Origin of the sequence: Marivita sp. S6314 (assembly GCF_023015985.1) — a bacterium.
Taxonomy (GTDB): domain Bacteria; phylum Pseudomonadota; class Alphaproteobacteria; order Rhodobacterales; family Rhodobacteraceae; genus Marivita.
In genome coordinates this window covers 339,458-393,741 of sequence record NZ_JALKAO010000002.1, presented here as the reverse complement: position 1 = coordinate 393,741, position 54,284 = coordinate 339,458, and the positions used below count along the sequence as shown (strand labels likewise).

65 protein-coding genes (1 of these 65 cut by a window edge) are annotated in these 54,284 nt (G+C 60.3%); 35 read left to right on the top strand and 30 right to left on the bottom strand.

Translation table 11 applies throughout. The annotated features are described in order from the left end of the window. Positions 1–94 precede the first annotated feature (94 nt). Positions 95–841: a DUF1013 domain-containing protein gene (locus tag MWU54_RS06415; protein WP_247081566.1), complete on the top strand. Its 747-nt coding sequence runs from the start codon at positions 95–97 to the stop codon at positions 839–841. Positions 842–883: 42 nt separating this feature from the next. On the opposite strand, the gene MWU54_RS06410 is transcribed toward MWU54_RS06415, so the two are convergent. The 11 genes from MWU54_RS06410 to MWU54_RS06360 form a co-directional block, all read right to left on the bottom strand. Further along, positions 884–1,267: a rhodanese-like domain-containing protein gene (locus tag MWU54_RS06410; RefSeq protein ID WP_247081565.1), complete on the bottom strand. Its 384-nt coding sequence runs from the start codon at positions 1,265–1,267 to the stop codon at positions 884–886. A gap of 11 nt (positions 1,268–1,278) precedes the next feature. After that, positions 1,279–2,178: an MBL fold metallo-hydrolase gene (locus MWU54_RS06405; protein WP_247081564.1), complete on the bottom strand. Its 900-nt coding sequence runs from the start codon at positions 2,176–2,178 to the stop codon at positions 1,279–1,281. Between the two features lie 73 nt (positions 2,179–2,251). Further along, positions 2,252–2,845, bottom strand: a complete 594-nt coding sequence (recR, locus tag MWU54_RS06400; RefSeq protein ID WP_247081563.1) for a recombination mediator RecR — start codon at positions 2,843–2,845, stop codon at positions 2,252–2,254. A 31-nt stretch (positions 2,846–2,876) separates the two neighbouring features. After that, positions 2,877–3,221, bottom strand: a complete 345-nt coding sequence (locus tag MWU54_RS06395) for a YbaB/EbfC family nucleoid-associated protein (RefSeq protein WP_247081562.1) — start codon at positions 3,219–3,221, stop codon at positions 2,877–2,879. Positions 3,222–3,237: 16 nt separating this feature from the next. Continuing rightward, positions 3,238–3,600, bottom strand: coding sequence for a hypothetical protein (locus MWU54_RS06390; RefSeq protein WP_247081561.1), 363 nt, complete (start codon positions 3,598–3,600; stop codon positions 3,238–3,240). Then, a complete protein-coding gene (locus MWU54_RS06385; RefSeq protein ID WP_247081560.1) occupies positions 3,597–5,345 on the bottom strand; it encodes a DNA polymerase III subunit gamma/tau in 1,749 nt (582 codons plus the stop codon). Before MWU54_RS06385 ends, MWU54_RS06390 begins: the two co-directional genes overlap by 4 nt. Positions 5,346–5,441: 96 nt before the next feature. Further along, entirely contained in the window at positions 5,442–5,804 is a 363-nt protein-coding gene (locus tag MWU54_RS06380) for a DUF202 domain-containing protein (protein WP_247081559.1), read from the bottom strand. Positions 5,805–5,840: 36 nt separating this feature from the next. Then, positions 5,841–6,734, bottom strand: coding sequence for a helix-turn-helix transcriptional regulator (locus MWU54_RS06375; RefSeq protein ID WP_247081558.1), 894 nt, complete (start codon positions 6,732–6,734; stop codon positions 5,841–5,843). Between the two features lie 68 nt (positions 6,735–6,802). Further along, positions 6,803–7,615, bottom strand: a complete 813-nt coding sequence (locus MWU54_RS06370; protein ID WP_247081557.1) for a substrate-binding domain-containing protein — start codon at positions 7,613–7,615, stop codon at positions 6,803–6,805. Positions 7,616–7,632: 17 nt separating this feature from the next. Then, positions 7,633–8,382 (bottom strand): ATP-binding cassette domain-containing protein, encoded by a 750-nt coding sequence (locus MWU54_RS06365; RefSeq protein WP_247081556.1) that lies wholly within the window; start codon positions 8,380–8,382, stop codon positions 7,633–7,635. After that, a complete protein-coding gene (locus MWU54_RS06360) occupies positions 8,375–9,082 on the bottom strand; it encodes an ABC transporter permease (protein ID WP_247081555.1) in 708 nt (235 codons plus the stop codon). The genes MWU54_RS06365 and MWU54_RS06360 overlap by 8 nt, the downstream gene beginning before the upstream one ends. A gap of 179 nt (positions 9,083–9,261) precedes the next feature. On the opposite strand from MWU54_RS06360, the gene tsaA reads away from it, so the two are divergent. After that, complete coding sequence (gene tsaA, locus MWU54_RS06355) at positions 9,262–9,762, top strand: tRNA (N6-threonylcarbamoyladenosine(37)-N6)-methyltransferase TrmO (RefSeq protein ID WP_247081554.1); 501 nt, start codon at positions 9,262–9,264, stop codon at positions 9,760–9,762. A gap of 72 nt (positions 9,763–9,834) precedes the next feature. Here the strand turns inward: tsaA and rpsI are convergent, their stop codons facing one another. The 4 genes from rpsI to MWU54_RS06335 all read right to left on the bottom strand — a co-directional run bounded on the left by rpsI (position 9,835) and on the right by MWU54_RS06335 (position 12,970). Next, complete coding sequence (rpsI, locus tag MWU54_RS06350; RefSeq protein WP_247081553.1) at positions 9,835–10,323, bottom strand: 30S ribosomal protein S9; 489 nt, start codon at positions 10,321–10,323, stop codon at positions 9,835–9,837. Beyond that, positions 10,323–10,787, bottom strand: coding sequence for a 50S ribosomal protein L13 (gene rplM, locus MWU54_RS06345; RefSeq protein WP_247081552.1), 465 nt, complete (start codon positions 10,785–10,787; stop codon positions 10,323–10,325). The genes rpsI and rplM overlap by 1 nt, the downstream gene beginning before the upstream one ends. Positions 10,788–10,962: 175 nt before the next feature. Next, positions 10,963–11,487, bottom strand: coding sequence for a GNAT family N-acetyltransferase (locus MWU54_RS06340; RefSeq protein WP_247081551.1), 525 nt, complete (start codon positions 11,485–11,487; stop codon positions 10,963–10,965). Between the two features lie 85 nt (positions 11,488–11,572). After that, positions 11,573–12,970 carry a PLP-dependent aminotransferase family protein gene (locus MWU54_RS06335; RefSeq protein WP_247082194.1) on the bottom strand — a complete coding sequence of 466 codons (1,398 nt, stop codon included), beginning with the start codon at positions 12,968–12,970 and terminating at the stop codon, positions 11,573–11,575. Between the two features lie 135 nt (positions 12,971–13,105). Between MWU54_RS06335 and MWU54_RS06330 the strand changes: the two genes are divergently transcribed. Beyond that, positions 13,106–13,333, top strand: coding sequence for a DUF1127 domain-containing protein (locus tag MWU54_RS06330; RefSeq protein ID WP_247081550.1), 228 nt, complete (start codon positions 13,106–13,108; stop codon positions 13,331–13,333). 83 nt (positions 13,334–13,416) lie between these two features. Here the strand turns inward: MWU54_RS06330 and MWU54_RS06325 are convergent, their stop codons facing one another. After that, entirely contained in the window at positions 13,417–13,839 is a 423-nt protein-coding gene (locus MWU54_RS06325) for a PaaI family thioesterase (protein WP_247081549.1), read from the bottom strand. Between the two features lie 56 nt (positions 13,840–13,895). Here MWU54_RS06325 and MWU54_RS06320 point away from each other — a divergent pair, with 56 nt between their 5' ends. The 3 genes from MWU54_RS06320 to dacB all read left to right on the top strand — a co-directional run bounded on the left by MWU54_RS06320 (position 13,896) and on the right by dacB (position 16,890). Further along, positions 13,896–14,681, top strand: a complete 786-nt coding sequence (locus MWU54_RS06320; protein WP_247081548.1) for an enoyl-CoA hydratase — start codon at positions 13,896–13,898, stop codon at positions 14,679–14,681. A 3-nt stretch (positions 14,682–14,684) separates the two neighbouring features. Then, positions 14,685–15,308 carry a nicotinate-nucleotide adenylyltransferase gene (locus MWU54_RS06315; protein ID WP_281495992.1) on the top strand — a complete coding sequence of 208 codons (624 nt, stop codon included), beginning with the start codon at positions 14,685–14,687 and terminating at the stop codon, positions 15,306–15,308. A gap of 73 nt (positions 15,309–15,381) precedes the next feature. Then, entirely contained in the window at positions 15,382–16,890 is a 1,509-nt protein-coding gene (gene dacB / locus MWU54_RS06310; protein WP_247081546.1) for a D-alanyl-D-alanine carboxypeptidase/D-alanyl-D-alanine-endopeptidase, read from the top strand. Positions 16,891–16,910: 20 nt separating this feature from the next. On the opposite strand, the gene MWU54_RS06305 is transcribed toward dacB, so the two are convergent. Continuing rightward, positions 16,911–17,336 (bottom strand): tellurite resistance TerB family protein, encoded by a 426-nt coding sequence (locus MWU54_RS06305; RefSeq protein WP_247081545.1) that lies wholly within the window; start codon positions 17,334–17,336, stop codon positions 16,911–16,913. Positions 17,337–17,463: 127 nt separating this feature from the next. On the opposite strand from MWU54_RS06305, the gene MWU54_RS06300 reads away from it, so the two are divergent. Beyond that, entirely contained in the window at positions 17,464–19,041 is a 1,578-nt protein-coding gene (locus MWU54_RS06300; protein WP_247081544.1) for a lysine--tRNA ligase, read from the top strand. Between the two features lie 79 nt (positions 19,042–19,120). After that, positions 19,121–19,537: a DUF4864 domain-containing protein gene (locus tag MWU54_RS06295; RefSeq protein WP_247081543.1), complete on the top strand. Its 417-nt coding sequence runs from the start codon at positions 19,121–19,123 to the stop codon at positions 19,535–19,537. 11 nt (positions 19,538–19,548) lie between these two features. Here the strand turns inward: MWU54_RS06295 and MWU54_RS06290 are convergent, their stop codons facing one another. Further along, positions 19,549–20,037: a pyridoxamine 5'-phosphate oxidase family protein gene (locus MWU54_RS06290; protein WP_247081542.1), complete on the bottom strand. Its 489-nt coding sequence runs from the start codon at positions 20,035–20,037 to the stop codon at positions 19,549–19,551. 96 nt (positions 20,038–20,133) lie between these two features. Here MWU54_RS06290 and parA point away from each other — a divergent pair, with 96 nt between their 5' ends. The 9 genes from parA (at position 20,134) to MWU54_RS06245 (ending at position 26,287) form a co-directional block, all read left to right on the top strand. Continuing rightward, positions 20,134–20,775 carry a ParA family partition ATPase gene (gene parA, locus MWU54_RS06285; protein WP_247081541.1) on the top strand — a complete coding sequence of 214 codons (642 nt, stop codon included), beginning with the start codon at positions 20,134–20,136 and terminating at the stop codon, positions 20,773–20,775. Positions 20,776–20,805: 30 nt separating this feature from the next. Further along, positions 20,806–21,651, top strand: coding sequence for a DUF6206 family protein (locus MWU54_RS06280; protein WP_247081540.1), 846 nt, complete (start codon positions 20,806–20,808; stop codon positions 21,649–21,651). An 85-nt stretch (positions 21,652–21,736) separates the two neighbouring features. Further along, positions 21,737–22,144: a universal stress protein gene (locus MWU54_RS06275; protein WP_247081539.1), complete on the top strand. Its 408-nt coding sequence runs from the start codon at positions 21,737–21,739 to the stop codon at positions 22,142–22,144. 47 nt (positions 22,145–22,191) lie between these two features. Beyond that, entirely contained in the window at positions 22,192–22,743 is a 552-nt protein-coding gene (locus MWU54_RS06270; protein ID WP_247081538.1) for a hemerythrin domain-containing protein, read from the top strand. 63 nt (positions 22,744–22,806) lie between these two features. After that, positions 22,807–23,796, top strand: a complete 990-nt coding sequence (meaB, locus tag MWU54_RS06265; protein WP_247081537.1) for a methylmalonyl Co-A mutase-associated GTPase MeaB — start codon at positions 22,807–22,809, stop codon at positions 23,794–23,796. Beyond that, positions 23,793–24,602 carry an alpha/beta hydrolase gene (locus tag MWU54_RS06260; RefSeq protein WP_247081536.1) on the top strand — a complete coding sequence of 270 codons (810 nt, stop codon included), beginning with the start codon at positions 23,793–23,795 and terminating at the stop codon, positions 24,600–24,602. The genes meaB and MWU54_RS06260 overlap by 4 nt, the downstream gene beginning before the upstream one ends. A gap of 432 nt (positions 24,603–25,034) precedes the next feature. Further along, on the top strand, positions 25,035–25,325 hold the full coding sequence (rpmB, locus tag MWU54_RS06255; RefSeq protein WP_247081535.1) for a 50S ribosomal protein L28: 291 nt from the start codon (positions 25,035–25,037) through the stop codon (positions 25,323–25,325). Positions 25,326–25,413: 88 nt separating this feature from the next. After that, positions 25,414–25,779 (top strand): hypothetical protein, encoded by a 366-nt coding sequence (locus MWU54_RS06250; protein WP_247081534.1) that lies wholly within the window; start codon positions 25,414–25,416, stop codon positions 25,777–25,779. A 40-nt stretch (positions 25,780–25,819) separates the two neighbouring features. After that, on the top strand, positions 25,820–26,287 hold the full coding sequence (locus MWU54_RS06245) for a copper chaperone PCu(A)C (protein WP_247081533.1): 468 nt from the start codon (positions 25,820–25,822) through the stop codon (positions 26,285–26,287). 26 nt (positions 26,288–26,313) lie between these two features. On the opposite strand, the gene MWU54_RS06240 is transcribed toward MWU54_RS06245, so the two are convergent. Continuing rightward, positions 26,314–27,006 carry an NAD-dependent deacylase gene (locus tag MWU54_RS06240; protein ID WP_247082192.1) on the bottom strand — a complete coding sequence of 231 codons (693 nt, stop codon included), beginning with the start codon at positions 27,004–27,006 and terminating at the stop codon, positions 26,314–26,316. A gap of 50 nt (positions 27,007–27,056) precedes the next feature. Here MWU54_RS06240 and MWU54_RS06235 point away from each other — a divergent pair, with 50 nt between their 5' ends. After that, positions 27,057–27,512: a low molecular weight protein-tyrosine-phosphatase gene (locus tag MWU54_RS06235; protein ID WP_247081532.1), complete on the top strand. Its 456-nt coding sequence runs from the start codon at positions 27,057–27,059 to the stop codon at positions 27,510–27,512. Here the strand turns inward: MWU54_RS06235 and MWU54_RS06230 are convergent. After that, positions 27,503–27,685 carry a CTP synthetase gene (locus MWU54_RS06230; protein ID WP_247081531.1) on the bottom strand — a complete coding sequence of 61 codons (183 nt, stop codon included), beginning with the start codon at positions 27,683–27,685 and terminating at the stop codon, positions 27,503–27,505. The two genes, MWU54_RS06235 and MWU54_RS06230, sit on opposite strands and share 10 nt — an antisense overlap. 231 nt (positions 27,686–27,916) lie before the next feature. Continuing rightward, entirely contained in the window at positions 27,917–28,234 is a 318-nt protein-coding gene (locus MWU54_RS06225) for a TraR/DksA family transcriptional regulator (protein ID WP_247081530.1), read from the bottom strand. Between the two features lie 132 nt (positions 28,235–28,366). Here MWU54_RS06225 and MWU54_RS06220 point away from each other — a divergent pair, with 132 nt between their 5' ends. From MWU54_RS06220 to MWU54_RS06210, 3 genes are all read left to right on the top strand, one after another. After that, on the top strand, positions 28,367–29,515 hold the full coding sequence (locus MWU54_RS06220) for a hypothetical protein (RefSeq protein WP_247081529.1): 1,149 nt from the start codon (positions 28,367–28,369) through the stop codon (positions 29,513–29,515). 108 nt (positions 29,516–29,623) lie between these two features. Further along, complete coding sequence (locus MWU54_RS06215; RefSeq protein ID WP_247081528.1) at positions 29,624–30,082, top strand: hypothetical protein; 459 nt, start codon at positions 29,624–29,626, stop codon at positions 30,080–30,082. A 47-nt stretch (positions 30,083–30,129) separates the two neighbouring features. Then, on the top strand, positions 30,130–30,627 hold the full coding sequence (locus tag MWU54_RS06210; RefSeq protein WP_247081527.1) for a hypothetical protein: 498 nt from the start codon (positions 30,130–30,132) through the stop codon (positions 30,625–30,627). Between the two features lie 55 nt (positions 30,628–30,682). Here the strand turns inward: MWU54_RS06210 and lepA are convergent, their stop codons facing one another. Next, the gene (lepA, locus tag MWU54_RS06205) at positions 30,683–32,482 is read right to left on the bottom strand and encodes a translation elongation factor 4 (RefSeq protein WP_247081526.1); all 1,800 of its coding nucleotides are present in this window, start codon (positions 32,480–32,482) and stop codon (positions 30,683–30,685) included. Between the two features lie 177 nt (positions 32,483–32,659). Here lepA and MWU54_RS06200 point away from each other — a divergent pair, with 177 nt between their 5' ends. Then, the gene (locus tag MWU54_RS06200; RefSeq protein ID WP_247081525.1) at positions 32,660–33,007 is read left to right on the top strand and encodes a hypothetical protein; all 348 of its coding nucleotides are present in this window, start codon (positions 32,660–32,662) and stop codon (positions 33,005–33,007) included. Here MWU54_RS06200 and MWU54_RS06195 read toward each other — a convergent pair. Further along, positions 33,001–33,765: an alpha/beta fold hydrolase gene (locus MWU54_RS06195; RefSeq protein ID WP_247081524.1), complete on the bottom strand. Its 765-nt coding sequence runs from the start codon at positions 33,763–33,765 to the stop codon at positions 33,001–33,003. The two genes, MWU54_RS06200 and MWU54_RS06195, sit on opposite strands and share 7 nt — an antisense overlap. Positions 33,766–33,828: 63 nt before the next feature. Here MWU54_RS06195 and MWU54_RS06190 point away from each other — a divergent pair, with 63 nt between their 5' ends. From MWU54_RS06190 to MWU54_RS06180, 3 genes are all read left to right on the top strand, one after another. Next, positions 33,829–34,203, top strand: coding sequence for a hypothetical protein (locus MWU54_RS06190; RefSeq protein ID WP_247081523.1), 375 nt, complete (start codon positions 33,829–33,831; stop codon positions 34,201–34,203). Between the two features lie 114 nt (positions 34,204–34,317). Then, positions 34,318–34,983 (top strand): SDR family NAD(P)-dependent oxidoreductase, encoded by a 666-nt coding sequence (locus tag MWU54_RS06185; protein WP_247081522.1) that lies wholly within the window; start codon positions 34,318–34,320, stop codon positions 34,981–34,983. Next, on the top strand, positions 34,977–36,488 hold the full coding sequence (locus MWU54_RS06180; RefSeq protein ID WP_348647613.1) for a cryptochrome/photolyase family protein: 1,512 nt from the start codon (positions 34,977–34,979) through the stop codon (positions 36,486–36,488). The genes MWU54_RS06185 and MWU54_RS06180 overlap by 7 nt, the downstream gene beginning before the upstream one ends. Before the next feature lie 45 nt (positions 36,489–36,533). Here MWU54_RS06180 and MWU54_RS06175 read toward each other — a convergent pair whose 3' ends face one another. Beyond that, the gene (locus MWU54_RS06175) at positions 36,534–38,813 is read right to left on the bottom strand and encodes an NADP-dependent malic enzyme (RefSeq protein WP_247081520.1); all 2,280 of its coding nucleotides are present in this window, start codon (positions 38,811–38,813) and stop codon (positions 36,534–36,536) included. A 185-nt stretch (positions 38,814–38,998) separates the two neighbouring features. Between MWU54_RS06175 and MWU54_RS06170 the strand changes: the two genes are divergently transcribed. The 6 genes from MWU54_RS06170 (at position 38,999) to MWU54_RS06145 (ending at position 44,238) form a co-directional block, all read left to right on the top strand. Beyond that, a complete protein-coding gene (locus MWU54_RS06170) occupies positions 38,999–39,391 on the top strand; it encodes a cytidine deaminase (protein ID WP_247081519.1) in 393 nt (130 codons plus the stop codon). Beyond that, the gene (locus MWU54_RS06165) at positions 39,391–40,680 is read left to right on the top strand and encodes a thymidine phosphorylase (RefSeq protein WP_247081518.1); all 1,290 of its coding nucleotides are present in this window, start codon (positions 39,391–39,393) and stop codon (positions 40,678–40,680) included. Before MWU54_RS06170 ends, MWU54_RS06165 begins: the two co-directional genes overlap by 1 nt. After that, complete coding sequence (locus MWU54_RS06160) at positions 40,677–41,885, top strand: phosphopentomutase (protein WP_247081517.1); 1,209 nt, start codon at positions 40,677–40,679, stop codon at positions 41,883–41,885. The genes MWU54_RS06165 and MWU54_RS06160 overlap by 4 nt, the downstream gene beginning before the upstream one ends. Continuing rightward, positions 41,885–42,889: an adenosine deaminase gene (locus MWU54_RS06155; RefSeq protein ID WP_247082190.1), complete on the top strand. Its 1,005-nt coding sequence runs from the start codon at positions 41,885–41,887 to the stop codon at positions 42,887–42,889. The genes MWU54_RS06160 and MWU54_RS06155 overlap by 1 nt, the downstream gene beginning before the upstream one ends. Then, the gene (gene upp / locus MWU54_RS06150) at positions 42,886–43,518 is read left to right on the top strand and encodes a uracil phosphoribosyltransferase (RefSeq protein ID WP_247081516.1); all 633 of its coding nucleotides are present in this window, start codon (positions 42,886–42,888) and stop codon (positions 43,516–43,518) included. The genes MWU54_RS06155 and upp overlap by 4 nt, the downstream gene beginning before the upstream one ends. Before the next feature lie 90 nt (positions 43,519–43,608). Further along, a complete protein-coding gene (locus MWU54_RS06145) occupies positions 43,609–44,238 on the top strand; it encodes a hypothetical protein (RefSeq protein ID WP_247081515.1) in 630 nt (209 codons plus the stop codon). Here the strand turns inward: MWU54_RS06145 and MWU54_RS06140 are convergent. Next, positions 44,219–44,431: a DUF6471 domain-containing protein gene (locus MWU54_RS06140; RefSeq protein WP_247081514.1), complete on the bottom strand. Its 213-nt coding sequence runs from the start codon at positions 44,429–44,431 to the stop codon at positions 44,219–44,221. The genes MWU54_RS06145 and MWU54_RS06140 overlap by 20 nt on opposite strands. A gap of 104 nt (positions 44,432–44,535) precedes the next feature. On the opposite strand from MWU54_RS06140, the gene MWU54_RS06135 reads away from it, so the two are divergent. Continuing rightward, the gene (locus tag MWU54_RS06135) at positions 44,536–45,498 is read left to right on the top strand and encodes an IS1595 family transposase (RefSeq protein WP_247081513.1); all 963 of its coding nucleotides are present in this window, start codon (positions 44,536–44,538) and stop codon (positions 45,496–45,498) included. Between the two features lie 415 nt (positions 45,499–45,913). On the opposite strand, the gene MWU54_RS06130 is transcribed toward MWU54_RS06135, so the two are convergent. Then, entirely contained in the window at positions 45,914–46,291 is a 378-nt protein-coding gene (locus MWU54_RS06130) for a hypothetical protein (protein WP_247081512.1), read from the bottom strand. A 135-nt stretch (positions 46,292–46,426) separates the two neighbouring features. Between MWU54_RS06130 and MWU54_RS06125 the strand changes: the two genes are divergently transcribed. Next, positions 46,427–47,047 carry a hypothetical protein gene (locus tag MWU54_RS06125; RefSeq protein ID WP_247081511.1) on the top strand — a complete coding sequence of 207 codons (621 nt, stop codon included), beginning with the start codon at positions 46,427–46,429 and terminating at the stop codon, positions 47,045–47,047. Positions 47,048–47,128: 81 nt separating this feature from the next. Here the strand turns inward: MWU54_RS06125 and MWU54_RS06120 are convergent, their stop codons facing one another. Both MWU54_RS06120 and MWU54_RS06115 read right to left on the bottom strand, forming a co-directional pair. Then, a complete protein-coding gene (locus tag MWU54_RS06120; protein WP_247081510.1) occupies positions 47,129–48,154 on the bottom strand; it encodes a hypothetical protein in 1,026 nt (341 codons plus the stop codon). 71 nt (positions 48,155–48,225) lie between these two features. Next, a complete protein-coding gene (locus MWU54_RS06115; protein ID WP_247081509.1) occupies positions 48,226–49,854 on the bottom strand; it encodes an AMP-binding protein in 1,629 nt (542 codons plus the stop codon). 107 nt (positions 49,855–49,961) lie between these two features. Here MWU54_RS06115 and MWU54_RS06110 point away from each other — a divergent pair, with 107 nt between their 5' ends. Together MWU54_RS06110 and MWU54_RS06105 are read left to right on the top strand one after the other, a co-directional pair. After that, positions 49,962–50,612 carry a sulfotransferase family 2 domain-containing protein gene (locus MWU54_RS06110; RefSeq protein ID WP_247081508.1) on the top strand — a complete coding sequence of 217 codons (651 nt, stop codon included), beginning with the start codon at positions 49,962–49,964 and terminating at the stop codon, positions 50,610–50,612. Positions 50,613–50,781: 169 nt separating this feature from the next. Then, positions 50,782–50,976 carry a hypothetical protein gene (locus tag MWU54_RS06105; protein ID WP_247081507.1) on the top strand — a complete coding sequence of 65 codons (195 nt, stop codon included), beginning with the start codon at positions 50,782–50,784 and terminating at the stop codon, positions 50,974–50,976. Between the two features lie 73 nt (positions 50,977–51,049). Here the strand turns inward: MWU54_RS06105 and MWU54_RS06100 are convergent, their stop codons facing one another. Both MWU54_RS06100 and MWU54_RS06095 read right to left on the bottom strand, forming a co-directional pair. After that, entirely contained in the window at positions 51,050–53,248 is a 2,199-nt protein-coding gene (locus tag MWU54_RS06100) for a 3-hydroxyacyl-CoA dehydrogenase NAD-binding domain-containing protein (RefSeq protein ID WP_247081506.1), read from the bottom strand. Positions 53,249–53,266: 18 nt separating this feature from the next. Then, on the bottom strand, positions 53,267–54,284 hold the 3' portion of the coding sequence (locus tag MWU54_RS06095) for an acetyl-CoA C-acetyltransferase (protein ID WP_247081505.1). Its footprint extends 194 nt past the window's final position; only the last 1,018 of its 1,212 coding nucleotides appear in the window; its start codon lies beyond the right edge, outside the window; the stop codon is at positions 53,267–53,269.

Genomic DNA, 54,284 nt, shown 5'->3' with positions numbered 1-54,284 from the left:
AAGTTCCCTGACAATGGAAACCGTCCCGGCCTGATCCGGGACCTCTTGGACCCGCTCCGAGAGAGCAAACAAGCTATGCGTAAGGAGACGCGAGATGGGTAAACCGATTATGGCCAAAGCCACCGCCGTCTGGCTGGTGGACAACACAACACTGACCTTCAAGCAGATCGCCGATTTCACCGGCATGCACGAACTTGAAGTGCAGGGCATCGCGGATGGCGACGTGGCGGCAGGGGTCAAAGGGTTTGACCCGATTGCCAACAACCAGCTTGACGCGGAAGAGATCAAGAAGGGCGAGGCGAATCCGCTCTATGCGCTCAAACTCAAGGTGTATGCCGCCGCGCAAGGCGAAGAAAAGCGCCGCGGTCCACGCTACACGCCGCTGTCCAAGCGCCAGGATCGGCCTGCGTCGATTCTTTGGCTGGTCAAGTTCCACCCTGAACTGAGCGACGGCCAGATCTCTAAACTTGTGGGCACCACCAAGCCGACCATTCAGGCGATCCGTGAGCGCACGCATTGGAACATCAACAACATCCAGCCGATTGATCCGGTGGCGCTGGGCCTGTGCAAGCAATCCGAACTGGATGCCGCCGTTGCCAAAGCCGCGAAAAAACAGGAAGCGGTGATGACGGATGACGAACGCCGCAAGCTGGTGTCGACGGAACAAAGCCTCGACATGGACACCGAACCGCGTCTGCCAAGTGCGATTGAAGGTCTGGAAACCTTCAGCCTGTCGAGCACCGATGACGAGGACAAGAAGAAAGACGATGATTACGCCGACGCGGACAGCTTCTTCAATCTGCCTGACGGGACCCATGACGACGAAGACGACGACAAGTAAGATCAAAAACAGCCCCGCCGATCATTCGACGGGGCTTCTTCTTTAATTGGATTTCTGCATTTCCTTGGGCGCACCGGTCGAAACATCGGTGCCGATGTACTTGAGGCCCGCCTCTTTCCATCCGCCAAAGCCGCTTTCCATATGCGCGATCCGGTCAAAACCGGCGGCCAGGCACTGCCGCGCGACCTTTTCGGACCGCACGCCCGAACCGCAATGGAACACGATCTGCTTTTTAGACTGGTCCGGCATATGTTCCGGCTGAAACGCCTGCATCGGGGCCAGCAGCGCGCCTTCGATGCGCTCAAGACCAAATTCTTGCGGCGTGCGCACGTCGATCAGAACAATATCATTTTCGGAGAATGCCGCTGCGACCTCTTCCGGTGTCCAGTGTTCGAGCGTGCCGTTTTCGGTGGTTTCGGATTTCATGATGGTTTCTCCTAGAAGCGGTTGAGTGGGATTTTCAGGTAAGCGTTCCCGTCGCGTTCGGGCGCGGGCAAACGTCCGGCGCGCAGGTTCATCTGCAGCACCGACAACATGCGATCCGGCAGGGCGAGTGTCTTGTCGCGTGCTTCGCGGCGTTCGACAAACGCCTTCTTCGAAACGCCGCCCCCGATATGTGTGTTGTGCCGCCGATGTTCGGCTACGGTGGCCTCCCACTCGGGGATGCCCCGGTGTTTGGTGCCGTAGTCATGACCGACAAACAGGCGCGTGTGATCTGGCAACTTGAGAATGGTCTGCAGGGATTCGTAGAGGTCGGATGCGATACCTCCCGGGAAATCCGCGCGGGAGGTGCCAGCATCGGGATGCATGAAGGTATCATGTACGAAAGCCGCGTCGCTTCCGACCACGTAGGTGATTGATCCGAGAGTATGCCCGGGCGAGAGCATCACGCGCACCGGCAGCGATCCGATCTTGAAACTGTCTCCGTCTTCGAAAAGGTGGTCGAAATCGCGTGCCGGGTCGAACGCGTCGGGCATGTGGTAATAATCGCGCCACAGCGCGGCGATCTCTTCAACCTTGGCCCCGATTGCATTGGGCTTTCCCAGTTTTTCCTTCAGATAGGATGACGCCATCAGGTGATCCGCATGGGGGTGCGTATCAAGAATCCACTCGATCTCCAGCTCTTCGTGATCGGCAAAGTGCAGGATCTTGTCGGCACTTTCAGAATTGGTGGACGCGCTTTCGGGATCGAACGTCATCACGATGTCGATAAGCGCCGCCTTGCGCGTTTCGGGGTCAGCAACCAGGTATTGAATACTGCCGGTGTCTTCGTCGTAGAACCCCGTGACCTCCGGGGAATTCGCGCCTTGCGATGCACTGGTGCGTGAGAGCGTCATGACTGTGTCCTCCGTTCTTTGTCACAAAACGGAGGAGCCGCGGAACAGGTTCCATTTTTTGCACGTGTTTGGATCAGACCGGCTTGCGCGCAGTCAGGGCGGCGCTGATCGTGCCTTCGTCAAGGTAATCGAGTTCTCCGCCAATGGGCACGCCTTGCGCAAGTGAGGACAGGGTGACGCGGCCTTCCAGTTGATCGGCGATGTAATGCGCGGTGGTCTGACCGTCGATGGTGGCGTTCAGGGCAAGGATCACTTCGGTGATCTCTTCGCTTTCCACCCGGGCTTGCAGCTTCGGGATCCGTAGCTCTTCCGGCCCCACAGCGTCGAGCGCCGAAAGCGTGCCGCCCAGAACGTGATAGCGCCCTTTGAACACGCTTGCGCGCTCCATCGCCCACAGGTCCGCCACGTCCTCGACCACGCAAAGCAGGCCGGTGGCGCGGCGGGGGTCATCGCAGATTTCGCAGATATCCTGCGTGCCGATATTGCCGCAATTCAGGCATTCCCGCGCATCCCGGGCGACGCGGGTCATCAAATCGGCCAGCGGCCCCAACAGCAACCCGCGCTTGCGGATCATGTGCAACACCGCGCGCCGCGCGGACCGGGGGCCAAGCCCCGGCAAACGCGCCATCATCGAGATGAGTGCATCTATGTCGCTGTCATCGCGCATCAGGTCAGGCTGGAACCGCGTGCCGGTGCATTCAGAACGGCAGATTCATGCCCGGCGGCAAGCCCAGACCTTCAGTGAGCTTGGACATCTCTTTCTGAGATTTGTCCTGCGCCTTCTGCTGCGCATCCTTGATCGCGGCCAGGATCAGGTCTTCGACAACTTCCTTATCGTCGCCGTTAAAGATCGACGGGTCGATGTCGAGCGCCGTCAGCTCGCCTTTGGCTGTGGAGGTTGCCTTGACCAGACCCGCGCCGGATTCCCCCACGACCGTCATTGTCGCAAGGTCTTCCTGCATTTGCTGCATCTTGCCCTGCATTTCCTGTGCGGCCTTCATCATTTTGGCCATGTCACCCATCTGGCCCAAACCTTTGAACATCGTATCTCCCCGATTGTCAGCGCTCCTTGGACGGAGGCGCGGTGTAGAATATCATCCCAACACATATCGCAGCGATGATGCCGATGAACAAGGCAGGAGACCCAATGCATCCTTCCATCATCCCCACGGTTCGTGCGTTTGGTGCAAAGATCGACAGGAACGACACAAGAATGGTCCAGAGAACGACAAGGACCAACACCCCCCACTGGCTTTTGAACCGAATGGCCAGCGCGCTGAGCAGCAACAAGATCAGCACAACCGGCGTGGAGGCCAACGACAGGGTTTCCTGAATCGCCGTGACCGGTACGCCGTCCCAATCCGGGCGCTGAACGCTGCACAGTTCGGCCATCGCGGAACCCGGCAGGACGGAAAGGATCAATCCTCCTCGAAGGGGTCCCATTCATCTTCCACTTCGGGCAAGGCGTCGGCTTCGGCTTCCGCTGCGATCTGATCGGGGGTGCGCACCTCTTCGATGGTCGCGCCGGGAAACGCCTCCAGCACGGCCTGGACCAGCGGATGTTCGGCAGCCTTGGCCTTGATCTCCAAGTCTGCCGCATCTTTGCGTTCATTGATGGTTTCGGCGTCCGAACCGTTGACGATGGACACACCCCACCGGTTTCCGGTCCAGCGCTGCAACGCGCCGCCCAGCCGTTGCGCAAGATCCGTCGGGGCATTGTCTGTGGGCGTGAATTCGATCCGTCCGGGTTGATACGCCGCCAGTCGGATGCAGCTTTCGACCTCGACCAACAGTTTCACGTCGCGATTGGCACGGATCAATTCCACCACGTGGTCAAATGTCGGATACCGGGCAAGGGCCTGATCAGCCGCAACCGCGACCGCCGCGCCTCCGTAAGAGGCATGCGGTCCCGAGGACGGCGCATGTGTTGGCGCGGGGCCGCCCATGGCGGATGTGCCGGTGCTGGCTCCCGCTGATATGCCGCCATCCGGGGGGGGTGGTGTGGGCGGGGTGTCCTGCAGTTTCTTGATGAGGTCTTCGGGGCTTGGCAACTCGGACACGTGGGTCATCCGAATAATCGCCATTTCTGCGGCCATCATGGCATTGGGGGCCTGCGCCACCTCGTCCAGCGCTTTCAGCAACATCTGCCACAGCCGCGTCAGCGGTCGCATGCCAAGGGCCGCTGCGAAATCCTGACCGCGCTGACGTTCGTCCGGATTGACGGTGGGGTCTTCCGCCGCCTCGGGCGTGATCTTCACCACCGAAATCCAATGCGTGATCTCGGCCAGATCGCGCAGCACCGCCATCGGATCGGCCCCATCGGCATATTGTGCCGACAACTCCGTCAGTGCACCGGCCGCATCGCCTTTCATCACCAGATCGAACAGGTCCAGAACGCGTCCCCGGTCGGCCAATCCAAGCATTGCGCGGACTTGATCAGCTCCGGTTTCCCCCGCGCCATGGCTGATCGCCTGATCCAGTAGCGACGTTGCATCCCGCGCCGATCCTTCGGCGGCCCGGGTGATCAGCGCAAGCGCGTCATCCGTGATCTCGGCGCTTTCGGACGTCGCAATCCGACGAAGCAGGGCAATCATCTCTTCCGGTTCAATCCGCCGCAAATCAAATCGCTGGCACCGCGACAACACTGTCACCGGCACCTTGCGAATCTCGGTGGTGGCGAAGATGAACTTTACATGCGCAGGCGGTTCTTCCAGTGTCTTGAGCAGCGCGTTGAACGCGCTTGTCGACAGCATGTGCACTTCGTCGATGATGTAAATCTTGTAGCGCGCCGACGCCGCCCGGTAATGCACCGAGTCGATGATCTCGCGGATGTCGCCCACACCGGTGCGGGACGCGGCGTCCATTTCCATGACGTCGACATGCCGCCCCTCCATGATCGCCACGCAATGCTCGCATTGCCCGCAAGGGTCGGTTGTCGGCCCGCCGGTGCCATCGGCACCGATGCAGTTCAGGCCCTTGGCAATGATCCGCGCGGTTGTGGTCTTGCCGATGCCGCGAATGCCGGTCATCACAAAGGCCTGCGCAATCCGGTCCGCCTCGAACGCGTTTTTCAGCGTGCGCACCATCGCTTCCTGGCCGACCAGATCGGCAAAGGTTTCGGGGCGGTATTTGCGGGCAAGCACCTGATAGGGCGTGGCGTCGGTCATGGGGCAGGCATCCTAAATGTCCGCGGCCAAGCTATGCCACCATCTGACCAACGTCCACCACGTCCTCGCCGTTTGCGCGCGCTGACCAAGGCCGGGTCAGAGATACCAAAGCAATATCCCGGTGGCGATGGCCCCCGCTGACAGAATTCCGGTGATCACGGTCATGGATCGGTTCGTCTGACTGTTCGTCGCGTGTTCGTTCATCTCTTTCTGGGTCCGGCAGGAATTGCGCCACGCGGCCCAGAAAATCAGCACCGCCACAAGGATAAAGATCGACGCCACGGCTTTGGGCACCCATGTCGGCTCAAACGGGCCAAAGAGCGCGCGCAGGCCAAGCGCCAGGGCGACCGATGCCATACCTGTGCGCATCCACCCGGCAAACGTCCGTTCATTGGCAAGAACCGTCCGGTCCTCTGCCCAGTTCGTCCGCTCTTCGGCAAGGTTGTTCTTGTCCGACATGCCACCCCGCACTTGTGTAACCCCGTCAGGGTTGCCTTAGCCGTTCCACCGCACTGTTCCGACTTCGCTGACGTCATACCCTGACAAGCCTGCCGCGTGATCGCAAAAGGCGTCTGTTCGTAAAAACTGAACGAAACGCTGAAACGCCGGCTCAAAATAGGACGTTCGACTGACCAACAGGTCGAACCGTTCTTCCAACAGTGGCACAAACCCAAGTTTGTGCTGATGCGCCAACGCGGCCAGGCCGAACGTGGCATCGGTTTCCCCGGCGGCCACGGCCAACACGGCATCCGCTTCGCTGCGGGCAACCGGGCCAAGGTTGAGCGAGTCGGGCGGCACGCGGGCGTCGCGCAGCAGATGGTCAAACAGGGTACGGGTGCCCGCCCCGATCTGGCGCGGGGTAAAGGACCGTCCGGCCAGATCCGCAACGCAGGTGATCTTGGACGACATCTCCGGCGTCAGCACCAGACCGCGCTGTCGTTTGGCGAATGACAGCAAAACGGCAGGGGTGCCGGAAAACCGCGCGTCGACGACAGAAAGATTCCAGAGGTTCTGCGCGGGATCGAAGATGTGGATACCGGCAGCCAGCCCCTCACGGGCGCTGAACCGGTCCAGCCCGTCCTGTGAGCCGTCAAAAAACGTAGCAATGCCGCATTCAGATTGCCGCAAGGCCCAGTCCAGCAGCGGGTCATGACTGCCTAGAAACACCGCCGGACGCGGCGTCTCTGCCGCAGATGTGCCGGATTGCCCACGGGCCAGCCAATTGTGAACCGCCTGTTCCGGGAAAAGCAGCTTTCCCGTGACCTTGGAACAGGGCACCGCCCCCGAGGCCGCAAGGTCATAGACCTTGCGCTCCTTGATCCTCAGAAGCTCGGCCAGTTCGGGAACCGTGAGATACCGGTCGTGCAGGGGGGGCTTGGCGTAGGGCATGTCGATGCGACTATGTCCGACACGCAAAGCCACCGCAAGATCACGTCGACGGGGCAGGCGCGCCCGGTCTATCCGGCATTCGGGAAGAACAATTGTTGCCCGTCGCGCATATAACCCCCGATTGCCGATTGGCCGGTGTCCGACAGCAACCAGTCAATGAAAGCCTGTCCATCATCGGCGTTCACGTTGGGGCATCGGTCCGGGTTCACAAGGATCACGCCATATTGGTTAAACAGCGCGTCATCGCCCTGAACCGCGATGTCAAAATCAGCCTTGTTGCCAAAGCTGATCCAGGTCGCGCGGTCGGTCAGCACATATGCGTTCATGCCAACACCCGCGTTCAGCGTCGCGCCCATGCCGGATCCGGTTTCACGATACCACGCCCCCGAGCCCGTGCTGGGGTCAATGCCGGCTGCGGCCCAAAGCGACAGTTCTTTCTTGTGTGTGCCGCTGTCATCGCCGCGCGATGCGAACATGGCCTGCGTGTCCGCAATCGTGGACAGGGCGACGCCCGCGTCAGACCCGCCGGATATGTTGGCCGGGTCTGAACCGGGGCCAACAAGGACGAAATCGTTATACATGACATCCGACCGCGCCACGCCATACCCATCGGCCACGAACTTTTCCTCCGATGCTTTTGCATGCACCAGAAGCACGTCACCGTCACAATTCTGCGCATTGCGGATCGCTTGCCCGGTGCCCACGGCAACCACGTTTACCGTGATGCCTGTCTCTTGGGTAAAGATCGGAAGGATGTGGTCATACAATCCGGAATTCGCGGTCGAGGTGGTGGATTGTACCAGAATGCTGCCATCGGCTGCGGCCGGGGCTGCCATGAAGGCGGACAGGATCAGGCTGGTGAGGGCAGAAGTGTAACGCATGCAATACGCTCCGAAGTTTAGAGGACAAGATGATCAGAAAGGTAATCCCGCGCCTGCGCCGATGTTGGCGCGCGGAAGAACTGGTCCGCCGGGCTGTGCTCGGCAATGGTCCCGTCGGCCACAAAGGCAACGCTGTCGGCCAGACGCCGGGCCTGACCCACGTCATGGGTGACAAGCACACATAACGTGCCGTGGTGGCGCTCTTCGCACAGGATGTCTTCGATCACGCGGGCGGAATTGGGATCAAGGCTCGCGGTGGGTTCATCGAGGAACAACACACGTGGTCTGATCGCCAAGGCGCGGGCCAGCGCCAACCGCTGCTGTTCGCCGCCCGACAACAGCCGCGCGGGCTGTTTGTTGCGTCCGGCAAGGCCAACCCGGTTGAGCAAGCTGTCCCGGAAATCCGGATCCTTGGTGCGGCGGGATTTCAGAACGAAATCCACATTCGCTTCCACCGAGCGACGCAACAGCACCGGTTTTTGAAACACCATCGCCTGCGCCACGCGGTCAGATGCGGATAACGCGACACCCCGCCAGAACACCTGACCGGCCTTCGGGGGCAACAACCCGTGCAGCAATCGCAAGGTCAGGCTTTTGCCGGCGCCGTTCGGGCCAATCAGGCAGTGAATCCCGCTATCCGGCAGATGCAGCGTCAGACCCCGGATCAGCGCCGCCTTCGACGCATCGAATTGCAGGCCAATGGCCGACAACCCGGTCGGGGTTGCAACATCTGTAGATGACACATCAAGCATGCTGGTATCACGCATAGGCCGCCTTCGTTGCGGTGGTACGCACCGAATAGACCATCGCGTTAACCGCAAGCGCCAAGGTCATGAGCACAATCCCAAGGGCCAGCGCCAGCGCCAGTTCCCCTTTGGACGTTTCAAGCGCGATGGCTGTTGTCATGACACGTGTCAGGTGGTCGATATTGCCCCCTACGATGATCACCGCGCCAACCTCGGCCACTGCGCGGCCGAAACCGGCCAGCGCCACCGTCAGAAGCGCATAGCGCCCGTCCCAGACCAGCGCCTGAACGCGTTGCCATCGGCTCAGGGCAAGGGATTGGAATTGTTCGGCATATTCGCCATCCAGGCTTTCCAGCACCTGACGCGACAGCGCTGCCACGATCGGCGTGATCAACAGCGTCTGCGCAATGATCATCGCTGTGGGGGTATACAGGAGGCCAAGAAACCCCAGGGGCCCGGACCGCGACAGGTAGAGATACACAAACAGCCCGACCACCACAGGCGGCAATCCCATCAACGCATTCACCACCACGAGCGCCGCGCCGCGCCCGCGAAACCGTGTTGTCGCCAGCAATGCCCCCAGCGGCAGGCCAAGCACACAAGCAAGCAGCGTCGCACTCAGGCTGACATAGAGGGACAGGCCGACAATTTCGAAAAGGTCGGGATCTGCCGAGAACACCAGTGCGAGGGCGAGGCTGAGGGCCTCTGAAATACTGTGCATGACTCACGCCAAGTTGCATAATTTCCGAAATAGTCGCAAATTCCGGAAATTATGCAAGGCCATACTTGGTCGCGTTGCGTTCTTGCGGATTTGTCGCATTCTGGATGCGCGTCCGTTCACACGTCATGCGGTTGTCTCGGCACAAAACGATCTCAAACCAAGAAGCAAGGCGCAGGTTCATGAGCGATACGAACAAAACACCAACGACGGACCTCCGCGAAGGAGAGGTGTCAAACGGCTCATCCGTGTCACCTGACGTCGTGGTTCAGTTCATCGGCACCATCCGCACGCCGTTCAGCACGCGTGACCAATGCCCACGGCAGGGGCGGCTGGACGGACCGGAGTGCCGGTTGGAACTGCTGCCGCACTGGCAGGCGGCATTGGACGGCATCGAGGCCTATGACCACCTTGACGTGTTGTATTGGCTGCACCAGTCGCGCCGCGATCTCGTGCTGCAATCGCCCAAGGGCAAAGGCAAAACCGTGGGCACTTTCGCGCTGCGATCGCCCGTGCGCCCAAACCCGATCGGATTGTCCCGCGTACGGCTTGTCCGGCAAGAGGGGCCAGTACTGGTGGTGCGAGGGTTGGATTGTCTTGACGGAACGCCACTTGTCGACATCAAGCCATCGCGGTGTGAATTTACACCCAAGGCACCGCCAAAAGACGCGGACCGTATGTAGAATATCCGTCGGCACAAACGAAAAAGGCCGCCCCGAAGGACGGCCTTTCCAAAGTCGGTACAAGTAAAGCGATTAACGCTTGGAGAACTGGAAGCTCCGACGCGCCTTGCGCTTACCGTATTTCTTACGTTCCACAACGCGGCTGTCGCGCGTGAGGAAGCCAGCGGCTTTCAATGCGCCACGCAGGGAGGGATCGTAAAGCTGCAGCGCTTTGGAGATGCCGTGCTTGACCGCGCCGGCCTGACCCGAAAGACCGCCGCCCTTGACGGTTGCCATCACGTCGAACTGGTCGGCAACGCCGGCCACGTCGAACGGCTGGCGCAGGATCATCTGCAGAACCGGACGTGCAAAATACACGTTCATTTCCTTGCCGTTCACGTTGACCTTGCCGGAGCCCGGCTTGATCCAAACGCGGGCAACCGCGTCTTTCCGCTTGCCTGTGGCATAGGACCGACCCAGATCGTCACGCTGGGGTTCGGCCGGTGTTTCAACAACTTCCGGAGCTGCTTCAACGCCAGCAACGGCGTTCAGATCTTCAAGAGAATTGAGTTGCTCAGCCATTATTTCGCCGTCCGTGTGTTCTTGGAGTTCATGGACTTCACGTCCAGCACTTCGGGGCTTTGCGCCTCGTGCGGATGCTCGGCACCGGCGTAAACGCGCAGGTTTGTCATGATCTTGCGCGACAGGCGGTTGCCCGGAAGCATACGCTGAACCGCTTTCTGGACCACGCGCTCGGGGTGCGCGCCTTCGAGGATCTGCTGCTTGGTGCGGGACTTGATGCCGCCCGGGTAACCGGTGTGCCAGTAGTAGTTTTCCTGACGCTTGTTGCCGGTCAACTGGATCTTGTCCGCGTTGATCACAATGACATTGTCACCTGTGTCCATGTGCGGGGTGAAGGTCGCCTTGTGCTTGCCACGCAGGCGAGTGGCAACGATCGACGCGAGACGGCCCAGCACGACGCCTTCGGCGTCAATGATGATCCATTTCTTGTCGATATCTGCCGGTGTTGCAGAATAGGTTTTCATCTTGGGAGTACCCTGACGTTTGATTGGTGAATCAGGGCATACCGCGCCCCGAGCATTCGATGGGCGGGTTATACGGATTGCAAAATCGCAGTCAAGCGCGCGACATTCAAATTAACTCATGAAAAACAATAGCTTAAAAATAAGGTATTATTGTACCCCATCGCAAAACGGTGTTTTACGTGGTCCCGATCTCCAGTTTGCGGAAAACCAGGTAGGGGTCCATCGCGGCGTCATGCGGATTGCCGTCATATCGGGTTGTGCTGCTGAAGCCGAGCCGATCATACAACGCCAGCATCGAGCTGTTGCCACGGATGGTATCAGCGTAGATCGTTGTTGCACCCATTTCCCGGGCTTTGGCGATGCGCTGTTCGATCAAACTGCGCCCAAGACCCAACCCGCGGGCCAGATCGCGCACATAAAGACGCTTGAGCTCGGCCCGATTGGCGTCGAGCAGCCGCATGAACCCACACCCAAGCAGAAAACCGGAACTGTCCCGGGCAAAAACGATGGCTCCGTTTGGCGGCAGAAACGTATCGATGGATTCGATGCCTTGCTGCACTTCTTGTTCGATGCTGAACCGCGGCCCGCCGACATTCATCAGGCGTTCCTGGATTTGGCCGTAATACTCGGTCAGAACGTCGGAAAGCTCTTCGAGATCAGGCGTGTCCTGTGCAAAAGAAAGGGTGATGTCCAATGGCATGAAGGGCTTTCAGGGTGAGTCGCTTGCACAGCCTATCGCCCGATCTGAATGGCCGCGACTATTTTTTGAGCATTTCACGGATTAATCAGACACTTATCTGTTCCGGCGGGTGCTGCAGCAAATCGCGGAGTTGATGCATCGCCGTTTCGAATTGTTCCAATGGAATCTGGGCATTAACGGCAATACGCACCGCATGCGGCGCGCGTCCGTCGCGCAGGGCAAACTCGTCTGCAGACCGGATCTGGATATCGCGCGCCTCGGCCGCTCGGCAAAAAGACGCCGCTCGCCAGCCTTGTGGCAGGTGCAACCACAGGAACGGGACGTCCTCGTGCCAGGTCAGGTCATAGCTGCCAAGCGCGTTCACGGCGACGCGGACATAGGCTGCCATATGCGCACGGATCTCGGTCACGATCCGTTCGGTTTCGGGGCTGGTCAATATGTGTTCGGCCACTTCTGCAAGCGGCTGTGCCAGCCCAAAGAACCCGTGTTCTGCCACCTGCCTCAGATCCGGCCCGCGCCCTCTGGGGGCCACGGCAAAGCCAAGGCGCAGGGCAGGGGTCAATACCTTTGAAATCGAGGCCACATGCCAGGTGCGCTCGGGCGCAAGGATGCGATAGCTGGGCGCGGTATTGTCCGTGCGACGGTAGCAATCATCCTCGATGATCTGGATATCCAGCGTGCGACACACTTCGGCGATCGACCGCCTGCGCTCGGACGGTGTGCACAGCAACGTCGGATTGTGCACATCCGGAGAGGTACAAAGCACCTGCGCGCCGGTTCGGCGGATGGCGGCCTCCAGCGCGTCGGGCAGAATGCCCTTGTCATCACTGGGCAACCCGACCGCATCTGCGCGCAACAGATCGGCGGCGCGGCGGAAGCCGGGATAGGCCATATCTTCGACAAGGATTGTCGGGTTGTTGCCCCGCAATATCGCCTGCAGGATGACGCCCAACCCGTTCTGTGCGCCATGCACCAGCACCACATCGGTTTCGTCGATGCGACCCAGCGGAATGTTGCGCAACCAGTGGATCGCGGCTTCGCGCAAGGGCTTGTAGGCGTCGCGTGTGGGGTAGTGGATCAACCGCTCCGGTTCGTTTTTGCCAATATTCGCAAAGGCATCCTTGAGAAGCGCAATCTGCCCGAGATCTGGCAGTTGCGGGCTGACCAGTGACAGCTTGCCATCAACAATCGGCACCGACACATATTCGCGCGGCAGTGGCGCACGCGGGGCGGGGCCGCCTGCCACAAAGGTGCCGCGACCAACTTCTGCCACGGCATGCCCCGCATCGGTCAGCAGCGTGTAGGCGCGCGCAACAGTACCGGGGGTGATGCCGAGCGACCACGCCAGTTCCCGCACCGGAGGCAGCTTATCCCCGGTTTTCAGGTCGCCTGACCGGATGGCAGATTGTATCGCATCCGCGACGCGTTTGTACTTGGGGCCGTTGCCGGACTGGGGCAGGGCGACGATCCTGTCGGGGGCAATTGTCGATGAAATTGTATCGGGCACAATCTTTCTCTGGATAGGGGTTGCGGTACAATGTATCGCATTTTGTATCGTGATTGACCTCTATCTATCATGATTCTGTTAAATTGTGTCAATACATTTGAGGAGCACACCATGACACGCGCATCTTACGCCCCCCAGCTTTCGTATCTTGGGCAGCAGACAACACTTTCCCCGTTGGCTGTCGTGGCGTTGCGCGTCGCGGTGACCCTCACGCACTGGTCCGAACGTCGCAGGACGCGTGGCCATCTCAAACAGCTTGATGATCACCTGTTGCGTGACATCGGCATGGATCGGTTGACCGCGACCAAAGAGGCCAACCGTAAGTTCTGGCGGGCGTAATCCCTGCGTCAGTCAGATCGTTCCTTGGGGTGCAAAGACCGGCTTTGCGCCCCTTTTTTCGTTCCGGCGTTACCCACGCGCCCTCACCGCTTTGGTGGGAGAGAATAGGTCAGGGTCGCGCGCGCGACGGGATCGTCCTGTCCTTCGGAATACAGCAATACATCGGTGACGCTCAGGGCCCGACCCAGTTTCAGGACCGTGGCGTGGGCAAGAATGTCCGCACCGGCCACGGGTTTGCGCATGAAATCAATCGAACAATTGGTGGTCACCGCCAGCGCCTCTTTTCCGATCCGCGACATGGTGGCGACATAGGCGGCAACGTCGGCCAGGCTGAACATTGCGGGACCCGAAACCGTGCCGCCGGGGCGCAGGTGCTGATCCGAGGCATGCAAGCGCATCACCAGCAGGTCGTCATCAAGACGATCAATCCCGAACATGCCTTTCACTTGCGGAAAAACCTCATCCAGAAAGGACGCCATCTCGTCCGCAGCTACTTTGATCGCCATGCTTTCCTCCCCTGCATTCAGCAGCTAGAGTTGCGCCAAGTCACTGGGAGGACAAGATGAAAATCTTGGAACGTCACGACACGGACGCGGTGTGTCATCTGCGACTGAACGCTCCAGAGCGTCTGAATGCACTGTCCGACGAAATGCTCGCCGCGCTGCAGGACCAGATTGATGCGTTGCAGGATGACAGATCCATTCGAATGGTTGTCCTGTCGGGCGCAGGCAAAGCTTTTTGCGCCGGGCATGATCTGAAACAGATGACAGCCGGGCGGCAGGCCGAAGATGGTGGCAAGGCGTATTTCAAAGACCTGTTTGAGCGGTGCGCACGGGTCATGACCGGAGTACAGAAGCTCCCCCAGCCGGTGATCGCGCAGGTGCACGGCATTGCGACGGCGGCGGGATGTCAGTTGGTGGCATCCTGCGACATGGCCGTCGCGGCCCAAGGCACGCGGTTTGGTGTGAATGGCGTGAATATCGGCCTGTTCTGTTCCACCCCCATGGTCGCGCTGTCGCGCAATATCCCGCGCAAACAGGCGTTCGAGATGCTGGTGACGGGGCAGTTCATCGACGCCGACCGCGCCGAAGCGCTTGGGCTGATCAACAAGGTTGTGCCGGGTGATCAGCTTGCCACGGAAACGGCAGATCTTGCGCGCCTTGTGGCCAGTAAGCTGGGCGCGGCCGTCAAGATCGGCAAACAGGCATTCTACGAACAGGCGCAAATGTCACTGGACGAGGCCTATGCCTATACCGGCGATGTCATGGTCGAAAACATGCTGTACCGCGATACAGAGGAAGGCATCGCCGCTTTTCTGGAAAAGCGGTCGCCGGACTGGACGCAATAACCTTTGTTCCGCCCATCGTTCCCTTTGCGTGCCGGGATGAAAGTCGGCCTGTTGGGCGGATCGTTTGATCCGGCGCATGACGGGCACGCGCATCTGACCCGCGTTGCACTAAAGCGGTTCGCACTGGACCGTGTGATCTGGCTGGTTTCGCCGGGCAACCCGCTCAAGTCGCGCGGGCCAGCGCCCTTGGAAGATCGCATGGCCCATGCGCGCGCAGTGATGCGTGATCCGCGCGTGCACGTCAGCGATTTCGAGGCGCGGATCGGCACGCGTTACACCGCCGAAACCATTGCAGCGCTGAAACGCGCGCATGCCGGTGTCAGGTTCGTCTGGCTGATGGGCGCTGACAATTTGCAGCAATTCCACCGCTGGGACCGATGGGAAGACATTCTGCAATCCGTGCCCGTTGGCGTGCTGGCACGTCCGGGCTGGCGGCAATCCGCCCTGCATTCGCGCGCTGCCCGCCAATACCGCGATGCGCGTCTGCCCGGGCGGGCGTCGCATCTTCTTGCGCTCCAGCCGCCGCCATGCTGGTGTTTTGTGAACATGCCGATGCGGCCGGTCAGCTCGTCCGAAATCCGGGCAAAGGGGGGGTGGCAGGCCGACGCTGCGCGGCAGCAAAGCTGATCGCGTTCACCGTCGCTTGATAACTCACCTCAGCCGCTTGTACGCGCCTCACGCATAAGGTTAGATCGCTGCCATGACACGGGAACTCTCACGTCGCGCGCTGCTTGGAGGGCTGGCTTTTGCCGGTCTGGGCCAATCGGTCATGGCGCAATCCGCTTTGGCCCCTTTGGCGTCGCTGCGCCCAACGGCGCGCGAAACCGATCTGCTCAAGGCGTATCAAGCGCCACTGTCGGAACTGGTCGCGCAATCCGGGCTGAACGGCAAGGTCAGCGTGCAGGTGGCGGATGTCAAAACCGGGCTGGTGCTCGAATCGCACAATCCGCTGCGCGCGCTGCCGCCCGCCAGCGTCGCCAAGGCGCTGACGGCCTGTTACGCGCTGGATGTGCTGGGGCCGGGGTATCATTTCGAAACACGTGTGCTGGGCACCGCCCCTGTTGTGAATGGCCGGTTGGACGGAAATCTCATTCTTGCCGGGGGTGGCGATCCGACGCTCGACACCGATGCACTGGCCGACATCACCAAGCGCCTGCGCGACGAGGTCGGCCTGACCGAGGTGACGGGGCGCTTTCTGGTCTGGTCCGGCGCGCTGCCGTATCTCAAGGACATCGACAGCGAACAACCGCATCAGGTGGGGTACAATCCGGGCCTGTCCGGGCTTAACCTGAACTTCAACCGCGTGCATTTCGAATGGAAGCGCGGGTCTGATGGCTACTCGGTTGCAATGGACGCGCGGTCCGCAACCCTGCGCCCGGCGGTCCGAACTGCGCGGATGCGGATCGAGCCCCGGAAATATCCGATCTACACCTATGCCGATGGGGGAAGCCACGACACCTGGACCGTTGCGCGGTCGGCCCTTGGCAAGAATGGATCGCGCTGGCTGCCCGTGCGCAAGCCCGCGCTTTATGCCGCCGAAGTGTTTCAGATCCTCGCGCGGTCGAACGGGATCGTGCTGAAAGCCGCCGAACAGATCGACGCATTGCCAGCGGAAACAACGCCGCTTGTCGCGCATCAAAGCGCGCCGTTGCGGATCGTGCTGCGCGATATGCTGAAATATTCAACCAATGTCACCGCAGAATGCGTGGGATTAACCGCCACCACGGCGCGCCTTGGATCTGCGACATCGCTCAAGATGTCCGCTGACGCGATGAACACCTGGGCCAAGGAGACGCTTGGCATGACATCACCCGCGCTGGAGGACCACTCCGGCCTGGGGGATGACAGCCGCTTGTCCGCGCGTGATATGGTCAAGGCCCTGATTGCCGCGCGCAAGGTGATGGGGATCAAACCCTTGCTCAAGGCGCATCCGCTGCGCACCGAAGACCGCAAGGTGATCGAGGATCATCCGGTCAAGGTGCATGCCAAGACGGGCACCTTGAACTTTGTCAGCGGTCTGGGCGGTTTTGTGGATTTGCCGGACGGGACCGAACTGGCTTTTGCGTATTTCTCGGCTGACCTGCCCCGGCGCGATGCGCTCAGCCGCGAGGAACGCGAACGGCCTCCGGGCGGCAAGACCTACAACACGCAGGCGCGAAAACTGCAGCAGCGTATGCTCGCCCGGTGGAGCATCGTCTACAACAGTTAGCGATCAGGGCGACGCACCGCTCAGAGCCGCATGTGCCGCGCCCGCGATCCGCGTTCGATGGCGGCGGCGTGCAGGCGGTCAAGGTTCAATTCGTAGCGAATCTCTTCCAGCAGGCGCAGTTCGGTCTCGTTCAGCGTACCGTCCGCCGCCGCCACGTCGCAGGCAAGCGCATAGGCGGTTTCGAACAAACGCTCTGGCAGGCTGTCGCGGATCAGGCCGAACAGGGCATCCAGCCCGTCTTCCTGTTCAAACAACTCAAACACCAGTCCGGACATCATCGGGATATGCGTTTCGTCATATTCCGCAAAAACCGGCAGATTGTTCACCGCAGAGTTGATCTTGACCAATTCGGCAGTGCGAATGCTCTCGTCTGAGGCAGAGACCGCGATCATCAATGCAACAAGGCAATCCTGCGGGCTAAGCGGGTGGGGAGCGTTTTCTGGCACGGCATTGTCTTTCTGGACTGGAGGGCAGGCACCATCCAACTTATTGACCCGCCCGCGCCCCCGCAATAGGGAGTGCGCTTTAAACCGTGCCACCCCCGGCACTGGTCTCAATCGGAGTACGTGAGCAATGTCTGATCTGCGCGAAGCTGCAATGACCTCAAAGGCCTGGCCCTTTGAAGAGGCGCGCCGGTTGCTCAAACGGTACGAGAAGAAGCCGCCCGAAAAGGGATATGTGCTTTTTGAGACCGGGTATGGCCCGTCCGGCCTGCCGCATATCGGCACCTTTGGCGAAGTCGCGCGGACAACAATGATCCAGCGCGCGTTCGAGGTGATCTCGGACATCCCGACCAAGCTGATCTGTTTCTCGGATGATCTGGACGGCATGCGCAAAGTGCCGGGCAACGTGCCCAATCCCGAGATGCTGCGCGAGCATTTGCAGCGCCCGCTGACGGACGTGCCCGACCCGTTCGGCACACATGACAGCTTTGGCGCGCATAACAATGCGATGCTGAACCGGTTTCTGGACACGTTCGGGTTCGAATACGAGTTTATCTCGTCCACCGAGTTCTATCGCTCGGGCAAGTTTGACGAGGTGCTTTTGCGCGCGTGTGAAAAGTATGACGACGTGATGGCCGTCATGCTCAAGTCGCTGCGTGATGAGCGGCGCGAGACCTATTCGATCTTCCTGCCGATCCACCCCGACACCGGTCGCGTGCTCTACGTGCCGATGAAGAACGTCGATGCGGCCAAGGGTGAGATCACGTTCGATGATGAAGACGGGCGCGAGATCACACTGCCGGTCACCGGCGGCAACGTCAAACTCCAGTGGAAGCCCGATTTCGGCGCGCGCTGGGCGGCGTTGGACGTGGACTTTGAAATGTACGGCAAGGACCACAGCACCAACACGCCGATCTATGACCGCATTTGCGAAATCCTGGGTGGGCGCAAGCCGGAACATTTCACTTACGAACTGTTCCTGGATGCGGATGGTCACAAGATTTCCAAAACCACCGGCAACGGTGTCAGCATCGACGAATGGCTGACCTATGCCAGCACGGAATCGCTGTCCTATTTCATGTATCTCAAGCCCAAGACGGCCAAGCGGATGCATTTTGACGTGATCCCCAAGGCGGTGGACGAATATCACCAGCAACTGCGCGCCTATCCAACGCAGGACGCCAAAGGGCAGGCGAACAACCCGGTCTGGCACATTCATTCCGGTGACGTGCCGGAATCCAAGATGGTTGTCCCGTTCTCGATGCTGCTGAACCTCGCGTCGGCTGCCGGTGCCGAGGACAAGGATGCGATGTGGGGCTTTATCCAGCGCTATGCGCCTGATGCGTCGCCGGAAACGAACCCGGATATGGATCAGGCTGCTGGGTTTGCGGTGCGCTACTACAATGACTTCGTGAAACCCACGAAGACCTACCGCGCACCAAACGACAAAGAGCGCGCCGCGATGGAAGATCTGGCCACCCGGCTTGAGGCGCATGACGGTGCGACCGACGACGAAACCCTGCAAACGCTGGTCTTCGCGGTGGGCAAGGAACACGAGTTCGACCCGCTCCGCGACTGGTTCAAGGCGCTGTACGAAGTGCTGTTGGGCCAGTCCCAAGGCCCGCGTTTTGGTGGCTTCATTGCGCTCTACGGAGTTGCGGAAACCGTGGCGCTGATCCGCAAAGGTCTGGCCGGAGAGCTTGGCTAATCACACGCCCCAAGGTCGGACAGATTTGTCCGACCTGCCGCGCGCCCTACCTTAGAAACAGCCAAAGGGAGGGAGCTTAATGCGTAAACTCATAATTGGACTGGCTCTGGCCGCATCTGTCAGCGGTGCTGTCTGGGCGCAGGACGTGCTGTCGCCGGAACCGGCGATCGAGACAACCATCCAGAACCAGATCGACGCGTTCCTGAAAGACGATTTCGAAACCGCGTTTACATTTGCAAGCCCAAGCATCCGAAACATGTTCGGATCATCCGACAATTTCGGCCGCATGGTGCAACAAGGCTACCCGATGGTCTGGCGCCCCGAAGACGTGGTCTTCGGCGACCTGCGCGCGATTGCCGGTGGTCTGTATCAAATGGTGATCGTCAAAGACGCGGATGGCGCGTTGCACTACCTTGATTACCGGATGCAGCAGATCGACGGCGAATGGCGCATTGCTGGCGTTCAGATCCTGCAAGCCCCGGATGTTTCGGCGTAAATTGTGCGCTGTTACGGAGTGTCGGTAAGGTCTGACGCGTCGAGCACATAGGCTTTACCAAACCCGCCATTCAGATGCGCGCCAAGCGGTGTGAAGCGCACCAGTGCAAAGTCGGCGAATCCGATATACAGTTTTGCTTTTGGTTGTTTGGCCAGAAATGCCTGCGCCAACCGCGCATGTGCCACATCGCCATGTCGCACAAAACCGGCTTCCGCCTGAAGGCTCAATCGCGGATAGGTCAGCGGATCCCCCTTTGCGCCCGGTTCCCCGATCAGCAGCGAACACACCGGCGTTTTCTGCAGTGCAGCGCTGTGCTGGCTCAGATCAGAAATCAGGCTCAGGGGGATGCGATCCGGTCCCTCCACCAGCGCAATCCGGCTGACCATTGGCGCGCCTGTGTCCGGGTCGATCAAGGAAAGCGCTGCAAATCGGGCAGACTGCATCACATCCCGCACCATGGCGCGGGCCTCGTCATCCACGGGTCGAATGGGTGATTTCATGGCATCAAACCTTTCCACAATCGCGGGTGTGTCAATTTTTATGCTGCACCTGCACAATATGCCCCGTACGCTTTGCCCGAATCGGGGGACGATGCAATGACCGGACATGTCATCACAGTAGCGCAACAAAAGGGTGGCTCTGGCAAGACCACGGTGTCGGCCAATCTTGCCATCGGTTTCCTGCGTCAGGGCAAAAGCGTGGCGCTGGTGGATATTGATCCGCAGGGCAGTCTGGGCCGCTGGTTCATGACACGCATCGAAAATGAAACCGGACCTTTCGAAAACCTCGAATTTGCCACTTCGTCGGCCTGGGGCATCACCTATGAGGTGCGCAAACTGTCCGACAGCCATGACATCGTCATCATCGACACCCCACCCAAAGCCGACAGCGATTTGCGCCCGGCCTTGCGCGTCGCGGATCTGGTGGTGGTGCCGGTCAGCGTCAGCCATGTCGACCTTTGGGCCACCGAAGGTGTGCTTGATCTGGCGCGGCGCGAAGGCAAGGACACGCTGGTGGTGCTGAACCGCGCGCGCAAGAACACGAACCTGGGGGCCGAAGTGGCGCAAGCCGCCGAAGCGCTCGAAGCGCGCATCGCGCAGGCCCAACTGGCCAACCGGGTGATCTATGCCGAAGCGCTGGGGCAGGGCCGGGGCGCCGCCGAAGGACGCAAGACACCGGCACAGGCCGAAGTGGATGCGCTCACGTCAGAGGTGGCAGAGGTGCTGTCAAACGGGTAAACGCAGTCCAACACTGCCGGAGCCAGCACCATGACCGATCTTGACGCCCTCAAAGAGGTGATCCGCGCCGACAGCGCGTCGCGGGGCCAGACCGTCTCGAAACTGGGCTATTTCTGCGCACCGTTCCGGCCCGCGTCGGGGCCGTTTTCCGACAAGGTGATCAAGATCTATCGCGGCCTGCCGGATGCCGTGGCGCTTGACCGTCTGGCGCAGTGCCACGACGATTACGTTGTCGCGCTCAACACCGCTGGCGTGGCACTGCCCGACACTGAATTTCATCTGCTCGATATGCCGGGGGGGCGCATTCCGGTGATCGTCCAGGAAGCGCTTCCCTCGGATGCGATGATGCGCCCGCAGATGCAGGCGGCGTCGTTGGACAACACGCTCAAGATGATGGAAGCGGCAGGCGATGTGATCGCCACCTTCTGGAACAACGCGGATCAATTCGACACCCGCATCGGATTTCACCCGTCGATCCGCAACTTCGCCTATCTCGATGGCAAGGCCCTGTTCTTCGACACGTTCCCGCCGCTCATCCATTACAGCCGCGATGAAATGGGCAAGCTGCTGCTGCAGTTTTCCGACAAACCACTGATGCGTTGGGTGGGGCCGCTGCTGCAAACCAAGGTCACCGGCATTCAGGACGAATGGTACTCCGCGCCAGAGACGGTGGTCGGGCTGGTCGGGTCGGCCTGCCGTCTGCGCCCCGATGATGCCGACGCCTACCTGACCTGGGGGCGCGACTTTAGCACCCGTCGCATGGCGCGCTGGGCGGACGAGGCGCTGCCGCAGCTGCAGGAGCCCCCACGCTTGCCAGGATACTGGACCGGATTTCGAAAGCTGCTGGGCTTGCAGGGCGAACCAAACGTGTCCTGAGACAGGATCGCCATCTGATGCGGATCAATGTGGCGGCCCGCCGTTTGCGATACCATTGTGGCATCAGCGAATTAGGAGGGGTCTGATGTACAAAAATATCCTTGTTCCCATCGCACTTGACGGCGAAGACGATCGCGCCGCACACGCCATTTCGGTGGCCAAGAAATTGGCCGATGACGGCGCGCGGATCACGTTGCTGCACGTGGTCGAAGCCGTTCCCAGCTATGCCATCAGCTACATCTCCGCTGACATCATCGCGGCCACGCGCAAGGCCATCGACGACGAAATGGAGCGCATCGCCTCCGAGGCAGGGGCCGTCGCCGCTGTCATCGAAGGGCATTCGGGGCGGTCGATTCTCGACTACGCCGAAGAGCATTCACCAGACCTGATCGTCGTCGCGTCCCACCGTCCCGGCATGCAGACCCTGTTGCTGGGCTCAACAGCCACCCATGTGGTGCGGCACGCAAATTGCGCCGTACATGTCCTGCGGTGATTGACATCCGGGCTGTTTGGCGCACGTCCTGACGCCAGGAGTTGCGCATGACAAACAACCTGGCGTTGGACACACGGACGGGCCTGCCCGATGCGTTGCGCGTCTTGCTGGAAAGCTATCCGCGCGACACATGGCCCACGCATGACAATTTCGCGGGGCTGGTGGCGTTCTGGCTTGACCGCCATCTGATGTTTCGCACGCTTTTGACGACACTGATCCGCGATACGGAACGCGTCGCGGACCGGAAGATCGACGAGCAAACCTATCACGGTCGCCTGTCGCGCACCGGGTCCGCAATCTTGCAGAACCTGCACGCACATCATCAGATCGAGGATCACCATTACTTCCCGCTTTTGAGTGGCAAGGAACCGGGCCTTCAGCGGGGCTTTACCCTGCTGGATTCCGATCACCACGCGATGGACGGGCTGCTCAACCGGTTTGCCGACGGTGCCAACGCGGTGATCCGGGGCAACGAAGAGGCCGGTCCGTTTCGCGAAAACCTGCTGACCTTTCAATCCCTGCTGAACCGTCACTTGATCGACGAGGAAGAGCTGATCGTGCCGGTGATTCTCAAACACGGGCCGGATGGGTTAAGCTGATCCCTTTACTTGCCCGGCGCGCCCATGCCACATCTGCCGTCAAACCAAGACGGAGCTTTCTGCATGGATATCGACGATCTGGCACGCCGCATCCTGTCCGGAGAACGGCGCGCATTGGCGCGGGCCATCACCCTTGTTGAAAGCGGCCGCGCGGACCATCGCCAGCACGCGATGCAGCTTCTCGATACCTTGCGCGGCCACGGCAAAGAGGCCCTGCGCATCGGCCTTTCCGGCACACCAGGCGTGGGCAAATCCACCTTCATCGAATCCTTCGGCATGATGCTGACCGGGCAAGGGCTGAAGGTCGCTGTGCTGGCGGTTGATCCCAGTTCGGCCCGCTCCGGCGGGTCCATTCTGGGCGACAAGACCCGGATGGAGCACTTGGCCCGCGATCCAAACGCCTTTATCCGCCCCTCTCCGTCGCAATCCCATCTGGGCGGCGTTGCCCGCCGCACCCGCGAAGCCATCGACCTGTGCGAAGCTGCAGGCTTCGATGTCGTGCTGATCGAAACGGTCGGCGTTGGTCAATCCGAAACGGTCGTGGCGGAAATGTCTGACCTGTTCCTGCTGCTGCTCGCCCCTGCCGGGGGGGATGAACTGCAGGGTGTCAAACGTGGCATCATGGAGATGGCCGATATCATCCTGGTCAACAAGGCCGACGGTGATCTCAAGGCCGCCGCCACGCGCACCTGTGCCGATTACGCCGGCGCGCTGCGCCTGCTGCGCAAGCGCCCGCAGGATCCCGATGGCTTTCCCAAGGCGATGACGGTGTCAGCCTTGGTCGAAGAGGGACTTGAAACCGCGTGGGCCGAGATGAAAACGCTGGCCGACTGGCGGCGCGAACACGGCCATTTCCTGTCGCGCCGCGCAGCCCAATCGCGCTACTGGTTTGAAGCAGAGCTGCGCCAATCCGTCCTCGCGCGGCTGGAGCGCGAACCGATCAAGGGCATCATCGATGCGCTGGGCCTTCAGGTCGAGGATGGCAAGCAAACCCCGGGTCAGGCCGCCGACAAGGTCTTGGCGCAGCTTGAGGGCAGGGGGCCTGCCTCGTGAGCGTCCTGTATCTCGACGAGTATGACGCCGCTATTCGCTGGCTCGACATCGGCACCGGCGATCCAATTCTGTTCCTGCCGGGGCTGAGCATGCCGGTCGCACCCGGTTTCGCTGCGGTTGCCGCCGATCCCGCGCTGCACGGCCGCCGGTGCATTCTTCTCGACTACCTTGGCTCAGGGCAATCCGACCACCCCAAGGGGTTCAACTACGCCCTCAGCGCCCATGCCGCGACCATCATCCGCGTGTTGGATCACCTTGGCATCCAGAGCATCGACGTTGTTGGCCACAGCATGGGAGGCACCGTTGGGATCGTCCTCGCACTGACGCATCCCGACCGGGTGCGCCGTCTGATCGTGGGCGAAGGCAATATCGAACCGGGTGGTGGTCTGATGTCCCTGCGCGTATCGCAAAAGGGCAAGGCAGCATTTCTGGCAGACGGCTACCCATCGTTGATGTCTAATCTGCGCCAGAAAGCGATTGCCGGTGCGGTGGGGGCGGACCGGCTGGTGTCCGGCTGGCGACAGGCTGATCCCGTGGGGATTTATGCCAATGCAAAAGCACTGGTCGATCTGCCCGGAGATTTCTTTGACCGCTTCGTGTCGCTTGCCATGCCCAAAAGCTTCGTCCTGGGCGAACAGAACCTGGGCAATACGCCAACCCCGGACACACCTGATCCGGAACGTCTGAAAGCCCACGGCATAGCCCCCTTGATCGTGGCAGATGCCGGACACGCCATGATGCTGGACAACCATCGCGGGTTCATGGAGGTGCTGGTCACGGCGTTGCAGGACGGCTTACCTGCCTGACCATCCGATTGTGTCCCCAAGCCGGAGCAGAGGGGGCTCTGCCCCCGGCCTGCGGCCTCCCCCGAGGTATTTGGAAAACAGAGACCTTGCAAAGATGCACCCCCTGCACGATGGCAGGGGGCGTCTCCGTTTGCGGCCATCGGCGCCTCCGCCTGTACCGCAGGTCGATTTGACAGAATAATGGTAAACAAATCCTGAAGTCTCTGTTTGAAAAATGCCTTGGGGTGAATGGAGCCGCAGGCGACAGAGGGGCAACGCCCCTTTCTGTCGGACCGCCAGCGGCGGTTCGACATCATTTCCCGGCTCCCCACTTGACGCCTCACCCGCATCCCTCTAAGGACAGCCAACGAGATTCCGGGCGCTGCCAGACGGCGCCCTTTCATATTGGCGGACGGTCTGATCGTCCCCCTTTGATAGAACGAGGATGAGCCCATGTCGCGTGTGTGCGAACTGACCGGTAAAGGCCCGATGACTGGCAACAATGTCAGCCATGCCAACAACAAGACACGTCGGCGTTTTCTGCCGAACCTGAACGACGTGACGCTGCAGTCCGAAACACTCGGCCGTGGCATCAAGATGCGCATTTCGGCGCATGCGTTGCGCAGTGTTGACCACCGTGGTGGTCTCGACAAGTTCCTTGCCAAAGCCAAGGATACGGAACTGTCTGCCAACGCGCTGAAAGTGAAAAAAGAGATCGCAAAGGCGCAGGCCGCCCAGGCCTAAGCCCCTTCCGCATCTGGAAAATTCAGCCTCGTTCGGGTCGCCCGGGCGGGGCTGTTTCCTTTTGCCGCGTTGCGCGTCAGGACCGGGCGTGTACCTCGGTGCTATGCGCAGCCTGACACGCTTCTTTACGCTATGGGGCCTTGTGCTGGTGATTGCGGTCGCCAGCGTGCAGCTTGCCGCGGCCCGCGGGCAGGCCCCGGCTGTCGACACCATGGTGATCTGTACCGGATCCGGCCCCGTTCACATCCTTTTTGATGAAAACGGCGTCCCGACGGGCGGGGTGATGGTCTGTCCCGATTATGCGCTCGCGTTCTTTGCCAACACCAGCGTCACCACGCCTGAGGCGCTGCGCAGCGATCTTTGGCAACGCGTCTGGACCAGCCGGACCGCCGCGCGCGCGGCAGAACAACCGGCCCCGGCCTCGCAGGCAAGAGGTCCGCCCTTTTTTGTTTGATGTCCAAACCTTCCAACGACTCAAACAGAAAGAACTCTCCATGTTGAAAACCATGCTTCTCTCCGGGGCGGCGGCCCTGTGTTTTGCTGTTCCGGCTTTTGCCGAGATTGAAATCCACGATTCCTACGCACGTGCCGCGACACCGAACTCCAAAACCGGTGCCGCGTTCATGATGATTCACAACAAGGGTGGTGAAGCGGATCGCCTTGTCAGCGCCAGCAGCGCCGCGGCGGCGCGGGTCGAATTGCACACGCATCTGGAGGACGCCAATGGCGTCATGAAAATGATGCATGTGGAAGAAGGATTCGCATTGCCCACCGATGGTGAGATCGCCATGAAGCGCGGCGGCAAGCACGTGATGCTCATGGGGCTGACGCAGGGCCTGAACCATGGCGACGCGATTTCGATCACGCTGACCTTTGAGAACGCAGGCGACATCACGGTCGAGGTGCCCGTTGATCTGGAGCGTCAGGACCACGCGACGATGTCCCACGGTTCAGACAGCTAACCCCGTTTGGCGGGGGCAACCCCGCCTCACTTCCCTGACAGCATATCTTCGACCCAGCGTGGGACTGTCTGGCTGGCCGGACCAACGATATGGGTGTCAAACGCATGCGACATGTCGCTGTCGCGCAGGTTCAGTTCCACCGTCGCCGCACCTGCCATCCGCGCTTCTTCGACAAAACCTGCAGCCGGATACACCTGTCCCGACGTGCCGATTGCAACAAACAGATCGCAGCCGTGCAGCGCCTCCAGGATATGCTCCATGTGATAGGGCATTTCTCCGAACCAGACGATGTCCGGTCGTGTGTGGGAGGTGTCACAGGCGGGGCAGGTGTCGGTCTCTGACATTGTCTCCGGGGCGTCCCAGCGATGATCACAAGCCGCGCACAAGGCACCTGCCAAGGCCCCGTGCATGTGAAGAACCTCCGCGCCTGCTTTTTCGTGCAGACCGTCCACGTTCTGCGTCACCAGTAGAGTCTGACCGGGCCAATTGGCCTGCAATCGGGCCAGCGCGACATGCGCCGCGTTCGGCTCTGCCGCGCGCGCCTGACGACGGCGGGCATTGTAGAACTGATGCACAAGGGTCGGGTTGCGGGCAAAGGCTTCCGGGGTGGCCACATCCTCGATCCGGTGCTGCGCCCACAGTCCGCCTTCGTCCCGAAATGTACCCAGACCACTTTCAGCGGAAATCCCGGCTCCGGTCAGAATAACGATGGTGTCCATTTTGCGCATCCGGGTCTTTCCTCTGCTGCGCCCCTGGGGTTAGGTGCGCCATGACCCATCGTATCCTCTTTGTGTGCCTCGGCAATATCTGCCGGTCGCCAACAGCCGAAGCCGTGACCCGCGCCAAGGCACAGGCGCTTGGCCTTGATGTGACACTTGACAGTGCGGGAACCGCCGGTTGGCATGTGGGCAAACCGCCCTACGGCCCGATGCAAGACGCCGCCCGGGCGGCCGGGTATGACATGTCATCGCTGCGCGCGCGACAGGTGTCACCTGCAGATGCGACCGCGTTTGATCTGATTGTCGCCATGGACGCGCAGAACGCGGCGGATCTGGCCGATCTTTCGGCGCCCGTGGTGCTGTTTACCGATTACGCCCGGCACAGTGGCGCGGACCACGTCCCCGACCCGTATTACACGCGTGACTTCACCGGAGCCCTTGCCCTGATCGAAGCCTGCGCCGACGGTTTGCTGGCAGAGCTTTCGGGCGCGCGCCCTCAGGTCTGATACAGCGCGCGGGCAACGTACCACGAGACCGGCAAGGCCAGCACGGCCCCGGCGGCCGCCCCGACAAGGATCGGAACCAGCGTGCCATACCCGGCTGTCAACACCGCAATCACGGCGGTGCCCGCCATTGTTGTGGCGATAAGAGAATACAGAATACCAGCGAGCCTCAGCATAACAGCCTCCAAACAAATGTGTTGGCTCCAATATTCCATATCCGCGATATGGCCACTTTGACCCGGATCAATTCAGCGGGCTGGATTGGTGCGATTGGGCGGATACAGGCGTGCAATTTGCGCGTGATGTTGAGTGGGCATCGCCACGCGTGCAAACGCCGCGCGGTCAACAGGGTGACCGCGCGACGCGACGAAGAAAACTGTCATTCCGCTTTAGAAAAAGGTACCGGGTCAGCTGCCCATGCAGCGCTTGCACAGCGCGGCCTCTGGCACGGCCTCAAGTCGCTCGTCCGAGATCGCCTCACCGCATTTCGGACAAATGCCGTAGCTTCCATCCTCGATCCGCGCCAAGGCCGCATCAATCCGGCGCAGCTCTTCCAGTTCGGTGTTCCCAAGCGCTTCCAGCACCTCGTCGCCCTGCCGTTCGGACGCCCTGTCTTCCCAATCCTTGGGCATGGGGTCGTCAAGTTTGTCTTCGATGTCACGCAGATCGCCGGTGATTTCGGCGCGCCGGTCCATCAGGATTTTCCTTTGCTGCGTCATGTCCATCGGCTGTCTCCTTGCAGTACGGTTTATGCAGCATGGCCCGTCTTCGCTTGCCCGGCTTTGATGTGGCTCAAACCGCGATCCCCGGCAGCGGGCCGGGGCTTTCTCTGAAAAATCTTGCCACAAACGCGGTCGGTGTCGCACACTCACCCGAATTTGATTTATTTTTTTGACGCAGGAGTTTGCATGGGTACGAAAATTAAAGCCTCGGTTGGTCCGGGCGGTGTCAATAACGAAGCCGACGTGAAAGAGGTACGGATGCTCATCGAGCGTCACATGATGGGCAATCACGTCTTCAATTTTGAAATCAACGAAGCGGGGCTGGCGCGGGGGAACAGTCTCTATCCCGAGATCGGCGTCTTGGAATCCGCGTTGGTGATCTTTCAGCAAATTGTCATGGGCTACACGGCAGATTTTGCCGATGGCTTCGTCCAGGCCAGGAAACGCGACAAGACTTGGCTGGCGCTCACCGGACAGGTCGGAAGCGATGGGATCACTCCGGTGGCCCTCAATTCGGTCAGCGCCGCTGTCGGGGACGCGCTGGGAAATGCCGGTGCCTTCAAGATGTTCTGCCAGGGACATTTTACCGAAAAACTGGGTCACCGATACGATTCGAACAAAGACAAGAAGGTCACTCTGGAGGACAGAAAAGCGAGCATCGCATCGCACGGCTGCTGCTTGTGCACGCTCACGATGGCGGCAACCGGCATTGGCCGCCCCCAGCCTTTTTGGCCCAAGAACCTGCTTGCCAAAGACCTGACGCCCTCCATCGCCAACAAGATCGTCAAGGATAACGGCGGCTACACCATGACCGGTCTGCACACGTCCCTCGTTCCCGGACTGTTTGGAATGACCGTCAAGCGCTATGGCGGCGGCGGGTATGAGAACAGCATCGGCCCCAACGCCATTGCGCTGATCGATTCCCACCTGGCCCAAGGCTATCCGGTTGCGGCCCATGTCGATTACAAGGATCGTGCCAGAGGCGATGACTCGGCAGGCGACCATTGGGTGCTCATCGTCCGCAAGAACGGCGGCCCGATTTATCAATACGAAACGATTGATCCGGCCAGCGGTACAATCATGCACATGTGCACCCATGAAAACACACGGGAATACGAGTACATGACGGAAAAGCTGTTGTCCGATATGAGAGACAAGAAATTCTCGTATCAACCGGGCGTGCTTTTCGGTCGCGCGAGTCCCGTTGGCAAGTGTTCGGAAAAGCAACGCAACAAACAGGATGCATACCGCATGGTGCGCTTCCTGTTGCTGTCGCCGGGATAAACCGAACGCGTTGTACGCGCCAAGGCCGCGTCTATGGGCAAGAATAATCATTGCCGGATCGCAGGGCGCCGCCTTATCATGACAGCCTATTTTAGATGGAATGATATTATGAGCTATACAATTAACGTTGTGCGCAGCAACGGCACGGGAACGTTGACGTTCAAAAGTGGCACGGTCAACATTTCTGAAACATGCTGGTGGGATCAGGACGTCGTGATCGACGCGGGAACCTACACGGGTTACGCGACGCGGATGGCCAACAAGGATGATGGCACCGATGGCGGCAAACGCGAAGGCATCTGGCTTGGCAAAGGCGTGCCGTATAACGGCGACGGCAGCACCGCGAACGGTTTTTTCATCCACAAGGGAACAGGACCCTCCTGGTCGGACGGGTGCATCGTTCTGTCAGGCTCCAAGGTCTATGAAATGTGGTCTGAAATCACGCCCAAGGAAACCGGCAATATCAGTGTCGTCATCAAAGATGAAACCGTCCGTCGCGGCCGCCCTAGGGATTGGGACTGCACCCGCGGCATGCATTCGCTTTGGGGCGGGATGCCGAGCTTCTGATGCGCGTATCCCCTTTGAAAAACGCAACAATCGCCATCGCTGTTTGCATGACTGTATCAGCCCCATCTGCGCAAGCCCAAGACGCCGTGCCCATCGACGCCGGCGATGCGCTTGAACTTGTAGAGATGCTCATCGGGCAAGACCCGTCCCGCTATGCGACACCGCTTGCCGCGATGCACGGGCGGGCCGAACTCTACACCAAATACCGCGATCTGGCACAGCAAGGGGACCCGATGGCACAGCGGGTGTGGCTGCTCTTGGGGGACTATGCGGTCCAAAGCGTCGATGCGTCGCTCATGCAGTCCTATGCTGCTGATTTACTGCCAGCCTATGCGCAAGACCCCAAGGCCCTGCTGGCCGCGTTGAAAGACGCGCCATGGCTTGCCCCGTCGACGTGCCGACTGCTTTCCGCGCATTTCGGATCAGAAGACAGGCCAGAGGAGGGGCGGATCGGTTTTCTCGAATCGGAACGCGACCGCATAGCCGGAGCATTGCCCGCGCGCATTGCCCAAGCCTGTCTTCAGGCGATTGAAAACCCGGAGTGAGTCAAGCAATCACCGTGCACACCAAACCTCTGTCGGGATGTGCACGGCTGAGAAATCAGTTGTCCATTTTCAGTGCTGAAATGAACGCCTCTTGCGGGATATCGACCTTGCCGAACTGACGCATCTTCTTCTTCCCGGCCTTCTGTTTTTCCAGCAGTTTCTTTTTCCGGGTCGCGTCACCGCCGTAACATTTGGCCGTCACGTCCTTGCGCAACGCCGCCAGCGTTTCGCGGGCAATCACCTTGCCGCCAATCGCCGCCTGGATCGGGATCTTGAACATGTGGCGCGGGATCAGGTCTTTGAGCTTTTCGCACATCGCCCGACCGCGCATCTCGGCGCGGTCGCGGTGAACCATGGTGGACAGCGCGTCGACCGGTTCCTCGTTCACCAAAATCGACATCTTGACCAGCGTGTCTTCGCGGTAGCCCGTCATCTGATAATCAAAAGACGCATAGCCTTTGGTCACCGATTTCAGACGGTCGTAGAAGTCAAACACCACCTCGTTCAGCGGCAGGTCATAAACCACCATGGCGCGTGACCCGGCATACGTCAGATCAAGCTGGATGCCCCGGCGATCCTGACACAGCTTCAGCACGTCCCCGAGGTATTCGTCCGGCACAAGGATCGTGGCCTTGATCCGGGGTTCCTCAAGGTGATCGACCTTTGACAGGTCGGGCATGTCCGCCGGATTGTGCAACTCGATTTTCTCGCCGTCCCGCATATAGACGTGGTAAATCACGCTGGGCGCGGTGGTGATCAGTTCAATGTTGTACTCGCGCTCGATCCGGTCGCGGATCACTTCAAGGTGCAACAGCCCCAGGAACCCGCAGCGAAAGCCAAAGCCCAACGCGGCCGAAGTTTCCATTTCGTAGCTGAAGGACGCATCGTTGAGCGCCAGCTTCTCGATCGCATCACGCAGGTCTTCAAACTCTGCGCTGTCGACCGGGAACAAGCCACAAAACACCACCGGTTGCGACGGCTTAAAACCGGGCAGGGCGGTGACCGCGCCTTTCTTTTCATGCGTGATGGTGTCGCCGACTTTTGTATCGCGCACCTGTTTGATCGACGCGGTCAGAAAGCCAATCTCGCCCGGACCCAGTTCGTCAATCATGGCCATCGCAGGCCGAAACACGCCGATCCGGTCCACATGGTAGGCCGCGCCGGTCTGCATCATCTTGATGCGTTCGCCCTTTTTCAGAACGCCGTCCATGACGCGCACCAGAACGATCACGCCGAGATAGGCATCGTACCACGAATCCACCAGCATCGCTTTCAATGGCGCGTCACGCTCACCGGTCGGTGCGGGCAGTTTTTGCACAATGGCTTCCAGCGTTTCCTGAATGCCGATGCCGGTCTTTGCCGACACGCGGATCGCATCCGTCGCATCAATCCCGATCACGTCCTCGATCTGTTCGGCCACGCGGTCACAATCGGATGCGGGCAAGTCGATCTTGTTGAGAACCGGAACGATTTCGTGATCCGCATCAATGGCCTGATACACATTCGCGAGCGTCTGCGCTTCAACGCCCTGGGTGCTGTCCACAACAAGCAGCGACCCCTCAACCGCGCGCATCGAGCGACTGACCTCATAGGCGAAATCCACGTGTCCGGGTGTGTCGATCAGGTTCAGCACATAGGTTTCGCCGTCCTGCGCAACATAGTCGATCCGCACCGTGTTGGCCTTGATCGTGATGCCGCGTTCACGCTCGATATCCATGCTGTCGAGCAACTGCTCTTTCATGTCCCGTTCCGCCACCGTGTTGGTGGATTGGATCAGCCGGTCGGCCAGGGTGGATTTCCCGTGGTCGATATGGGCAACGATGGAAAAATTGCGGATACGCGAAAGCTCTGTCATGTGCCGGATATGATGCGGTTTTGGGGTCCGGTCAAGGTGGCGTGATCGTCGCGCGCCGTTTGACAAAAGGTGATTTGAAAACAGGTGCTGGTTCAGGCATGATTATGGCGCAGGCAAGCGCGAAAAACAGGGGCAGCAGACCTTTGGCGCAGGGCAAGTCAAAAGTGAGCAGGCAACATGAAAGTTTTGGCAGCAGTGATGGTTGTGGCGTTGGTCGCCGGATGTGGCGGCAACCGGTTTGATCGGGATGGCGGCGGACAAGTGACGCGCTTTTCCAGCGGACCGATCAGCAAAGCCTGCCTGTCCTCAGACCGAAAAGCCCGGAATTCGCGGCTTTGCGGATGTATCCAGACGGTCGCGAACCAGTCGCTGTCCGGAGGTGACCAGCGCAAGGCGGCGCGGTTCTTCCGCGATCCACAGCGCGCGATGGACGTCAAGATGTCCAAAACCGCATCAGACGATGCCTTCTGGGATCGCTACAAGGTGTTTGCCTCGCGCTCGGAACGGTCCTGCCGGGGCTATTGACCCGCATCCAGAAAGGCGCGGACAGAGGCTTCGAACTCACGCGGCTTTTCAGCATGCAGCCAATGGCCCGCATTTGGAATTTTCGCAAACCGGGCTTTCGGGAACAGCGCGCGAATCTGCGGCCGGTGGTCGGGTGTGACGTAATCCGACGTCGCGCCTGACAGGAACAGAGTGGGGCTTTCGAAACTGCCGTCCACCTGCGGAAACCCGAGGATCTTGGGCATCTCAGCATCCAGCGCATCAAGGTTCAGCTTCCAGCGCTTTTGTTTCAGGTCCAACGACTGCGTGAAAAACGCCTGCAGGGTCGGATCCTCAACCGATTGCGCCAATTGCGCCGATGCGTCCGACCGCTTTTCAACCAAGTGCAGGTCAACCGCGCGCATCGCGTCAATGAACTGCATCTGCGAATGCCCATAGATCACCGGCGCGATATCCGCGACCAGCAGGCGGCCTACCAGTTCTGGCCGGGTCAGGGCCAGCATCATGGCCGCTTTTCCGCCCATCGAATGCCCCACCACATCCATCGGCCCGCCCTGAGCCTCAATCACCTGCGCCAGATCGGCTGCCATATCCTCATAGCCATGCGCATCAGACCAGAAACTGTCCCCGTGATTGCGCATATCAACAGCTGTGACAGGCCCGCGATCCGACAAGCGTTTGGCGATCACACCCCAGTTGCGCCCCGAGCCGAACAGCCCGTGTACGATAAGAAGCGGTGTGGCGGGGCCGTCTGAGGGGTTTAGAAGTGTGTTAAGCATATCCGCTCCATACTGCGACCACATGGGCTTGAGCAAGGCGCGGCGGATGCGTAGGACAGGAAAATGGAACGCACGGACACGATAGAGGCACAGGCCAGCAGCTTGCGCAGCCTACTGGCCAAACAGGTGGGCGCGCGGCGCGGGACCTTGGCCAAACGCGTGGCCAAGGCGGGGCGCATGCTGCCGGTTGCCGTGCGGAATGATATCGCAGCCGTGGCCGAGGCCGAACAGATGTCCCGGCATCCCAAGGTCGGGCGGCGTCTCGATCCCAAAACGACGCATGCCGCTTACGAACGCGCGGCCACCTTCCTGCGGGCCATCGACGTCAGAGACCGCCGCAAGGGTCTTGTCCTGTCGATCCTGGGCAGCATGGCGTTCAACATCCTCGCGGTGGTCACGTTGCTGATCATCGTCCTGCGCTGGCGCGGCCTGGTCTGACGCGGGGCCAGGCGATGCGTCGACGCATCGCCCTTTTTCCGTCGCCGGAAAAAGCCGCGCGGATGGGCGCAAGGTGCATTGACGGACCCCGACCTCCTTCTAGGTGGCCCTTACATGAAAAACGCACTTATCATCGGCGCCAGTGGCGGGCTGGGCTCAGCCATCTCGGACAATTTGACAGCGCGGGGTGTCGCGGTCACCGGTCTGTCGCGGCGCGATCACGGGCTGGATGTCACGGACGAGCCCAGTGTGGCCCAACATCTTGGCGCGCTGGAGGGTCCGTTCGACCTGATCTTCGTTGCCACCGGCGCGCTGGAAATCAACGGGGCAGAGCCGGAGAAATCGCTCAGGCACCTGACCTCTGATGCGATGCTGGATCAGTTCAAACTGAACACCCTTGGCCCGTCGCTGGTGCTCAAGCACAGCGTCCGGCTGCTGCCCCGGCAATCGCCCGCGACCTTCGCGGCCCTGTCGGCGCGGGTCGGGTCCATCGGCGACAACCGGCTAGGTGGCTGGTACAGCTACCGCACGGCCAAAGCCGCTCTGAACCAGATGCTGCACAGCGCCGCGATCGAACTGGCGCGCACGCACAAACAACTTGTCTGCGTCGCCCTGCACCCCGGCACGGTTCAGACGGCGTTCACCGAGAAATACGTGGGCCACAATCCCTCCGTGCCCGCGTCGGACGCGGCCGAAAACCTGATGGGCGTGCTAAACGGTCTGACCCCGGCAGACACTGGCAAGTTTTTTGACTGGCAGGCCAAAGAGGTGCCGTGGTGAGCCGTCTGATCCTAGTTCTGGGCGACCAAGTGACAGACACGCTGTCGGCCTTGGACGCAGCCGACAAAACGTCCGATATCGTGGTCATGGCCGAGGTTGCCGAAGAAGCGACCTATGTGCAGCATCACCCGAAAAAGATCGCCTTCATCTTTGCCGCGATGCGCAAGTTTGCCGCGCGTTTGCGGGAGGACGGATGGGATGTGCGCTACACACAGCTTGATGATACCGAAAACGCGGGCTCCATCCCCGGCGAACTGATCCGTCGCGCCGAAGAGACCGGCGCGTCTGAGGTGATCGGCACCCAACCCGGCGAATGGCGGCTGATCCAGGCGCTTGAGGACATGCCGCTCAAGCTGAGCCTGAAGCCGGACACACGGTTTGTGAGCACGCAAGACGAATTCGACACATGGGCCGAGGGGCGCAAGGCGCTGCGAATGGAATATTTCTATCGCGACATGCGCCGCAAAACCGGTCTGCTCATGGACGGGGACCAGCCCGAAGGCGGCAAGTGGAACTACGATTCCGAAAACCGCAAACCCGCGCCGGACGACATCGCGTTTTCAGGCCCGATGCAGTTCACCCCGGACGACACCGTTCAAGAGGTGCTTGATCTTGTCGACTCGCGGTTCGGCAACAGCTTTGGGCAGCTCCGCCCGTTCTGGTTCGCAACCGATCAGACACAAGCCCGCCGCGCCCTGACGCATTTCATCACCTATGCGCTGCCCCGGTTCGGTGATTTCCAGGATGCGATGATGAACGACAATCGCTTTCTCTACCACGCGCTGATCTCGCCCTATCTGAACGTCGGCTTGCTGGATCCGATGGAAATCTGCCGCGCGGCAGAGGAGGCCTACAAAGAAGGCCACGCGCCGCTCAACGCGGTGGAAGGGTTCATCCGGCAGATCATTGGCTGGCGCGAATATGTCCGCGGCATCTACTTCCGCGAAGGTCCCGACTATCCGCGCCGGAACGCGCTGAACCACCAACGCAAACTGCCGGAGTTCTACTGGACCGGCGAGACCGAGATGAACTGCCTGTCCAAAGCCATCACCCAGACGGCAGAGGAGGCCTACGCGCATCACATTCAGCGCCTCATGGTCACCGGCAATTTCGCGCTTCTGGCCGGTATCAACCCGCACGAGGTGCATGAATGGTACCTGCGCGTCTATATCGACGCGTTCGAATGGGTCGAAGCACCCAACACCGTGGGGATGAGCCAGTTCGCTGATGGCGGGGTAATCGCGTCAAAACCGTACGTGTCGTCCGGTGCCTATATCAACCGCATGTCGGATTACTGCAAATCCTGCCGCTACAAAGTGGCGGACAAAACCGGGCCGGATGCCTGCCCCTTCAACACGCTGTACTGGCACTTTCTGGATCGCCACGCAGACAGGTTCGCCAAGAACCAGCGCATGAACCAGATCTACGCCAATTGGCGGCGGATGGATGAGGGCAAAAAGGCCACCATCCTGACCGAGGCCAATGCGTTTCTCGACGCGCTATAGGCCCGTTTCGGTCGACCGAAACGGGGCTCTCCGTCGACGGAGAGCCTAGCCGTAGCGCGCAACAGGGGTTCCGGCGATGGCGGCCATATTCAGAAGCCCCCGCGCCGTGATTCCGGGTGTGACCACGTGGGCCCGGTTGCCCATGCCCATCAGGATCGGCCCCACTTCCAGCCCATCCGCTTTCATCTTCAGAATGTTACGCGCGGCGGACGCGGCATCGGCATGTCCAAAGATCAGCACGTTGGCGACACCCTGCATCCGGTTGCCCGGCAACAGACGTTCCCGCAGATCCGGGTCCAGCGCCGCATCCACGTTCATTTCGCCTTCGTAACAGAAATCGCGTGGCTTTTGATCCAGCAGGTCAATCGCCGCGCGCAGCCGCTTGCCAGAGCCTTCCGCCTGGTTTCCGAACTGCGATTGGGAACAGAACGCGATATTGGGTGTCAGGCCAAAGCGCCGCACGTGGCGGGCGGCGCCAATCGCCGACAAGGCCAGCTCTTCCGGCGAGGGCAGCGAATGCACATGGGTGTCCGCGATGAACAGCGGCCCGTCTTCCAGGATCATCATGCTCAGCGCGCCGTGCGGTGCGCAGCGGTCATTGCCCAGAACCTGGCTGATATAGTTCAGATGCCAGCGGTATTCGCCAAACGTGCCGCAGATCAGGCTATCAGCCTCTTCACGATGCACCATCACGGCCCCAATGGCGGTGGTGTTGGTGCGCATGATGGCGCGGGCCAGATCCGGTGTCACGCCGCGTCGCGCCATGATCTGATGGTACGTGCCCCAGTAATCGCGGTAGCGCGGATCGTTTTCCGGGTTCACGATGGTGAAATCCCGGTCTGGCCGGATTTCCAGACCCAGCCGTTCGCAGCGGGATGCAATCACCTCGGGTCGCCCGATCAGAATCGGTGTTTCCGTGGTTTCCTCAAGGATCGCCTGTGCCGCGCGCAGCACACGCTCGTCTTCGCCTTCGGCAAAGACGATCCGCCGCGCCGCCGTGGCCGCAGCCTGAAAGACCGGGCGCATCAGCAGGGCGGACTTGTAGACGCTGGCGTCAAGCTTGGCCTTATAGGCGTCAAGGTTCTCGACCGGACGCCGCGCAACGCCCGACTCCATCGCGGCTTTGGCCACAGCGGTTGAGACCACGCCGGACAAGCGCGGATCGAACGGTTTCGGGATCAGGTAGTCGGGACCAAACGTCAGTTGTTCACCGCGATAGGCCGCTGCCGCCTCGGCGCTGGTTGTGGCGCGGGCCAGCTTGGCAATGCCTTCGACACAGGCAATCTGCATCGCGTCATTGATCTCGGTCGCCCCGACATCCAGCGCGCCCCGGAAAATGAACGGAAAACACAGGACGTTGTTGACCTGATTGGGAAAATCGCTGCGCCCTGTGGCCATGATCGCGCCGGGTGCCACCTTACGCACCTCTTCGGGAAGGATCTCCGGCGTCGGGTTGGCAAGGGCAAAGATGATCGGACGCTCGGCCATGCGCGCCACCATCTCGGGCTTGAGCACTTTCGGCCCGCTGAGCCCCAGAAACAGGTCCGCCCCATCGACCACATCATCCAATGTGCGCAGATCGCTTTTCTGTGCAAAGGCCGCTTTCTGAGGATTCATATCCTCTTCGCGCCCTTCGTAGACGAGGCCGTGAATGTCGCAAAGCCAGATGTTTTCGCGTTTGACGCCGAGTTTCAGCAGCATGTTCAGGCACGCAATCCCTGCCGCGCCGCCGCCGGTGGATACGATTTTGATGTCTTCAAAGGCCTTGCCCGTCACATGCAAGGCGTTGGTCGCGGCCGCCCCGACAACGATTGCCGTGCCATGCTGGTCATCGTGGAAAACCGGGATGTTCATGCGTTCGCGGCACAGCTTTTCGACCACGAAACAATCGGGCGCCTTGATGTCTTCGAGGTTGATCGCCCCGAAGGTCGGTTCCAGCGCGCAGACGATATCGGCCAGTTTCTCCGGATCGCTTTCGTTCACTTCAATGTCAAAGCAATCGATATTGGCGAATTTCTTGAACAGGACCGCCTTGCCCTCCATCACCGGTTTGGAGGCCAGCGCACCGATATTGCCAAGCCCAAGCACAGCCGTGCCATTCGTCACGACCGCCACAAGGTTGCCCTTGGCGGTATAGCGCGCGGCGGTGGTTTCATCGGCCTTGATTTCCAGACAGGCCTCCGCCACGCCCGGGCTGTAGGCGCGCGCAAGGTCGCGGCCATTGGCCAGCGGCTTGGTGGCGCGGATTTCCAGCTTACCGGGTTTCGGGTGCTCATGATAAAACAAAGCTGCCTGACGCAGTGTTTCGTTTGTGTTGTCCGACATGAATTCGCCCCCTCAGGATTTGGTTGAGTGTTAAATCAATGTCATCCAAAGCGAAAGTGGGCTGCTTGCCGCGTCTGTCCTGAAACACTTTCAAAAGTTTCGAAAAAGGCAACAGGTGGCGCGACCTCTTGCAATCGGTGCTGTGGCCTCGCAATCATGGACACCCGGAAAGATGAGAGGGCGACATGGATCTGAAGCAAGCGGCACAGGCAGTGCGCGAAAACGCCCACGCACCGTATTCGAAGTTCAAGGTGGGTGCCGCGTTGCGCACCACCTCGGGGGCGGTGTTCGTCGGATGCAATGTCGAAAACGTCGCCTATCCCGAAGGCACCTGCGCCGAAGCCGGGGCCATCGCCGCGATGGTGGCGGCAGGCGAACGCGAGATCGCCGAGGCGTTTGTGATCGCCGACAGCCCCGATCCCGTTCCGCCCTGCGGCGGCTGTCGTCAGAAACTGGCCGAGTTCGCCGCGACATCCGTGCCGGTGACTTTGGCCACCACGGACGGCACAGAGCGCCTGACGACAGTCGGGGATCTTCTGCCCGGCGCGTTCGGCACCGATCACATGGACCGCACCTGATGGATGCGCGAACTGTTATAGCCACGCTGAGGCAGGGCGGCACACCGGACGCCGATGCGCTGGCGTGGTTTGCGCAAGGCCTGGCCGATGGCAGCGTCAGTGACGCGCAGGCCGGTGCCTTTGCGATGGGGGTCTGCCTGCAAGGGCTGGACGCATCCGGACGCGCCGCCCTGACCCTGGCCATGCGCGACAGCGGCGATGTCTTGCGCTGGGATCTGGATGCGCCGGTGATCGACAAGCACTCGACCGGTGGCGTGGGCGACTGTGTCAGCCTTGTGCTGGCCCCGGCTTTGGCGGCGTGCGGTGTCTATGTGCCGATGATCTCAGGGCGTGGTCTGGGGCATACCGGTGGCACGCTCGACAAGCTTGAAGCCATTCCCGGATTGCGCACCACGCTGTCAGAAAACCAGTTTCGCCAGATCGTGTCGGATGTTGGCTGCGCCATCGTCAGTGCCAGCGCCGATATCGCCCCGGCGGACAAGCGGCTCTATGCAATCCGCGACGTGACGGCGACGGTGGAAAGCCTTGACCTGATCACCGCGTCGATCCTGTCGAAAAAACTTGCGGCGGGGCTGGAAGGCCTCGTCCTTGACGTGAAATGCGGCTCCGGCGCGTTTATGAAATCGCAAGACGACGCCCGCGCGCTGGCGCGGGCGCTGGTCGACACGGCAAACGCCACCGGGTGTACCACATCGGCGCTCATCACGGACATGTCGCAACCCCTGGCCCCAAGCCTTGGCAATGCGCTCGAAGTGATCGATGTGATGCGCGTCCTGACAGGGGCGGCGTCCGGGCGATTGCTGGACCTGACGGTCGACCTGGGGGCGGTTCTGCTGGAACAGACCGGCATTGAAGACGGCAAAGCCAGGCTGCAAGACGCCATCACGTCAGGTGCCGCTGCCGAGGCATTTGGTGCGATGGTCTATGCCATGGGGGGACCCGTGCGGTTTGTCGAAGACTGGTCGCGGTTCCTGCCCGAAGCCCCGGTGATCCGCGAAGTACCCGCGCCAGCCGCAGGCTGCGTATCGGAGATCGACGGCGAAGCGCTTGGTCTGGTGGTGGTGGCACTGGGCGGCGGACGGCAGGTCGAAACGGATGTGATCGATCCGGCCGTCGGGTTAAGCGACGTGGTCTCGGTGGGGGACCGCGTGGAGAAAGGCCAGCCGCTGGCCCGGATCCATGCCGCGCGCGAAGCGCAGGCCGACGCGGCCGCCCGCGCGATCCGTGCTGCCGTCACACTGGGTGACACCGCCCCCGACCGCCCCCTTGTCTTGGAGCACATCACATGAGCCGCGCATTTCTTGTCGTCATGGATTCGGTCGGGATCGGAGGCGCACCCGATGCGGACACGTTCTTCAACGAAGGCCAGCCCGACACCGGCGCAAACACCGTGCTGCACATCGCGCAGGCCTGCGCAAACGGGCAGGCCGAAGAGGGGCGCAGCGGTCCGTTGACCGTCCCGAACCTTGATGCGCTGGGCCTGGGCCGCGCCGTCACACTGGCCTGCGGAGAGGCTGCGCCGGGACTGCACGCCGTCCCCACCGGGCGCTGGGCCGCAGCGACCGAAGTGTCGCGTGGCAAGGACACGCCGTCCGGACATTGGGAGCTTGCCGGTCTCCCGGTGCCCTGGGACTGGACCTATCTGCCGAACACAACACCGTCTTTCCCCGAAGACATCACCCGCAAGATCTGTGATCTGGCGGGCACCGACGGCATCTATGGCAATTGCCACAGCAACGGGATCGCGGTGATTGATGCCTTCGGCGCGGACCATATGCGCACCGGCTGGCCGATCTGTTACACCTCTGCCGACAGCGTCCTGCAGATCGCGGCACACGAAGACAGCTTTGGCCTTGATCGTTTGCTGACACTCTGCGAACAGCTTGCGCCGATGCTGCACGAGCGTCGGATCGGACGGGTCATCGCGCGACCGTTCACCGGAACACCGGGCAATTTTGAACGCACCACGAACCGGCGTGACTATGCCATCGCACCGCCATCCCCCGTGCTCACCAATTGGGTGCAGGATGCAGGGCAAAAGGTGATTGCGATTGGAAAAATCGGCGACATCTTTTCGATGACCGGCATTGATGAGGTCCACAAGGGCGCGGACACCAAACTGATGACCGACCTCGCGCATCAGATCGACACAGCGCCGGATGGCGCGCTGATCTTTGCCAATTTTGTCGAATTTGACAGCAAATACGGCCACCGCCGCGATGTGTCGGGCTATGCCCGCGCGCTGGAATGGTTCGATGCCGAACTCGGGCCACTATTGACCCGGCTCAAACCCGATGACCTGTTGCTCATTACCGCGGATCATGGCAACGACCCGACATGGATCGGCACCGACCATACCCGGGAACGCGTCCCGGTCTTGATGGCGGGCGCTGGGGCCGGAGAGGTCGGGCATGTCGGATTTGTCGACGTTGCCGCAACGATAGCCGCGCATCTTAATGTGGCGTCTGAAGGACAGGGGCAAAGCTTTTTATGATGGACGAAGCACAGCTTGATCGAATCAAGCGCCTGCCCAAGGTGGAATTGCACCTGCACCACGAAGGCGCGGCCCCGCCGCATTTCATCAAAGGTCTGGCGCAGGAAAAATCCGTCAATCTGGAGGGCGTGTTTGCACCGGACGGGGGCTACGCGTTCCGGGATTTCGTCCATTTCCTGAGCGTCTACGAAGCCGCGACAAGCGTTCTCAAAACACCCGAGGATTATGCACGGCTGACCAAGGCGGTGCTTGAAGAAAGCGCGGCAAATGACGTGGTTTACTGCGAAACCTTCCTGTCGCCGGATTTCTGTGGCGGCGGCGATGTCGGCGCGTGGCGCGAATATCTTGCCGCGATCCGCGAAGCCGCCGACGCCGCCGAGCGTGATCACGGCATCATCCTGCGCGGCATCGTGACCTGTATCCGCCATTTCGGACCGGACAAGGCCAAGGCCTCCGCGCTCTGCGCCGCCGAGACCGCTGGCGACTGGATCGTCGGGTTCGGAATCGCGGGTGACGAAATGAAAGGCAAACCCAAAGACTTTGCCTACAGCTTTGACATGGCACGCGAAGCGGGCCTGCGCCTGACCGCCCATGCGGGTGAATGGGGCGGAGCGCAATCGGTGGCTGATGCCATCACCGATCTGGGCGTCGAACGCATCGGGCACGGCGTGCACGCCATCAACGATCTCGCCCTTGTGGACAAGATTGTGGAAAACGAGATTGTTCTCGAAGTTTGCCCCGGTTCCAACGTGGTGCTGGATGTCTACCCGAACCTGGCGGCACATCCGATTGAAAAACTGCGCGAACGCGGCGTGAAGGTGACCGTGTCCACCGATGATCCGCCCTTCTTTCACACCACGATGCGGGATGAATACCTCAACCTCGCCCGGACCTTTGGCTGGGACGCGGATGTTTTTGCAGAGATAAACACAACCGCCGCCAACGCGGCGTTTTGCGACGAGGACACGCGCGCGCGGGTTCTCAAACGACTGGAGCGCACATGACCGATCACCTCACCATCGTCGACCACCCGCTGGTTCAACACAAACTCAGCCTGATGCGCGACAAGGACACTTCGACCAAATCGTTCCGCCAATTGCTGCGGGAAATCAGCCACTTGCTGGCCTACGAAGTCACCCGCGACCTGCCGCTGACAACCAAAACCATCGAAACCCCGCTGGAGCCGATGGATGCGCCGGTTCTGGACGGCAAGAAACTGGCGCTTGTGTCGATCCTGCGGGCGGGCAACGGCTTGCTGGATGGCATCCTCGAACTCATCCCGGCCGCCCGCGTCGGCTTTGTCGGCCTTTACCGCAACGAAGAAACGCTGGAGCCGGTGAAGTATTACTTCAAGGTCCCGGCAGAACTTGAGGATCGCATGACAATTGTCGTCGATCCGATGCTCGCCACCGGCAACAGCTCTGCCGCCGCCATCGACATGCTCAAGGAAGCCGGGGCCAAAAACATCATCTTCCTCTGCCTGCTTGCCGCACCGGAAGGCGTGGCCCGCATGAAAGAGGCCCACCCTGACGTCCCGGTCGTGACCGCCGCGCTTGATAGTCACCTCAATGAACTGGGCTACATCGTACCCGGCCTCGGCGACGCGGGTGACCGGATGTTTGGCACCAAATAGCGGCCTTATGTATCAAGCGCACCAAGCTTCGGTGGGGTGCGTGATGATTAGGACTCCACATCCACTGTTTTGTTGTGGCATCTATCTAAAATGGCTTTGTTTTTTAAAAGATTGCTTAGCTTTTTTCTTGCCTTGGGCGGGTGGGCCATTGCGGCCGTCAGGTCGACGCTTGATCTCATTGGTTGGTCCACAGCACCAGATGATATTGGTGTCGCCGTGAGTGCACTGGATATTTTCTTTCGTTGGTTGCTAACTGTACCTTGGTATGTCCCCTGGACTTTTGCTTTACTTTCTACTTCGTGGTTGATGTGGATTTCGTGGCCAAGGCAACCGGCGCTCATTCCAAAATCACATGAAAAAATGCCAAGTAAAATCATTGAGCATGGAACGGTAAAGGGCAAAATAACCATAGACCTACTTGAGGGTGAATATCACCGCATAACTTCTATAGGGAATCTTGAAGTAGCGTTTACCGGATTCCCCGAACGAGGTTTTTACTCAGAAACAATAGTCGAAATATTTGCTGCGGGACAGCACACACTAATGTTCCCGCCTGAAGCAAATGTCCTCTACCCACAAGAGCAAAACGGTCATGGCAGCAACGCGCGAAATTTCTACAGAGTTATTACATCTGACAAAGGAAGGAATATTTTAATCAGTTATTTGCTAAGCCCGCCATCACCCGATGAAGATGTATCAGTCAATTATTTAATCGAATAGCCGCTACGCCTAAGCTGTCGATGCATTCCAAAAAGAATGCTGCACTAAACTTCCCGCGTGATAGCTTATTCCTGACATTTGGCTCCTTGTCTCCGATCAACTCCGCAAGCTGTGCGTAGGTAACGCCCTTGCGCTTTAACTCAGCCTTCAAGATGTTCGCGGCCTTGGCTTCCCAGTCGGTTTGATCCGGCATAATGTTCTCCATATATGATAAAGGCATCGTATATGTGATATTTGCCATTGTAAACGGTGCCTATACGTACTATATATGTGATATAAGTAATCACAGAGTACACAATGGCACAGCACTTCCTCCTTTCAGCAGCGTCCCGCACCCTCAGCCTTCGTGCAATCTACAAGGCTGGCGAAGCTGCGGCCTATCAGACGTTCTGCGAAATGCGCTGGCCTGAGACAAATGGCGAGGCGGTTTGCCCACGTTGCAGTCATGACGCAACGTACAAGATCACCACCCGTCGCAAGTTCAAGTGCAAGGCGTGTGCGCACCAGTTCAGCGTTACATCCGGTACCATCTTCGCCAGCCGCAAGATGGACTTTGTGGACCTACTGGCGGCGATCTGCATAATCGTAAACGCGTCCAAAGGCGTGAGCATGATCCAGCTTTCCCGCGATCTGGACTGCCAGTACAAAACAGCCTTTGTGCTGGCCCACAAACTGCGTGAAGCGATGGCGCAAGAGGTCCAGACAGGCGAAGTGCTGGACGGTCATGTTGAGGTCGATGGCGCATACTTTGGCGGTCATGTTCGCCCCGAGAACGCAAAGGCAGACCGCAAGGACCGCCGCCTGAAAGAGAACCGCTCGGACAAGCGCCGCGTCGTTGTCGCCCTGCGTGAGCGTCAAGGCCGCGTCCTGCCGTTTGTTACCCGCATTGAGGGGGAAGGCGTTGCACTGGTGAACGAGAATGTTGACCGCATGGCTACTCTGTCCGCAGACGAGGCCAGCCACTGGGACTTGCTTCACGCGGGTTGGGATGTTGAGCGCGTCAATCACAGCGAAATCTACAGCGACCACGGCAAGCACACCAACATGGTCGAAAGCTATTTCTCCCGCCTGCGCCGCATGGTTGTCGGTCAACACCACCATGTCAGCCCGCACTACCTTCACCAGTACGCCAATCACGCTGCATGGCTGGAGGACAACCGCCGCACCGACAACGGCACTCTGGCGCACACGCTGGTCAGCAACGCGATGGGCGCGCGAGTGTCCCGCAACTGGAAAGGTTACTGGCAGCGTGCGGCGTAATGCACCTAACACATTTTGTTACGCCAAATTGACAGACCCATAAATGTGGTGGGTGTCGCTAGACAGCCACAGGCGAATCAGATTAAACAAAAAAGCGCACAGGTGGTCAGACCTGTGCGCCTATCTGCAACCACCGTAGGGCGGTGGCGGTTTGTGATATCACACTGCCTTATAGGCACGTGATGACTCACACGTCAATACTGCCCTACGGTTTCTGGAAAGGAATTGACCTAATGGTTGATCCGACGAAACCGAGCAGGCGGTTATCCCTGCAAGACGCTGTTGAGATATGGAAGCTGACCATAAAAGGTTGGTTACAGCATCACATCGCAGCCAAGCTTGGTGTGAACCAAGGCCGCGTTAGCGAAGTACTGAACGGCAAACGCTTTCCCGAAGCAAAACGTCTGTCTGGCGTCTAAAAAGGTCGCTGGCCCCGTAGGGCCAGCTTCCACACCCGCCTCTCATGCCGCACCACCCCACGCGCTTCTAGCGTCAACAGCGTGTGCCGGAAGTTGTTCATGCTATGCCCAATGGCGTCCTGTAGCTGACGCGACGTGCGCGGCCCCTTGCGCAACTCATCAAGCAACGCCTGACGTAACTGCCCCTTGCGAAAACGCCGGTTGCGCTTCTCAGGGACGGGCAGGGCGTCCAGATCAAGCCCACGCTGGTGCATAAGGGCCTCGACGTGCTTCAGCCCACTATCACCGTTTCGGATAATCTGAGCGCGTAGGTAGTACAGCGATGTGTTAATCGTTTCGTCGCTGTGCCTGTGCATTTTCAACTGCTTAATCATACCCCGCATGATGATTCACACGAGGCAGAAGATCAGCTAGATTGTTGGTGCGTTTGATACATAAAGCCGCCAAATAGCGCTTTACAGTCAAAGGGCTGACAGGCAGTCTTTCCCCACATCTGTGGGGACAGACTTATGACGGGTTTCAAACTGACGGCGCTGGCCGTGCTGGCTGCGGCGACGCTTTCGATAACGGGCGCTTCGGCGCAGAACTTGCGGTCCGTGGGGCCGCCTGCGGAATTTCCGCCTGCCAGTTTTACCGGTAAGCAATATGTCGACAGCCGAGGCTGCGTCTATGTGCGCGCTGGGGTGGACGGTTCGGTGAACTGGGTGCCACGGGTGTCGCGCGACCGGCAGTTAATCTGCGGTCAGACGCCGTCCCTGGCGCCAACGCGGTCCGTCGTTGTGGCCCAGGCAGCACCGGTGATCATTACCCCCGAACGGACCGTGCGCGTGGTTCCGAACCGCACCGTGCAAAGCCATAAATACACACAGACGCGTCGCGTTGTGCCGGAACGGATCGTGCCCAAACATGTCTATGACATGCAGGGCGATACGCTGCCGCCGGTTCCCAAAGGCTACAAACCCGCGTGGGAGGATGACCGGCTCAACCCGCATCGGGCGCATATGACCCGCAACGGGTATCGCGCAACGCAACAGGTCTGGAGCAACACCGTGCCCCGCCGCCTGTTGCGCGAAGGACAGGACATCAAGGAACCGGTGATCGTTGGCCGTGGCAAGGGGCTGGGGCACTAGAACACGGGACGGCTTCAGATTTGGATAAGACCGGTGCCGGGCTGAAACCCGGCCTACGGGCGCGTGGCATCGGTGGCGGGGTTATTCGCCGCAGATGCCTTGCAACCGAAGCCAGTCACCATCGCTCAGGACCGGGCGCGCGTCGCGGTCGGCCATCGGGTCAGCCTCGATCAGGGGCAGCGTGCTTTCCCCGGTGATATCAACGGCATAGGCATAGGGAGTCGACCGCAGTTCGGCGGTTTCGAACGCGGCGATCAGCATGTCATCTGACACCGGGGCGGGCTCTTTGGCCAACAGGTATTCGCTGTAGCGTTGCAGATCCGCGTCGGTCAGTTCGCCCGTGGTGAGCAACCGCAGGCTCGACCACAACCCTGTTTCGATCAGCATCTCCTCCAGCGGATCCTGCGTCAGCGCCCGCACACGTTCGGTCAGGATATACCCGGCGGTGACATCGGGTTCCTCAGGATCTTCGATCAGCGCCCGGTTCAACAGAATGCGCCCGCCCGGCAAATGCGCGGTCTCGGCGACGCCTGCAGGCAATACCACCAGCGCGCCGCGTTGTCCGGGGCCAAGCACCCGCGAGGCCAGCCGCCGCAACGGTTCGCGCGCATCGCGTGTCATGCACATCTGGCCCGAAATCCGCGTGATCCGGGCAAGCAGCGCGTCCCCGATCTCGTTCCGTTTCACGGCAGGCACAACCTGAACCGTGTGCCGCAGCAGCGCATCCGGCAACCACAGGAAAATCGCGGCTCCGATGACAAAGGCGATCACCCCGGTGATCCAAAGCCGCAGCTTTCCCGGCTTGGCGCGGCTTTTGTCGATGGCGGTGCGGATCTGTTCGATAGCGTCGATCATCTCGACGCCGTCCTCGCCCAGTTCCAGCGTTTCACCGGGGTCCCCGTCGGGATGATAGACGGCCGGGCGCTGCCCCTTGTTGGCGCGGGCCACGGCAGCAATCGACCAATGCGCCAGAACGTTTTCGCGCAGATCGAAGATCGTGATCGAGGCATCCCCAAGCGACACAACAACGTCCTTGCGCTGGTCTCCGGGCGTTGCACGCCAGACCCCTGCGGCCTCAAGCCGTTGAAATTCCTTTAGCGCTGTCATCCGGGCTGCTCTGCCTCATTCACTGGGGCAAAGCGTACACCCGTCGGCGATTCCCCGCAATGCGACAGCCGTTACAGCGTTTTTGCCCGCTCCCGAAGCTGGAATTTCTGAATCTTGCCGGTCGATGTCTTGGGAAGCTCTTCGAACACCACGGTTTTGGGGGTTTTGAACCCGGCCAGCTTGGTCCGCGCAAAGGCGATTAGTTCGGCCTCGGTTGCGGTGTGATTGTCCTTCAGTTCGACAAAGGCGCAGGGCACTTCGCCCCACTTGTCGTCCGGCTTGGCAACAACGGCACAAAGCAAGACCGCATCATGGCTCATCAGCGTGCCTTCGACCTCGACCGATGAGATGTTCTCACCCCCCGAGATGATGATGTCCTTGGCCCGGTCCGCGATCTGGCAATAGGCGTCCGGATGCATCACCGCGATATCGCCGGAATGGAAATATCCACCGGCAAAGGCCTCTTCGGTCGCCTTGGGGTTCTTCAGGTAGCCTTTCATCACCGAATTGCCGCGAATGACAATCTCACCCTGGGTTTTGCCATCACGGGTCACGGGTTTGCCGTCTTCGTCGAACACGTCGATATGTTCCATCATCGGAAACGCCACGCCCTGCCGCGCCTTGATGCCGGACTGCGCGTCCTGGTCCAGCCCGTCCCACGCCTCGCCCTGCCACAGGCATTCGGTCACATGCCCGTAGGTTTCGGTCAGCCCGTACACCTGCATCACGTTGAACCCCAGATCACCGATCTTGGCGAGGGTTGCCGGGGCAGGGGGCGCGCCAGCGGTAAAGACCTGCACGTCGTGGTCAAAGTCGCGCCGATCCGCCGGGTCGGCGTTCACGATGAGGTTCAGAACAATCGGCGCGCCGCCGAAATGGGTCACACCTTCATCGGCAATCGCGTCGTAAATCGCCTTGGCGCTGACATCGCGGCAACAGACCACCGTGCCGCCCAGCAGCGGCATCATCCACGTGTGGTTCCAGCCATTGCAGTGAAACAGCGGCACAATCGTCAGGTATTTGGGCCGCAACGTTAGCTGCCAGCTCACCACCGTGCCCATCGTCATCAGATAGGCACCCCGATGGTGGTAGACGACGCCCTTGGGCCGTCCGGTTGTGCCGGACGTATAGTTCAGCGCAAGGCTCTCCCATTCGTCCTCTGGCATCCGCCAGTCAAAGGTCGGATCGCCGCCCGCCAACACATCCTCGTATTCCGGATAGTCGCTGGACGCATGCACGCCCTCATGCGGGTCGGCCACTTCGATCACCTGAGGCGCGTCGCCCTCCATCAGTTCAATGGCCTCGGCAAGAACAGACATGAACTGCGGATCACACAGCACAACCTTGGCTTCGCCGTGGTCCAGAATGTAGGCAATCGTGTCCACATCCAGACGGGTGTTGATCGTGTTCAGCACTGCACCACACGCGGGCACGCCGAAATGCGCTTCGGCCTGGGCGGGGATATTGGGCAGGATCGTCGCCACCACGTCGCCGGGCTTTACCCCCATCTGCGCCAGCGCAGAGGCCAGCCGCGTCACGCGGTCATGGTATTCGGCATAGGTCTTGCGATGCGCTCCATGCACCACGGCCAGCGTGTTCGGAAACACCTCTGCCGCCCGTTTCAAATGGGACAACGGGGTCAGCGGGACGTAATTCGCCGCCCGTTTCTCCAACCCGCTCTCATCGCGCATCCAACCCATGATATCGTCTCCCCTGCGACAATCTGTGCAAAGTCACATAGCGCAGGGATTGAACAAGGGAAAAGCCCAAACTTGCGCTGTCTGACGCGAAATGGCACCTCTGACGCATGATTATTTCCCCGGGCCGCAATTTCATTTTTGTGCATATCCCCAAAACAGGGGGAAGCTCGATGGCGCTGGCGCTGGAAGAGCGCGCCCACAAGGATGACATCCTGATCGGGGATACGCCCAAGGCCAAACGGCGCAAGGGGCGCTTGGACACGTTGCGCCCCAAGGGACGCCTTTGGAAACACAGCACGCTGGCCGATATCGACGGGATCGTATCGTCAGAGGTTCTGGCGCAGATGTTCATCTTCACGCTTGTCCGCAACCCGTGGGACCGGATGGTCAGCTATTACCACTGGCTCCGCGATCAGCATTTCGAACACGCCGCGGTGTCACTGGCAAAAAGCAAGAGTTTCGAGGGCTTTGTGCGCGACGCGCAGACCGCAGCCACGTTCCAGGCCGCGCCCTATGCCAGCTATGTCACCGATGCCACCGGGCAGGAACGTGCAACCACTTTTGTCCGGCTCGAAGCGCTGGAGGCCGATCTTGCGCCGGTCTGGGATCACCTGGGATTTCGCGTCGCCGTCCCGCATGTAAACCGGTCGGCGCGGCCCAAAGACTACCGCATGGCCTATACCGATGAGACGGCCGATATCGTGGCGCGCATCTGTGCCGTGGATATCGCGCGGTTTGGATACCATTTTTCTGCCTGATTTGTGAGGTAGGCTGACAAACGTGCCGCAAAGATCGGCAAAGAGCAGAAGAGCGCGGCGTTCTAGCCGCCTGTCGATCAGACAACACATCCTTGCGGCACGGTCGTTTTGACCGTCCTCAAGAGGCGGCGATTATTCAGGGGAGGACACTTGAAAAAGGAGACCTCTCATGTGTCTGACTGCCGAAGCCTTTGCGCTGTTTCTCAACATGCTTGCTGTTCCGGAACTTACATCCGAGCCGGGACGGATCATCATCCATGCCCAGGCTCGCGATACACATTGGATTGCGGTCGAGGATACGTGGTGCACCCGCGCCCCTCAGCTGGACCAGATCGACCGTTTCGCGTCGCTGCAGGCCCGGTAAAGCCCAAGCCGGGCAAATGCCCGGCCTACCATGTCGTCATCTGGCGTATGCCGGGCTTCAGCCCGGCAAACCGTTAGGCCGCTTTTGCGTCTGGCGCAAAGCGCCCGTAGAACGACTGCCCCTTCGCCGCCATTTCGCGCAGCAACTCCGGACAGGCAAAGCGGTCACCAAACGCCTCGGTCAACTCGTCACACCGCGCGGCGGCGTATTCCGCACCCAGCATATCGAGCCAGCTCAGCGGACCGCCGGACCACGGCGCAAAGCCCCAGCCAAGGATCGCGCCCACGTCACCCTCGCGGATGTCCATCAGCACGCCATCTTCCAGCGCACGCACCGCTTCAAGCGATTGCGCGAACAGAAGTCGGTGCTGCACATCCACCAACTCGGGCTGCTCCTCTGCCTGCGGATACTGTGCCGTCACGGCCTCGGACAGACCCTGGCGCTTGCCTTTGTCGTCGTAGTCATAGAAACCCGCCGCCGTTTTCCGGCCAAGACGTCCTTGCTCTTCCATCCAGAAGATCACGTCATCAACCTCGCCATCGGGATAGGCATCGCCCATCGCGGCCCTTGTGGCACGGGCGATCTTGGCGCCCAGATCAATCGACGTCTCATCGACCAATTGAAGCGGACCCAATGGCATCCCCACCATCTTGGCAGCGTTTTCGATCAGGGCAGGGGCCACACCTTCCTTCACCATCCGAATGCCTTCGTTGATGTAGGGAATGATGCAGCGGTTCGCATAGAAGAATCGCGCGTCGTTTACGACAATCGGCGTCTTGCGGATCTGGCGCACGAAGTCGAGCGCCTTGGCCACAGCACGGTCTCCGGTTGCCTTGCCCTTGATGATCTCCACCAACATCATCTTCTCAACCGGTGAGAAGAAGTGAATGCCGATAAACTGATCCGGCCGCTTGGACGCTTTCGCCAATTCGGTGATCGGCAGGGTCGAAGTGTTGGTGGCAAAGATGCAATCCTCGCCAATCACCTCTTCCACTTTCGCGGTCACTTCGGCCTTGATCTTTGGATCCTCGAACACCGCTTCAACAATCAGGTCACAGCCGGCAAGCGCCGCATAGTCGGTCGTCGCCGTGATCCGCGCGAGCATCGCATCCGCCTTGTCCTGCGTGATCTTGCGACGCGACACACCCTTTTTCGTATAATCTTCTACATAGGCCTTACCCTTGTCCGCCGCCGCCTGTTCACGATCCAGCAGCACGACCTCCATACCGGCCTGCGCCGACACCAGCGCAATCCCGGCACCCATCATGCCCGCGCCCAGAACGCCAACCTTCTTCACCGACTGATCGTCCACATCCGCCGGTCGCACCGCACCTTTTTCTAACGCCTGCTTGTTAATAAAGAGTGACCGGATCATCGCCGAGGAGGACGGGTTCATCAAAACATTGGTAAACCACCGCGCCTCGATCTTGAGCGCCGTATCGAACGGCACCAACGCGCCTTCGTAGACGGCAGACAACAACGCCTTCGCCGCTGGATAGACGCCCTTCGTCTTGCCGTTCACCATCGCCGAGGCCCCCACAAAGGTCATGAACCCTGCCGGATGATAGGGCGCACCACCGGGCATCTTGTAACCTTTGGCATCCCACGGCTTAACGATATCCGCATCGGTGGCGTTCAAAACCCACTCGCGCGCGGCAGCCACCGGATCGTCCACAACCTCGTCAATAAGTCCAGCCGCCTTGGCTTTTTTCGGATCAGACAGCTTGCCTTCGAGCAGGAACGGCGACGCCGCCATCGCGCCCATTTTGCGCACCAGCCGCGTCGTGCCACCCGCGCCGGGAAAGATGCCGACCATGATCTCGGGCAGGCCGATCTTGGCCTTCGGATTGTCGGCGGCAAAGATGCGATGGCACGCCAAAGGCACCTCAAGCCCGATGCCCAAAGCCGTCCCCGGCAGCGCCGCCGCAATCGGCTTGCCGCCCTTGTTGGTCTTCGGGTCCATCCCCGCACGCTCGATCTTGCGCAGCATGTGGTGGCCGTTCATCGTGAAATCAAACAGCGCCTGCGCCGGGTTGTCCCCGGCTTCCGCCCGGATCGTCGCCAGCGTGTTCAAGTCCATGCCCCCGGCAAAGTCCGGCTTTCCGCTCGTGATCACGATCCCCTTGACCGCCTCGTCCGCCAGCGCATCGTCGATCAGGTCATTCAAGACCAGCATCGACTCCCGGCTCATCACGTTCATGGACTTGCCCGGCACATCCCAGGTGATAATCGCCACGCCAGCGGCGTCTTTTTTCATTGTGAAATCAGTCATGTCTTTGGTTCCTTCCGATCACACACGTTCGATAATCGTTGACGCACCCATGCCGGACGCAATGCAAAGCGTGGCAAGGCCTGTGCCCTTGCCGGTGCGCTCCAACTCGTCCAGCAGCGTGCCGATGATGATCGCGCCAGTGGCCCCCAACGGGTGCCCCATCGCGATGGACCCGCCGTTCACGTTCACCTTGTCCGCGTCCACATCAAACGCCTGCATGAAGCGCAGAACAACCGACGCAAACGCTTCGTTCACCTCGAACAGATCAATGTCGGAGATGCTCATGCCATTGTCGGCAAGGATCTTCTCGGTCACCGGCACAGGCCCGGTCAGCATGATGGTCGGATCGGTCCCGATCTTTGCCGTCGCCTTGATCCGCGCGCGGGGCTTCAGGCCCCATTTCTCGCCGAATTCCTTGTTGCCGATCAGCACACCGGCGGCTCCATCCACGATGCCAGACGAGTTGCCAGCGTGGTGGATGTGGTTGATCTTCTCCAGATGCGGGTACTTCATCAGCGCAATCGCGTCGAAACCGGGCATCATTTCACCCATCTGCTGAAACGCCGGGTTCAGGGACCCGAGGCTCTGCATATCGGTACCGGGGCGCATGTATTCGTCGTGGTCCAGAATGCTCAGGCCGTTCTGGTCCTTGACCGTGATGATCGACTTGTCGAACCGCTTGTCATCCCAGGCCGCTTTCGCGCGCTTTTGGCTTTCGACGGCCAACAGGTCCGCGTCTTCCCGGCTGAACCCGTATTCGGTTGCAATGATGTCGGCCGAAATGCCCTGCGGCACAAAATAGGTCTCCATCGCGATCGACGGATCCACGGCAATCGCCGCGCCATCGCTGCCCATGGCCACGCGGCCCATCATTTCTACGCCACCCGCGATATAGGCCTCCCCCGCGCCACCACGCACCTGGTTGGCAGCAAGGTTCACCGCTTCCATGCCGGAGGCGCAGAACCGGTTGATCGCCAACCCGGGGATCGACTGATCCAGTCCCGAGGCCAGAACCGCCGTGCGCGCAAGACAGCCC

Coding starts and splice junctions, on each gene's coding strand:
- MWU54_RS06415 (WP_247081566.1), top strand. CDS start 95: ATGGGTAAACCGATTATGGCCAAAGCCACCGCCGTCTGGCTGGTGGAC.
- MWU54_RS06410 (WP_247081565.1), bottom strand. CDS start 1,267: ATGAAATCCGAAACCACCGAAAACGGCACGCTCGAACACTGGACACCG.
- MWU54_RS06405 (WP_247081564.1), bottom strand. CDS start 2,178: ATGACGCTCTCACGCACCAGTGCATCGCAAGGCGCGAATTCCCCGGAG.
- recR (WP_247081563.1), bottom strand. CDS start 2,845: ATGCGCGATGACAGCGACATAGATGCACTCATCTCGATGATGGCGCGT.
- MWU54_RS06395 (WP_247081562.1), bottom strand. CDS start 3,221: ATGTTCAAAGGTTTGGGCCAGATGGGTGACATGGCCAAAATGATGAAG.
- MWU54_RS06385 (WP_247081560.1), bottom strand. CDS start 5,345: ATGACCGACGCCACGCCCTATCAGGTGCTTGCCCGCAAATACCGCCCC.
- MWU54_RS06380 (WP_247081559.1), bottom strand. CDS start 5,804: ATGTCGGACAAGAACAACCTTGCCGAAGAGCGGACGAACTGGGCAGAG.
- MWU54_RS06375 (WP_247081558.1), bottom strand. CDS start 6,734: ATGCCCTACGCCAAGCCCCCCCTGCACGACCGGTATCTCACGGTTCCC.
- MWU54_RS06370 (WP_247081557.1), bottom strand. CDS start 7,615: ATGCGTTACACTTCTGCCCTCACCAGCCTGATCCTGTCCGCCTTCATG.
- MWU54_RS06365 (WP_247081556.1), bottom strand. CDS start 8,382: ATGCGTGATACCAGCATGCTTGATGTGTCATCTACAGATGTTGCAACC.
- MWU54_RS06360 (WP_247081555.1), bottom strand. CDS start 9,082: ATGCACAGTATTTCAGAGGCCCTCAGCCTCGCCCTCGCACTGGTGTTC.
- tsaA (WP_247081554.1), top strand. CDS start 9,262: ATGAGCGATACGAACAAAACACCAACGACGGACCTCCGCGAAGGAGAG.
- rpsI (WP_247081553.1), bottom strand. CDS start 10,323: ATGGCTGAGCAACTCAATTCTCTTGAAGATCTGAACGCCGTTGCTGGC.
- rplM (WP_247081552.1), bottom strand. CDS start 10,787: ATGAAAACCTATTCTGCAACACCGGCAGATATCGACAAGAAATGGATC.
- MWU54_RS06340 (WP_247081551.1), bottom strand. CDS start 11,487: ATGCCATTGGACATCACCCTTTCTTTTGCACAGGACACGCCTGATCTC.
- MWU54_RS06330 (WP_247081550.1), top strand. CDS start 13,106: ATGACACGCGCATCTTACGCCCCCCAGCTTTCGTATCTTGGGCAGCAG.
- MWU54_RS06325 (WP_247081549.1), bottom strand. CDS start 13,839: ATGGCGATCAAAGTAGCTGCGGACGAGATGGCGTCCTTTCTGGATGAG.
- MWU54_RS06320 (WP_247081548.1), top strand. CDS start 13,896: ATGAAAATCTTGGAACGTCACGACACGGACGCGGTGTGTCATCTGCGA.
- dacB (WP_247081546.1), top strand. CDS start 15,382: ATGACACGGGAACTCTCACGTCGCGCGCTGCTTGGAGGGCTGGCTTTT.
- MWU54_RS06300 (WP_247081544.1), top strand. CDS start 17,464: ATGTCTGATCTGCGCGAAGCTGCAATGACCTCAAAGGCCTGGCCCTTT.
- MWU54_RS06295 (WP_247081543.1), top strand. CDS start 19,121: ATGCGTAAACTCATAATTGGACTGGCTCTGGCCGCATCTGTCAGCGGT.
- MWU54_RS06290 (WP_247081542.1), bottom strand. CDS start 20,037: ATGAAATCACCCATTCGACCCGTGGATGACGAGGCCCGCGCCATGGTG.
- parA (WP_247081541.1), top strand. CDS start 20,134: ATGACCGGACATGTCATCACAGTAGCGCAACAAAAGGGTGGCTCTGGC.
- MWU54_RS06280 (WP_247081540.1), top strand. CDS start 20,806: ATGACCGATCTTGACGCCCTCAAAGAGGTGATCCGCGCCGACAGCGCG.
- MWU54_RS06275 (WP_247081539.1), top strand. CDS start 21,737: ATGTACAAAAATATCCTTGTTCCCATCGCACTTGACGGCGAAGACGAT.
- MWU54_RS06270 (WP_247081538.1), top strand. CDS start 22,192: ATGACAAACAACCTGGCGTTGGACACACGGACGGGCCTGCCCGATGCG.
- meaB (WP_247081537.1), top strand. CDS start 22,807: ATGGATATCGACGATCTGGCACGCCGCATCCTGTCCGGAGAACGGCGC.
- rpmB (WP_247081535.1), top strand. CDS start 25,035: ATGTCGCGTGTGTGCGAACTGACCGGTAAAGGCCCGATGACTGGCAAC.
- MWU54_RS06245 (WP_247081533.1), top strand. CDS start 25,820: ATGTTGAAAACCATGCTTCTCTCCGGGGCGGCGGCCCTGTGTTTTGCT.
- MWU54_RS06240 (WP_247082192.1), bottom strand. CDS start 27,006: ATGGACACCATCGTTATTCTGACCGGAGCCGGGATTTCCGCTGAAAGT.
- MWU54_RS06235 (WP_247081532.1), top strand. CDS start 27,057: ATGACCCATCGTATCCTCTTTGTGTGCCTCGGCAATATCTGCCGGTCG.
- MWU54_RS06230 (WP_247081531.1), bottom strand. CDS start 27,685: ATGCTGAGGCTCGCTGGTATTCTGTATTCTCTTATCGCCACAACAATG.
- MWU54_RS06225 (WP_247081530.1), bottom strand. CDS start 28,234: ATGGACATGACGCAGCAAAGGAAAATCCTGATGGACCGGCGCGCCGAA.
- MWU54_RS06215 (WP_247081528.1), top strand. CDS start 29,624: ATGAGCTATACAATTAACGTTGTGCGCAGCAACGGCACGGGAACGTTG.
- MWU54_RS06210 (WP_247081527.1), top strand. CDS start 30,130: ATGACTGTATCAGCCCCATCTGCGCAAGCCCAAGACGCCGTGCCCATC.
- lepA (WP_247081526.1), bottom strand. CDS start 32,482: ATGACAGAGCTTTCGCGTATCCGCAATTTTTCCATCGTTGCCCATATC.
- MWU54_RS06200 (WP_247081525.1), top strand. CDS start 32,660: ATGAAAGTTTTGGCAGCAGTGATGGTTGTGGCGTTGGTCGCCGGATGT.
- MWU54_RS06195 (WP_247081524.1), bottom strand. CDS start 33,765: ATGCTTAACACACTTCTAAACCCCTCAGACGGCCCCGCCACACCGCTT.
- MWU54_RS06190 (WP_247081523.1), top strand. CDS start 33,829: ATGGAACGCACGGACACGATAGAGGCACAGGCCAGCAGCTTGCGCAGC.
- MWU54_RS06185 (WP_247081522.1), top strand. CDS start 34,318: ATGAAAAACGCACTTATCATCGGCGCCAGTGGCGGGCTGGGCTCAGCC.
- MWU54_RS06175 (WP_247081520.1), bottom strand. CDS start 38,813: ATGTCGGACAACACAAACGAAACACTGCGTCAGGCAGCTTTGTTTTAT.
- MWU54_RS06170 (WP_247081519.1), top strand. CDS start 38,999: ATGGATCTGAAGCAAGCGGCACAGGCAGTGCGCGAAAACGCCCACGCA.
- MWU54_RS06165 (WP_247081518.1), top strand. CDS start 39,391: ATGGATGCGCGAACTGTTATAGCCACGCTGAGGCAGGGCGGCACACCG.
- MWU54_RS06160 (WP_247081517.1), top strand. CDS start 40,677: ATGAGCCGCGCATTTCTTGTCGTCATGGATTCGGTCGGGATCGGAGGC.
- MWU54_RS06155 (WP_247082190.1), top strand. CDS start 41,885: ATGGACGAAGCACAGCTTGATCGAATCAAGCGCCTGCCCAAGGTGGAA.
- upp (WP_247081516.1), top strand. CDS start 42,886: ATGACCGATCACCTCACCATCGTCGACCACCCGCTGGTTCAACACAAA.
- MWU54_RS06145 (WP_247081515.1), top strand. CDS start 43,609: ATGGCTTTGTTTTTTAAAAGATTGCTTAGCTTTTTTCTTGCCTTGGGC.
- MWU54_RS06140 (WP_247081514.1), bottom strand. CDS start 44,431: ATGCCGGATCAAACCGACTGGGAAGCCAAGGCCGCGAACATCTTGAAG.
- MWU54_RS06135 (WP_247081513.1), top strand. CDS start 44,536: ATGGCACAGCACTTCCTCCTTTCAGCAGCGTCCCGCACCCTCAGCCTT.
- MWU54_RS06130 (WP_247081512.1), bottom strand. CDS start 46,291: ATGATTAAGCAGTTGAAAATGCACAGGCACAGCGACGAAACGATTAAC.
- MWU54_RS06125 (WP_247081511.1), top strand. CDS start 46,427: ATGACGGGTTTCAAACTGACGGCGCTGGCCGTGCTGGCTGCGGCGACG.
- MWU54_RS06120 (WP_247081510.1), bottom strand. CDS start 48,154: ATGACAGCGCTAAAGGAATTTCAACGGCTTGAGGCCGCAGGGGTCTGG.
- MWU54_RS06115 (WP_247081509.1), bottom strand. CDS start 49,854: ATGGGTTGGATGCGCGATGAGAGCGGGTTGGAGAAACGGGCGGCGAAT.
- MWU54_RS06110 (WP_247081508.1), top strand. CDS start 49,962: ATGATTATTTCCCCGGGCCGCAATTTCATTTTTGTGCATATCCCCAAA.
- MWU54_RS06105 (WP_247081507.1), top strand. CDS start 50,782: ATGTGTCTGACTGCCGAAGCCTTTGCGCTGTTTCTCAACATGCTTGCT.
- MWU54_RS06100 (WP_247081506.1), bottom strand. CDS start 53,248: ATGACTGATTTCACAATGAAAAAAGACGCCGCTGGCGTGGCGATTATC.